This window comes from Pseudomonas sp. WS 5410 (genome assembly GCF_012985645.1).
In the GTDB taxonomy this organism is placed as follows: Bacteria; Pseudomonadota; Gammaproteobacteria; order Pseudomonadales; family Pseudomonadaceae; genus Aquipseudomonas; species Aquipseudomonas shahriarae.
The window spans coordinates 173,015-221,069 of the sequence record NZ_JAAQWS010000010.1 but is presented as its reverse complement, the minus strand read 5'-3'; the positions used below and the strand labels follow the sequence as shown (position 1 = coordinate 221,069).

Sequence of the window (48,055 nt, the reverse complement as noted above, 5' to 3'; positions counted from 1 at the left end):
CCGATCTCTCGTTAGCGGGAGGCGAATTCTACAGCGTTACACGCTGCTGTCAACACCTCTTTTTCTCCGCTTTCGACCGAGAGGATCGAAACGTTAATAGAGCCAAACAACACTGCTCTACCAACTCCCTCTGGGCTTCGATGAACTAAAGCAACTCGCTGTCGAATTCTGCGTAACTCTTTGTTTACCAAGGAGTTTTCCGTTTCGACTGCGCCGGAAGTGGGGCGAATTATAGACTTCCAGAATCTGCCGTCAACCCCTATTTTCACAATTCTGTCATATCGGTCAAAAAAGCCCCGAAAACGCGAAAGCCGGCCCCCAAGGGCCGGCTTTCTATTCATGCAACCTTACAAACTAGGGAACGCGAACTGCGACGCTTCATGGCTGGCACGCTGCGGCCAACGCTGAGTGATCGCCTTGCGACGGGTATAGAACCGCACCCCATCCGGCCCGTAGGCGTGCAAGTCGCCAAACAGCGAACGCTTCCAGCCACCAAAGCTGTGATACGCCACCGGCACCGGCAATGGAACGTTGACCCCCACCATGCCCACTTCAATCTCGTCACAGAACAACCGCGCCGCTTCACCGTCACGGGTAAAGATGCAGGTGCCGTTGCCATATTCATGGTCATTGATCAGTTGCATCGCCGCTTCCAGGCTATTCACCCGGACGATGCACAGCACTGGGCCAAAGATCTCTTCTTTATAGATGCGCATTTCCGGTGTCACGCGATCAAACAGGCAGCCACCGAGGAAGAAACCGTCCTCATGACCACTGACGCTCAGGCCACGCCCATCGACCACCAGCTCAGCACCCGAAGACACACCGTCTTCTATATAGCCACTGACCTTGTCCCGCGCCTGCGCAGAAACCAGCGGCCCCATGTCCAGGCCACAGGAAGTACCCGCACCAATTTTCAGCGCCTTGACCTGCGGCACCAGCTTGGCGATCAGAGCATCCGCCACCTGGTCACCCACACACACGGCCACCGAGATCGCCATGCAACGCTCGCCGCAGGAACCGTAGGCTGCGCCCATCAAGGCACTGACCGCGTTATCCAGATCCGCATCCGGCATCAGCACCGCATGGTTCTTCGCCCCGCCCAGCGCCTGTACACGCTTGCCGCGCTTAGTCGCTTCGGAATAGATGTACTCGGCAATCGGCGTCGAACCGACAAAACTCAAGGCCTTGACCTCAGGCGCCTCGATCAGCGCATCCACCGCACCCTTGTCACCATGCACCACGCTCAGTACGCCTTTGGGCAAACCGGCTTCCTGCAGCAACTGGGCGATCAGCAGCGTCGAACTTGGGTCGCGCTCTGATGGCTTGAGGATGAAGCAGTTACCGCAGACGATGGCCAGCGGATACATCCACAGCGGCACCATGGCCGGGAAGTTGAACGGCGTAATACCTGCCACCACGCCCAACGGCTGGAAATCGGACCAAGCATCAATGTTCGGGCCGACGTTGCGGCTGTATTCGCCCTTGAGGATTTCCGGTGCCGAGCACGCGTACTCGACGTTCTCAATCCCGCGCTTCAGTTCGCCGGCAGCGTCTTCCAGGGTCTTGCCATGCTCTTCGCTGATCAACTGGGAGATGCGTGCTTCGTTCTGCTCCAGCAATTGCTTGAAACGAAACATCACCTGGGCACGCTTGGCCGGTGGTGTGTTGCGCCAGGCCGGGAACGCCGCCTTGGCCGAGTCGATGGCTTGTTGAATGGTTTCACGGCTGGCCAATGGCACCTGGTGAATCACCTGGCCGGTGGACGGGTTGTACACATCGGCACTACGACCGCTGTCGTTGACCAATTCGCCGTTGATCAAATGCTGGATAAGGCTCATGCAAGGCTCCTGAAAAGTTGTCCACAGGCGCGACACGTGTCGCGCCCGACAGTTGTTCTATATAGAAGAAGAAATCAGTCGATCTTGTTCAGCACTTCGCCGACCGCATCGAACAAGCGATCCAGGTCCTGCGGCTTGCTGTTGAAGGTTGGGCCGAACTGCAGGGTGTCGCCGCCAAAGCGCACATAGAACCCCGCCTTCCACAACGCCATCCCCGCCTCGAATGGACGCACGATGGCATCCCCATCACGCGGTGCAATCTGGATCGCACCGGCCAGGCCGTAGTTACGGATGTCGATTACGTTCTTGCTGCCCTTGAGGCCATGCAGCGCATTCTCAAAGTGCGGCGCGACTTCAGCCACGCTCTGCACCAGGTTTTCCTTCTGCAACAGATCCAATGCCGCCAGCCCCGCTGCGCACGCTACCGGGTGCGCCGAGTAGGTATAGCCGTGTGGGAATTCCACCGCATACTCAGGCGTCGCCTGGTTCATGAAGGTCTGATAAATCTCGCTGCTGGCAATCACTGCCCCCATCGGGATCGCACCGTTGGTGACTTGCTTGGCGATGCACATCAGGTCTGGGGTCACGCCGAAGCTGTCTGCGCCGAACATCGAGCCGGTACGACCAAAGCCGGTAATCACTTCGTCGAACACCAGCAGGATATTGTGCTGATCACAAATTTCACGCAGGCGCTTGAGATAACCCTGCGGCGGCACGAGCACGCCAGCGGAGCCCGCCATCGGCTCAACGAACACCGCAGCGATATTCGACGCATCATGCAACTCGATCAGCTTGAGCAACTCGTCAGCCAAGGCAATACCGCCCTGCTCCGGCATACCGCGGGAGAAGGCATTGCTCGCCAGCAGGGTGTGCGGCAGGTGATCGACATCCATCATCGCCTGGCCAAAAATCTTGCGGTTACCGTTGACGCCGCCCAGGCTGGTGCCGGCGATGTTTACCCCGTGATACCCACGGGCACGACCAATCATCTTGGTCTTGGTCGCCTGGCCCTTTAGGCGCCAGTACGCACGCACCATCTTCACCGCCGTATCGGCGCACTCGGAGCCGGAGTCGGTGAAGAACACGTGATTCAGGTTACCTGGGGTCAGGTCGGTAATCTTTTCTGCCAACTGGAAGGACAAAGGATGACCGTATTGGAAGCCCGGCGAGTAGTCCAGGGTGCCCAATTGCTTGGCGACCGCTTCCTGGATTTCCTTGCGCGTGTGCCCTGCGCCGCAGGTCCACAGGCCCGACAACGAGTCATAGACCCGGCGCCCCTTGTCATCGATCAACCAACTGCCTTCGGCCCCCACGATCAGGCGCGGGTCGCGCTGGAAGTTACGGTTGGCGGTGTAAGGCATCCAGTGGGCATCCAGTTTCAATTGGCTGGCCAGGGTGGATGGGGCGTTTTCGGGCATGTTCATCAGCAAAACCTCGCAGGGCAAAAGGCAGCGTCGGGATTGAAAAGCGTTGTTGCAGCTAAATTGCCACGGAGATAAAGTCTAAGAAATGCAACTCTTCTAACCTTCAGTCAGGCCTTTACTAAACTATGAGCAGCCGCCGACCCGATCCACTGGCACAAGTCAGCGACTTCGATATCCGTTTGCTGCGCATCTTCCGCAGCGTGGTGGAGTGCGGCGGCTTCTCGGCGGCAGAAACCGTGCTGGGCATCGGCCGTTCCGCCATCAGCCAGCAAATGAGCGACCTGGAACAACGCCTGGGCCTGCGCCTGTGCCAACGCGGGCGCGCCGGCTTCTCCCTGACGGAAGAAGGCCGCGAGGTCTACCAATCGGCACTGCAACTATTAAGCGCGCTGGAAAGTTTCCGCACCGAGGTCAACGGCCTGCACCAACACCTGCGCGGCGAACTGACCATCGGCCTGACCGATAACCTGGTGACCCTGCCCCATATGCGCATCACCCATGCATTGGCGCAGTTGAAAGAGCGCGGTCCCGACGTGCAGATCCAGATCCGCATGATCGCCCCCAACGAAGTGGAACAAGGCGTGCTCGACGGGCGCCTGCATGTCGGCGTGGTGCCCCAGGCCAGCGCGCTGTCGGGCCTGGAATACCAACCGCTGTATAGCGAGCGCTCGCTGCTCTACTGCGCGGTGGGTCATCCGCTGTTCTACGCCGAAAACAAACAACTGGACGACCTGCGCATCAATAGCCAGGACGCCATCGCGCCGACCTTCCGCCTGCCCGCCGATATCCAGGCCCACTATCAAGCGCTCAACTGCACCGCCAGCGCTTCCGACCGCGAAGGCATGGCCTTCCTGATCCTCACCGGGCGCTTCATCGGCTACCTGCCCGACCACTACGCCAGCCTATGGGTGCAACAAGGCCGACTACGCGCGCTGAAACCGGCTACACGCTTTTACGATTTAAGCCTGGCTTCGGTCACGCGCAAAGGCCGTCGCCCTCATTTGGTGCTGGAAAGCTTCCTCGAAAGCCTGGCAGCGACCCGCTGATACGGGCCCCATACAAAACCTGAGCAAGTGGACAGCTTTTTGCAAGGCACAGGGACCATGAACCGTCAGCCCTGAGTCCACATGCCATGCCACCAGAATCCTCCAGCGCCAGCGACCTGATCTACGGCCTCAACGACCGCCCCAAACCATTGCCCGCCCTGCTTGCCGCCCTGCAACATGTACTCGCCAGCTTCGTCGGCATCATCACCCCGCCGCTGATCATCGGTTCGACCCTGGGCCTGGCCGCCCACTTGCCCTACTTGATCAGCATGGCGCTGATGGTTTCCGGTGTCGGTACCTTCATCCAGGCCCGTAGGCCATTTGGGATTGGCGCAGGGATGATCTGCCTGCAAGGCACCAGCTTTGCCTTTCTCGGCGCGGTGTTGTCGGCGGGCTTCCTGGTCAAGCAGCGTGGCGGCAGCCCGGAAGACATTCTGGCAATGATCTTCGGCGTGTGTTTTTTCGGCGCGTTGGTGCAGGTCGTGTTGAGCCGGTTTATCGGCCAGTTACGCCGGGTCATCACGCCGCTGGTAACCGGGATTGTCATTACCCTGATTGGCATCAGCCTGATCAAGGTAGGTATCACCGACCTGGGCGGCGGCTTCAATGCGCCGGACTTTGGCGCGCCGACCAACCTGGCCCTGGGCCTGTTCGTGGTGCTGACGATTATCCTGCTCAACCGCTCGAACACGCCGTGGGTACGCCTGAGCGCGATCATCATCGGCCTGCTGCTGGGCAGCGTCGCCGCCTGGTTCAGCGGCAAGCTGGTGCCCCAGCTCCTGCCCGACCTGCCCTTGATCAGCCTGCCGACGCCATTCCATTTTGGTTTCAGTTTCGATTGGAGCGCCTTCCTACCGGTAGCGCTGATTTATCTGATCAGCAGTATCGAAACCGTAGGCGACCTCACTGCCAACTGCATGATCGCCCGCCAGCCCATCAGCGGCCCTTCCTATATAAGCCGGCTCAAGGGCGGCGTGCTCGGAGATGGCGTCAGTTGCATGATCGCTGCCACCTTCAGTGCCTTCCCCAACACCACCTTTGCCCAGAACAACGGGGTGATCCAGTTGACCGGCGTTGCCAGCCGCTATGTGGGCCTGTACATCGGCGTGGTGCTGTTCTGTCTCGGATTGTTTCCACTGATTGGTGCAGTCTTGCAGCAAATCCCCAAACCCGTGCTGGGTGGCGCGACCCTGGTAATGTTCGGCAGTGTTGCCGCCGCCGGCGTGCGCATCCTGGCCCAGGCCCCGCTGGATCGGCGCAGCATGCTGATCATCGCCACCTCGTTCGGGGTCGGCCTGGGCATCGCGGCGCAACCGAACCTGTTGCACCTGATGCCAACCCTGGTGCAGAACCTGTTCGATTCGGCCATCACCAGCGGCGGGCTGACGGCAATCGTGTTGTGCCTGCTCCTGCCGGAATCCAAGGCCGCAACACCTGCCGCAAATCCAGCCCTGGAAAGCGATACGCTGGAACCGCTTTGACGCTTTTATCGTATCGGGACTTGTCTGAGGCTTGAGGGTGGGTTATCTGTGCAGCAATCGCATTCATCGATCTGCACGGAAACCTCCATGAGCCTCGAAGTTCCTGCCCACAACAGCCACGCCGGAAAACCCGCCAGCCGCATTCGGCAAAAGAACGAACAAGCGATCATCCAGGCCGCCGAAGACGAATTCGCCCGGCATGGCTACAAAGGCACCAGCATGAACACCATCGCCGCGAGCGCCGGGCTGCCGAAGGCCAACCTGCATTACTACTTCACCAATAAGCTGGGGCTGTATATCGCGGTACTGAGCAATATCCTCGAGCTGTGGGACAGCACCTTCAACACCCTGACCGCCGAGGATGATCCCGCCGAAGCACTGACCCGCTACATCCGCACCAAGATGGAATACTCGCGACGCCAGCCACAGGCCTCGCGGATCTTCGCCATGGAGATCATCAGCGGCGGCGAATGCCTTACCGAATATTTCAGCCAGGACTACCGCACCTGGTTCAGCGGCCGCGCCGCCGTGTTCCAGGCCTGGATAGATGCCGGCAAGATGGACCCTGTCGATCCGGTACACTTGATCTTCCTGCTGTGGGGCAGCACCCAGCATTACGCTGACTTTGCCACCCAGATCTGCCGCGTGACCGGCCGCACCAAGCTGACCAAGCAGGATATGGAAGACGCGGGTAACAACCTTATCCACATTATTCTCAAAGGCTGTGGCATCAAGCCGGCCCTCTGAACGAAGCGACTCAATGCCTTTCACCCTTACGGGCTTTTGCGAATTTCGCGAAGAAATCCGCAAAAGCCGCTTCATCACCTATGCCGCGCCGATTAGCAGCCCGCAAGACGCCCAGGGGTTTATCGAGCAGCACAGCGACCTCAACGCCACACATAACTGCTGGGCCTGGAAACTCGGTGGGCAATACCGCAGCAACGACGACGGCGAACCCGGCGGCACTGCTGGGCGACCGATCCTGGCTGCCATCGAGGCCCAGGGGTTCGATCAGGTCGTGGTGCTGGTGGTCCGCTGGTACGGCGGCATCCAACTGGGTACCGGCGGCCTGGCCCGGGCGTATGGCGGTGGCGCGAATAAATGCCTGCAAAACGCCGAGCGTATCGAGCTGATCAGCCGTGTGCCGTTGAGCTGCGCCTGCGGCTTTGCTGAACTGCCCCTGGTCAAGCTGCGTGTCGCCGAACTGGGCGGCCTGGTGGTAGAAGAAACCTTCACCGCCAATGGCGTGGAGCTACAACTGGCCCTCGGCGAAGCCCATATCGACACCTTGCAAACCCAGTTGGCCGACCTGAGCCGCGGACGAATCCTGCTGCAACGCTGAACCTGATAAGGTTGTTCACTGAACCTCGATGCCATAGGAAGCCTTCATGTCTACGCCAAAAACCGCATTGATCATCGGCGCCTCGCGCGGGCTGGGCCTTGGCCTGGTCAAGCAATTGCTGGCTGACGGCTGGCAAGTCACCGCCACCGTGCGCAACCCGCAAAAAGCCGACGCCCTCAAAGCCCTCGGCCCGGTACAGATCGAGCAACTGGACATGGACGACCAACAGGCCGTCATCGCCTTGAACCAGCGCCTGAAAGCCCAGACCTTCGACCTGCTGTTCGTCAACGCCGGCGTCAAGGGCCCGGCCAACCAGACCCCGGGCCATGCCACCCAGGCCGAAGTCGGCCAACTGTTTTTCACCAATGCTGTGGCACCGATCAACCTGGCCCAGCGCTTTGCCCCGCAGATTCGCCAGGGCAGCGGCGTGCTGGCGTTCATGAGTTCGGTACTGGGCAGTGTGACCATGCCCGACGCGCCGGACCTTGCGCTGTACAAGGCCAGCAAGGCCGCGCTGAACTCCATGACCAACAGCTTCGTGACGCAATTGGGCGAGCAGAAGCTGACCGTATTGTCGCTGCATCCGGGCTGGGTCAAGACCGATATGGGCGGCGAAGGGGCCGACCTGGACGTGGAAACCAGCGTGCGCGGCCTGATCGCCCAAGTGAACGCCTACACCGGCAAGGGCGGCCATCACTTCGTCAACTACAAGGGCCAGACCATTCCCTGGTAAGCCAGCAGATAAGCGGTGGATAGACCCCACCGCTCACTCCACGTAAACTTCCCACCTCGCCCTTACCGGCGACCCTGGATCAGCAGACAGGGCAACACTGAGCTGGCAAACCTGAACCCATCATTCAGAGGAGCCGGCCAATGCCTGCGACCCGTATCTGGTTAAAAAACCCTCTCGCGATTTTCACTGCCAACACCCTGGACGCCCGTGGCGGCCTGGTGCTGCAAGACGGTGTGATCGTCGAAGTGCTCGCCCTCGGCCAGCAACCGAGCATCGCCTGCGAACAAACCTTCGACGCCCGCGAGCACGTGGTGCTTCCCGGCCTGATCAACACCCATCATCACTTCTACCAAACCCTGACCCGCGCCTGGGCGCCGGTGGTCAACCAGCCGTTGTTCCCCTGGCTGAAAACCCTGTACCCGGTGTGGGCGCGCCTGACCCCGGAAAAACTCGCGCTGGCCAGCAAAGTCGCCCTCGCCGAGCTGCTGCTCTCCGGCTGCACCACCGCGGCCGATCACCACTACCTGTTTCCCGATGGCCTGGAACAGGCGATCGACGTGCAAGTCGACAGCGTGCGCGAACTGGGCATGCGCGCCATGCTCACCCGCGGTTCCATGAGCCTGGGCGAAGCCGACGGCGGGCTGCCACCGCAGCAGACCGTGCAGCAGGGAGAAGTAATCCTTGAAGACAGCCAACGCCTGATCCAGCGCTACCACGAGCGCGGCGACGGTGCGCAGATCCAGATTGCCCTGGCGCCTTGCTCGCCATTTTCGGTCACCCCCGAAATCATGAGCGCCAGCGCCGAACTGGCCAACCAACTCGATGTGCGCCTGCACACCCACCTGGCCGAAACCCTCGACGAAGAAGACTTCTGCCTGCAGCGCTTCGGCCTGCGCACCGTGGACTACCTCGACAGCGTCGGCTGGCTCGGCCCCCGCACCTGGCTGGCCCATGGCATTCACTTCAACCCGGATGAAATCGCCCGCCTGGGCGCGGCCGGCACCGGTATCTGCCATTGCCCAAGCTCCAATATGCGCCTGGCCTCCGGCATCTGTCCGACCCTGGACCTGATCGCCGCCGGCGCGCCGATTGGCCTGGGCGTGGACGGTTCGGCCTCCAACGATGCGTCCAACATGATTCTCGAAGCGCGCCAGGCTTTGTACATCCAACGCCTGCGTTATGGCGCGGAAAAAATCACCCCTGAAGGCGTACTCGGCTGGGCCACCAAAGGCTCCGCCAAACTGCTGGGCCGCAGCGACATTGGCGAGCTGGCGGTGGGCAAACAGGCCGACCTGGCCCTGTTCAAGCTCGATGAGCTGCGTTTCTCCGGCAGCCACGACCCACTGTCGGCCCTGCTGCTATGCGGCGCGGACCGGGCGGACCGGGTGATGGTGGGCGGCAAGTGGCGGGTGATCGACGGGCAAATCGAGGGCATGGACCTCAAGGCCTTGATCGCCGATCACAGCCAGGCGGCGCGGCAGTTGATCAACGCGTCCTAAGACGGGCCCGAGCTCGAATGCCAAAGCAGCGACCTGGGTCGCTGCTTTGGCACTTGCACAAAACGCAGGGAAAACAGCGCTCTGGTTACAGGTCTTTATGTTTAAGTTTGTCCGGCAACATAAACATCAGGATCAGGCACGCCAACAAGCTGGTGGCGCTGATCACATACAACGCGGGCGTCGCACTCCCCGTAAACTCGATGATCTGACTGACCATCAATGGGCTGACGATTCCACCGAACTGCCCCAACGTGTTGATCAATGCGATACCTCCCGCCGCGGCCGCTCCCGATAGAATCATCGGCGGCAATGCCCAGAATGCGGGGATGGAGGCAATCACGCCACCGCCCAATACGCCCAGGGCAATCACCAGCAACGTCGTATCGTCATCGAAAAAGCCCGCTAACAGAAATCCGATAGACGCCAGCAACAACAGGCCTGCCACGAATTTTCGGCGCTCGCCTGAACGGTCTGACAGGCGTCCAACGGTAATCATCGCAATTGCCCCACAGACGTAAGGCACCGCAGTCAAAAGCCCCAATGTGCCTGACGACTCCACCCCAGTGGAACGAATCAAATGCGGCGCCCAGAAATTAAGGCCATGGGACCCAAGCTGAATGAGAAAATAGAGAAACCCCAACAACAGAAGAATCGGCGATTTCAATGCGCTTCGAAAGGAGTGCTCTACAGAAGACGATTGGTTCTTTTCCGATATTTTTTGCGCCAACCATGATTTTTCGGCCCGCGTCAGCCATTTAGCGTCCTCCACACGATCACAGAGTACATTCAAGACAACGATCCCCAGCACAACGCAGGGAACACCTCCGAATAGAAACAGCCAATGCCACCCGGGAAGACCAAACACGTTATCCATATGTTCTAACAGGAGCCCCGCCAAGGGTGCGCCTATCAGTCCTGAAAATGCCGAAGCGAGGAACAAGTGCGACGTCGCTCGACCTCGAAATGCAGAAGGAAACCAAAGCGTCAGGTAAAATACGACCCCCGGCCCAAAACCCGCTTCCATTGCGCCGATCAGGAAGCGCAGCACATAAAACTGCCATTCGGTCTGGACAAAGACCATGGCACAAGTAGCAATCCCCCAGGACATCATGATCCTGGCAATCCACCTGCGCGCCCCCACCTTGTAGAGCATCAAGTTACTGGGCACTTCGAAAATCACATACCCGACAACAAATAAACTGGCCCCCAGCCCATACACCGAATTACCGAACCCTAACTCGCTTTCCAGCTGAAACTTTACAAAACTGATATTGATCCGATCAAAAAATGCAAAAAAAAAGCAAATTATAATTAATGGCATCAAGCGCCAGGTTATTTTTCTTATCAGTGCCTGGCCCTGAACATCATCCGAGACACTGTCTTGCGCCAACTCTGCCTTTGCAGCCTGCATACTTCCCCCCATTGAGAGATGTAAACCCTCTCAAATTATTATTTTTATTATTCAACGTTTCAAGCAAGACTAACCAACCACTCATCAATCATTCCGGCCACTTGATTGCTGTTAGCATCCATCATCAACATATGACTGTTACCCGACACTCCGACCGTCGGCAACTCCAAGACCCGGGAATCTACCGATTTATTTTGCAGTTGCTCAAAGTACGCCTCACATCTGTGAAGGTAGCTCTCCCACATGACACTTTTATCGCGAATGAAATCCCCCCAAATGGCTAGATGCGGAGGAAGCGTCAGTACACTTTTGGATAGTTCGGGAACTGCCGATGGCTCGATAGCAACCACCCCTTTCACCGTTCCTGCAAACTCCTGCGCCAGTTGCAGGGCGTAGTAAGCGCCCTGGCTATGCCCGATCAATACACAAGGTCCAATTTTTTCCAGCAAGGCTCTATAGCCGGCAAGTGCCCGGTGATCGGTACCTGCCCAGCGAGGCACGAACTGTTGGCCAAAAACATCCAGGTGCTCCACCGGGAACTGCTGCCCGGGGTAAGCCTGCTCTTCACGGGCCTCAGCGCAGTAACTGGACGCCGGACCGAAGCGGAAATGATGCCATACCGCATCCAGCGTCCGGTGTTCAGGCTTGCCTGCGAGGATCTCGGGATAGGCAGGCCAGGATGCACGTCCACGCTCAAACGCATCGCACAAGCAGGCGTCGTATCGGGCCTTCAGAAAAAACGTCAACCACCCCGGCCGGCCATCCGGTGTGTTTTCCCAACAGGCGCCGGTCAGGCCGCCGCCATGCAGGAAAACCAGTGGATAGGGGGAGCGTGGGTTGCTTTGTGTATACCGTTGGCAATACATCTGGCCAACCATGTGATGCCCATTCATCGACACCCGGATAGGCGCGGCGCCGGGAACCTTGGTCATCAGTTGTTCCGGAAAGCCGTCCATATACACGCGCTCTCCGCCAACATGAAAACCCTCGATAGACTTCAATGCAATGTCCTGGATCGTCATTGTGATTACCTCTGCTTTTTTTAATACACAGCTTGTTTAATCACTTGAGATTGATCCTACTCAGGCTATATTGGAAATACCGTTTTTTGATTGACCCATATATAAGATATATACCCCATGACAGGCTAACCCATGAAAAATGCCCGAAAGCTCGATATAGGCAGGCTCATTGCATTTGTGACTGTATGCGAAGAAGGCAGTGTGACGGCCGCATCGCGCAAACTGGGCATTGCACAACCTGCTCTTACTGTAACGTTGACCAAACTCGAACAAGCTATTGGTGTGCAATTGTTAACGAGAGATGCCAGAGGGGCTTCGCCGACTGCATTGGGCCAACGTTTTTTAAGCAGCGCTTATGAACTACTGGGCATGGCCGAAATGGCCTACAAAAAAATACATGAAGATTCTGATTTTCCCGAAGGAGAAGTCGTCATAGGCGTGCCCTACTCTTGCGCCAATGTATTGGTCGTCCCACTCCTGACCCGACTGGCAGCCGCCTACCCGGGAATCCGCTTGCGCGTCGTAGAGTCCCCGTCCGCTTATCTTTGGGATTGGCTGAGCGACGGGAAACTGGACATCGCGCTGCTGTTCGACCGCAAATCCTCCACCGAGGTGGTCTGCGAAGACTTCGCCCAGGAAGATCTCTACTTGGTGGGCAGTCACAGCCTGCTCAATCTGCAGGAGATCAACGTCAAAAGACTCTCGGAGTTTCCGCTGGTCATGGCCTCGCGCCTCAACCGTATTCGCACCCTGTTGGACAATCATTTGGCGGGCCACGACCTCACCCTCAATGTGAGCATTGAAATAGATTCCGGCGAATTCCAGGTGCGCTTGATAGAAACCGGCAACTGGTTCGGTATCCAGGCCGCCAGTTCCGTTGCGGAAAAACTACGCACCCGGCAATTGCAGGCCGCGCTGATAGTCCCTCGGGTTACTCGCACCATCTGCATCGCCCGCCACCGGGGAAAGTTGACGGACCCTTGCGTCGCACGTGTGATTACCGAGTTGAAACAGGAAAGCGAGAGGATGTTTGAAAACGGGCTCTGGCCCGCGCGCAAAATCACCTAGCCAGGCCTATACCCCCAGCAGCGACAGCATGATAAAGGTCGCAAACAATACAAAATGGGTCATCCCTTCGATGGCGTTGGTTTCGCCATCGTTGAGGTTGATCGCACTGACAATCAGCGTGATAAACACCATCACCGTTTGCACCGGGGTCATCGCCATCTGAAACGGCTGGCCGGTGTACAGCGCCATGGCTTCCATCACCGGCACCGTCAGAATCACCGTCGACAACGAAGCCCCCAGCGCGATGTTGACCACCGACTGCATGCGGTTGGCCAAGGCTGCGCGCAAGGCGGTCAGAATCTCCGGGGCGGCGGAAATCGCCGCCACCAGGATCGCCGTGATCACCGGCGGCGCCCCCGTGCCCTCCAGGCCAAGGTCCAGGGTCTTGGACATCACCTCGGCCAATGCGCCAATCACCACCACACCAAACACCAGGGTCGCGATGGAGAACGTCAGGTTGACCGGCGAGGCGTGCTCTTGCGGCGATGGCTTGCGACGTTTTTCCGGATAGCTGTAGCTGAAGAAGTAGCTGTGTGGCCCCACCTGCATACGCAGGAACAAGGCATACAACACCACCATCGCACCGATGGTGAAGGCCGAGTAGATTTTCCAGTCGGCCTCGGGGATAAATTCCGGCACCACCATGGACACGCCCATGGCAGTCAAGATCATCACGCTGTAGGTCCGCGCCGAATCATCATTGTAGGACTGCTCCCCATGCTTGATGCCGCCCATCAACGCAGCCAGGCCAAGGATGCCGTTGATATCCAGCATTACGGCTGAGTAGATCGTGTCACGCACCAGGGTCGGCGATGCCTCGTTGCTCATCATGATCGCCAGGATCACCACTTCCACCAGCACCGCCGCCAGGGTCAGGATCATGGTGCCGTAGGGGTCGCCGACCTTTTCGGCGAGCAGCTCGGCATGGTGGGCCACGCGCATCGAGGCCATGACAATAAAACCGATCAGCACCAGGCCGCCGAACAGGGCCGTCATCTGTCCGCTGTGCAACAGCCAGTGCTCCAGAGGGTAGGCTGCGAGGGCGGCGATCAGCGCCAGCCACATGTACTTTTCTTGCTTGAGGGATGTGAGCATTACGGGCCTTTTCGAGCGGCAAATCAGTCATTGATGGGGTACAGACTGCGGCGTATCGCTAACGTTTCGTTACACCTTAGTTCATTCGCCCATTGCCGCAGGCACGAACAATGCTTACCGCTCGGTCAGGTTTTACCGATTATTTGCGCCCTGGCCTGTAGAATGCCGCCATTGCACCTGATGAGAACGCACCCATGTACGACTGGCTCAATGCCCTGCCCAAGGCCGAACTGCACCTGCACCTGGAGGGCTCGCTGGAGCCCGAGTTGCTGTTCGCCCTGGCCGAACGCAACAAAATCGCGCTGCCGTGGAACGACGTCGAAACCCTGCGCAAGGCCTACGCCTTCAATAACCTGCAGGAGTTTCTCGACCTCTACTACAAGGGCGCCGATGTATTGCGCACCTCCCAGGATTTCTACGACCTGACCTGGGCCTACCTGCTGCGTTGCAAGGCGCAGAACGTGATCCATACCGAACCGTTCTTCGACCCGCAGACCCACACCGACCGGGGGATCCCGTTTGAAGTGGTGCTCAACGGCATCGCCAGCGCGCTCAAAGATGGCGAGCAGCAACTGGGCATCACCAGCGGCCTGATCCTCAGCTTCCTGCGCCACCTGAGCGAAGAGCAAGCGCAAAAAACCCTCGACCAGGCGCTGCCGTTCCGGGACGCGTTTGTCGCCGTAGGCCTGGACAGCTCGGAAATGGGCCACCCGCCAAGCAAGTTCCAGCGCGTATTCGATCGCGCCCGTGGCGAAGGTTTCCTGACCGTCGCCCATGCCGGTGAGGAAGGCCCGCCGGAGTACATCTGGGAAGCCCTCGACCTGCTGAAGATCCAGCGTATCGACCATGGTGTGCGCGCCATTGAAGACGAACGCCTGATGCAGCGGATCATCGACGAGCAGATCCCGCTGACCGTGTGCCCGCTGTCCAACACCAAGCTGTGCGTGTTCGACGACATGGCCCAGCACAACATCCTCGACATGCTTGAGCGTGGGGTGAAGGTCACGGTGAACTCGGATGACCCGGCGTACTTCGGCGGTTATGTCACCGAGAACTTCCACGCGCTGCACACCTCGCTGGGCATGACCCAGGACCAGGCCCGCCGCCTGGCGCAAAACAGCCTGGATGCACGCCTGGTCAAGCCCTGACCAAACCTTGTAGGGGCCGGTTTTCCGGCTCCTACAATGCCGCCATCCGGGCAATTTCCAGGCGCCCGGTCTCGGTGACCTGCAGTACGCTCGACTCATTGAGCACCGTCAGCCAGCGTGACTGCATGAACAACTGCAACAATCCCGCCCCCAATGCCCCGCCCAGGTGCGGTTGCTGCTCGCTCCAGTCAAAACAATCACAAGCCATCGTCGAGTAACTGTGTTGCGCCAGGGCCTGGGTGTAAATGCCACGCTCGGCCAATTGGCGTGCGCCCAACGGCGTCACGTGAAGCCGCTGTTCGAAGCGTTCAACCCACTTCGCCAGCACCATGCGTTGATAGAGTGCTGCCGCCATTTCACCCCCCAGATGGTCATGACAAAGCCGCGCCTGACGCAACGACGACGGTGCCAGCAAGGCCGCCACCGGCAGGCCGACTGCACTGCGCGCCACACTGGCCATGGTGGTACTGGCCAGCGCATCGACTGCCGCGCTCACATCGGCCGCCGCCATGCGAAAGAAGCGTTTGCGCCCCCGGGCTTCAATGCGCAGCAATCCACCCGCCGCCAATCGCGCCAGATGCGCATTGGCCGATGACGCGGATAACCCCGCCAGCATCGCCAGTTCTTCGGACGGCTTGGCCGAGCCGTCCATCAACGCCCAGATCATCGCGGCGCGTTTGGGGTCGGCCAGCAAGGTGGCGATCTGGCTGATGCAAGGTGCCTGTTCCATGTATTCACTCCCTGTAGATTCGTTGGTCTGCTCCATTTCGCGGAAAAGTATAAGTGTGTAAGCAGCAGATTCCGTGGCGTCTTACAGCCAAATCAGCGACAGCATTTGCCTGAAGTTTCCTGAATTCCCTGGGGTTATTACGTAGTCCCTTGCTGTTCAGGCAACTGCGCGCTCAACTTCCCACAACGTGCCACGAGCATTTCACGCAGGAGGTTGATCGGCTTACTCAACTGCGCGCGATGGGCGCACAGCAGATTGAGCGGTGTGCGCTCACCCTGCAGCTCCGGCAAGAGCAACCGCAGGCGGCCTGCCAGTACGTCGGCGCTGACATCCAGCCAGGACTTATAGGCAATCCCCACCCCGGCCACGGCCCAGCGCCGCACCACATCGGCATCGTCACTGAAGCGGTCACCGGTAACCGTCAGACTGATTTCCCGTTTGCCATCCTGAAAGCGCCAATGGTCATGCACTCGGCTACCGAGCATGTACAGCAGGCAGTTGTGCTGGGCCAGTTCCTCCAGGTGGCGCGGCTCGCCATGCCGGGCCAGGTAGCTGGGCGCGGCGCAGAGCACCCGGCGATTGTCCGGCGCGACCGGCAAGGCCACCAGGCTCGAATCCTCGGGTTCGCCATAGCGCAAGGCGATATCCACCGGCTGGCGGAACAGGTCGGCTATCCGGTCGCCCAGTAGCAGGCGCACACTTAATTGCGGGTGCTCGCGCTGAAATTCGTCCAGCCACGGCAACAGCAGGTTGCGGCCGAAGTCCGAAGGCGCCGACAGTTGCAAAACACCACTGACATGGTCCTGGCTGCTGGCCAGCAGGCGCCGGCCTTCATCCAGTTGGCTCAAGGCACCGCGGGCGTATTGCAAGAAACCCTCGCCCTCGGCAGTCAGGCGCAGGCTGCGAGTAGAACGTGCCAGCAAGCGCGCGCCCAATTGTTGCTCAATGCGTTTCAACGCTGCGCTGGCCACCGCCGCCGACATATCCATGACCCGTGCGGCGGCCGACAAACTCCCCAAATCCGCCGCACGTACGAACAACTGCAAATCATCAAAACGCAGCATGACCACCGCCCCGAGGGATTATCAAAAAACCATTGAAAGAGACTGCTCTTTTAGCGGGTTTTATCTGCAAGAGAAATAGCTAATGATCTAACCATCCCATTCCGCCCTTCCTGGAACTTGCCATGAAAGCCATCGCCTACTACGCCGCATTGCCGATCAACGACCCAAAGTCCCTGCAGGATATCCAGTTGCCTGAGCCGGTGGCCGGTCCGCGCGACCTGCTGGTAGAAGTCAAAGCCATCTCGGTCAACCCGGTGGATACCAAGATCCGCCAGAACGTCACCCCGGAAAACGGCGCGGCCAAAGTGCTGGGCTGGGACGTGGCCGGTGTGGTCAAGGCCGTGGGCAGTGAAGTGACGCTGTTCAAGGCCGGCGACAAAGTGTTTTATGCGGGCTCCCTGACCCGCCCGGGTGGCAACAGCGAACTGCACACCGTCGATGAGCGCATCGTCGGCCATATGCCCAAGAGCCTGGGGTTTGCCGAAGCCGCAGCCCTGCCGCTGACTGCCATCACCGCCTGGGAACTGCTGTTCGAGCGCTTGCAAGTGCCTGAAGGCAAGACCGATCAAGGCCAGAGCCTGCTGATTGTCGGCGCTGCCGGTGGCGTAGGTTCGATCCTCACCCAATTGGCGGCGCAACTCACCGCACTCAAGGTGATCGGCAGCGCCTCGCGCCCGCAAACCCAGGCCTGGGCCAAGGACCTGGGCGCTGACCTGGTAGTCGACCACAGCCAGCCACTGAGCGAAGAGCTCAAGCGCGTAGGCCACCCACAGGTGACCCACGTCGCCAGCCTGACCCAAACCGACCAGCACCTGGACCAGTTGGTCGAAGCGCTCGCGCCCCAAGGCAAACTGGCACTGATTGATGACCCCAAGTCGCTGGATGTGCTCAAGCTCAAGCGCAAGAGCCTGTCGCTGCACTGGGAATTCATGTACACCCGCTCGATGTTCGAGACTGCCGACATGATCGAGCAACACAACCTGCTCAATCGAGTGGCCGAGCTGATCGATGCCGGCACCCTGAAAACCACGGTGGGCGAGCACTTCGGCGTGATCAACGCAGAGAACCTGCGCCGCGCCCATGCTTTGCTGGAAAGCGGCAAGGCAAAGGGCAAGATTGTGCTGGAAGGCTTCTAAGAAGCGGGCTCTGTCAGTGTCGTCCGTTCCACCTGTGGGCAACGGACGGCACCGCTAGTCAGACACTTGATCCTTGTCATATTTTTGAGCGTCTTCGGGTTTATATTGGCCGCCTTTGCCACGCAATCTTTTACGTGAGGAAGTCAGCAATGAAGATCCTGATAAAAGCGTTAGCAAAATCCCAAGGCAACAAATGGCAGGTCCGCCTGGACCAGGACGCCTTTACCTTCCGCAGTGAAGCCGAGGCCCGCGCCTTCGCCAACACCCTGCAAAACCGGATCCAGGCGCCCCACCGGTTTCCCGAAAACCAGCAGCGCGCTACGGGCTGAAAAGACTGTCAGACCTGCGCTTGCAAGGCTCGCTGCCGCTGCAGGCGCTGGGTCCACATGGCCACCACTACCGCCAACACCCCGCACAGGCTGATGACGATCGACATCGGCATGGCCGTGCCGTCGTGCAATGCGCCGACCAACGATGCCGCACCCGCCGCCACACCAAACTGGATACAGCCCAGCAGTGCCGAGGCGCTGCCGGCCCGCGCGCCCTGGCCGTTCATGGCGCACGCCGAGGTATTGGGCATGATGCAGCCCAGGCTGGCGATACACAGGAACAGCGGCACCAGCAGCGGCCACAGTGCTTCGGTATGCAAGGCACTGACGGCCAGCAATGCCAGCGCTGCCGCGAGGTAAACCCATACCGTACGGGTCAGGAGAAAGGCCGGCCCGCGCTTGGACAGCAGCCGCGCATTGACCTGCGCCACCAGGATAAAGCCCGCGGCATTGGTGCCGAACAGCCAGCCATAATGCTCAGCCGGCACGCCGTACAGCTTGATAAAGACGAAAGGCGAACCGGCAATGTAGGCAAACATCCCGCCAATCGCGATGCCGCCGGTCACGGCATACCCCAGGTATACGCGGTCGGCCAGCAGGCGCCCGTACTGGCGCAACGCTCCGGACAGCGGCTGCCGAGGTTGATGGGCCGGAAAACTCTCCGGCAGACCGACAGCCACTGCCACACCCGCACCGACGCTGAACAGGGTCAACGCCAGGAAGATCGACTGCCAGCCCCACAGGCTGACCATCACCCCACCGAGCATCGGCGCCAGGATCGGCGCCAGCCCGACCACCAGCATCAACTGCGAAAAGACCTTGGCCGAACCCACCGCGTCGCACTTGTCGCTGACCACCGCCCGGGAAATCACCATGCCCGCACACCCGCCCAGGGCCTGGACGAAGCGCGCACCGATCAGCCACTCCAGGGACGGCGCATAGGCGCACGCCAGGGAGGCCAAGGTGAACAGGGTGACACCACTCAATAGCGGGACGCGCCGGCCAAAACGATCCGCCAGCGGCCCATAGATCAATTGACCGACCGCAAGCCCGGTGAAGTACACCGCCAGGGTCAACTGGATATGTTTTTCGTCGGTGCCGAACGCCACCGCCATGGCCGGGAAGCCCGGCAGATAAAAGTCGATGGCCAGCGGCGCAAATGCGCTCAAGGCCCCCAGAATGAGGAGTATGCGAAGGTTCATCAGGCACCCAAAAGAGTCGGCAGCCCGACAGTCTAGCCGCGCTTGGATGCCTTGAACATTACGATAGCTCGCTAACTATTAAATAATCAGGCGAGCTTGGCGCTGTAGCCTTCATCGGTAATCACGCGGATCACTTCTTCCGGCAACAAACGACTTTCCACCCCCACTTCCTTGGCGCCCAGATCGACCTTCACACTGGCTGCCGGGTCCAGGGCCTGAACGGCTTGGGTAACGGCACGAACGCAGTGGCCGCAGGTCATTCCTTCAACGCTGAATATTTGCATGACATGACTCCTTAAGTGAGGTTGCACCCAGTTTCATCCTTGCCACGATGGCAAGGTCAAGCGCCGAAAACAACAGCCGGGCTGGTATTCCCTGGCGGCGTCGGCCAAGCTGCAACCATCCACGATTTGAAACCCGGAGAATTCACCATGCGCTGGTCGCTTTTTGGCCTTGTGAGCCTGTTGAGCCTGTTCGCCGCCGCCTCCCAGGCCAGCGCGGCCGAGGATTATGCGGTGCTGATCATTTCCAGGGAGCGCCTGGAAGTCCCCACCAATTGCGAGATTGGCCTGTACGTCAATGACCAGTTGGCCGGACGGCTGTTCCAGGAGCAATCCACCTCGTTCAACTTCCCCGCAGGCCCGGTCTCACTGCGCCTCAAGCTACTGCCAGGCCAAGCCCCAGGCTGCCTGCCAGGATTGCTGGCGCCCAAAGCACAACACATCGAGTTGAAGGCCGGCGATGTGCGAAAACTGCGCATTGCCCAGGGTGCGGACGGCATGTACCTCAAGGCGGCAAAGCTGGGCTATTAATCCACGGCAGGCAAACAATGGAGCTTGACCTTCCCCTAAGGTCAAGGTTGATCCTACCGCTAACATTTCCCGGAAGACTGCCGCAAAGCGCAACCGCCGGCGCGAGATCTGCGCAAAATTGGGCAGCATCCATTCGGGCTGTTGTGTCCAACTGGTTCGGCCTGCTCGACCCGCTACGGACCCTGTCCAGCGCGGACATGGTGAGCAATGCGCTGCTGTTGAAACCTGGAAACCCAAGGATCTGGAGGATCACCGCCCATGAACATCGGTCTGGCAGCCCGGCAAAGCGGCTTGAGCGCCAAGATGATTCGCTATTACGAATCCATCAACCTGCTTAAACCGGCCAATCGCAGCGACAGCGGCTATCGCCTATATGGCCACGACGACCTGCACACCCTGGCATTCATCAAGCGTTCGAGGGATCTGGGGTTTTCCCTGGAGGAGGTCGGCAAGTTGCTGGAACTGTGGCAGGACCGGCAACGGGCCAGTGCCGACGTCAAGGCGTTGGCTCGCCAGCATATCGAAGAGTTGAACCACAAGATCCGCGAGTTGGGGCAGCTGCGCGATACATTGCAGGACCTGATGGAGCACTGCCAGGGCGATCACCGGCCGGACTGCCCGATTCTCAAGGAGTTGGCAGCGGGCGGTTGTTGCAAGTGACGGGGTATCACTGACCGCCCACAAAACCCAATGTGGGAGCCAGCTCCCACATTTACATTGCCAGTGACCTGAAGATCACTGCATCCAAGGCGGTGGCGGTTCTTCCGCCGGTTTGCCCGGTGGCGCATCATCCGCCGCACGGATCGCCTGGCGCCGCTCTTCGTCGAGCCGTGCCGCTTCGATCTCGCGCATCACGCCGCCCACATCCGCCAACTCTTCCGGCTCGTCGAACTCGCCGGTCAGCACGCTGGCCGGGTGCAAGGTGCCGGCTTCGTACAGCGCCCACATTTCCTTGGCGTACTTGGTGGTCTTCAATTCCGGGGCAAAGCGCCCGAAATACGACGCCATGTTGCCCACGTCCCGCTCCAGCATGGTGAATGCGTGGTTGTTACCCGCCGCATCCACCGCTTGCGGCAGGTCGATAATGACGGGGCCGGTCGGCGTCAACAGCACGTTGAACTCCGAAAGGTCACCGTGCACCAGGCCGGTACACAGCATCAGCACGATCTGCGAGATCAGGAAGGCGTGATACTCACGGGCCTGATCCGGTTCCAGGACCACGTCGTTCAGACGTGGCGCCGCGTCACCGTATTCATCGGCCACCAGCTCCATCAGCAACACGCCTTCGAGGAAGTCGTAGGGCTGGGGCACACGAACGCCCGCACCGGCCAGGCGAAACAGCGCCGCTACTTCGGCGTTCTGCCACGCGTCTTCGGTTTCTTTCTTGCCGAACTTGGAGCCCTTGGCCATGGCCCGGGCCTGTCGGCTGTTACGGACCTTGCGGCCTTCCTGGTATTCGGCCGCCTGACGAAAACTTCGTTTATTCGCCTCCTTGTAGACCTTGGCGCAACGTAACTCGTTGCCGCAGCGCACCACATAAACAGCTGCTTCTTTACCACTCATAAGTGGGCGCAGCACTTCGTCGACCAGACCGTCCTCGATCAGGGGTTCAATGCGTTTAGGAGTCTTCATCAGCTTTTATTGTGGGTCCTTTATTACCAAACACGCGTATGGCACTCGTTATACGGCAATCCTCGCACAGCGGGGAGAGGGTAACGAGCTTTGATCTGCTAAAGAATGCATCCAATATGCCAGATTAATCCGACAAAGCCGTTATTGCCCAAGGCGTTCGGATGATAGCCGAGATCAGCGCTCAATGATCGCTGTCACACCCTGCCCGCCCGCCGCGCAGATCGAGATCAGCCCGCGCCCCTTGCCCGCCGCATCCAGCAGCTTGGCCAGGTTGGCGACGATACGCCCACCGGTGGCGGCAAACGGGTGCCCGGCCGCCAGGGAGCTGCCCTTGACGTTAAGGCGGCTGCGGTCGATGGCGCCCAACGGCGCGTCCAGGCCCAGGCGGGTCTTGCAGTAATCGGCATCTTCCCAGGCCTTGAGCGTGCACAACACCTGGGCGGCGAAGGCCTCGTGAATTTCGTAGTAATCAAAATCCTGCAGTGTCAGGCCATTTCTCGCCAGCAGGCGTGGCACGGCATACACCGGCGCCATCAACAGCCCTTCGGCGCCGTTGACGAAATCCACCGCCGCCGCCTCGCCATCGCGCAGGTAGGCGAGGATCGGCAGGCCGCGTTCCTTGGCCCAGGCTTCGCTGCCCAACAACGCCAGGGACGCGCCATCGGTCAGGGGGGTGGAGTTGCCGGCGGTGAGGGTACCCTTTTCGCTGCGTTCAAAAGCCGGTTTGAGGCTGGCGAGTTTTTCCAGGGTCAGGTCCGGGCGCAGGTTATTGTCGCGGGTCAGGCCGAGAAACGGCGTGAGCAAATCGTTGTGCCAGCCCTCGGCGTAGGACGCGGCCATCTTCTGGTGGCTTTCCAGGGCCAGTTGGTCCTGTTCGGCGCGGGGAATCTGCCAGGTCTGCGCCATCAACTCGCAGTGCTGGCCCATGGACAGGCCGGTACGCGGCTCGCCATTGCGCGGCAGTTCCGGCTTGAGGTGTTGCGGACGAAGTTGTAACAAGACTTTTAATTTATCCGCCATGGATTTGCTGCGGTTGGCTTGCAGCAGGATCTTGCGCAACCCCTCATTGACGCCAATGGGCGCGTCGGAGGTGGTGTCGACGCCGCCGGCAATCCCGCATTCGATCTGCCCCAGGGCAATCTTGTTGGCCACCAGCAGCGCCGCTTCCAGCCCGGTGCCACAGGCCTGTTGAATGTCATAGGCCGGGGTTTGTGGCGACAGGCGCGAGCCCAGCACGCATTCGCGGGTCAGGTTGAAATCCCGCGAGTGCTTGAGCACTGCACCTGCGGCTACCTCGCCCATGCGCAGACCGTGCAGGTTGTAGCGCTCGATCAAACCTTCCAGGGCGGCGGTCAACATGGCCTGGTTACTCGCTGTGGCGTAGGGGCCATTGGAACGAGCGAAGGGGATACGATTACCGCCAATGATCGCGACGCGGCGCAACTGAGTCATGTAAAGCTCCCTGAAGGTGGTAGGTGCAATCCTGAGCCTAGACTAGGAACGACTGTCACCGATTGATGGTCCACCCTTTGAACCCCAGCAGCCGGAGAGCGTTCCATGTCTGACCGTTATATCGACTTCGCCAACTCAAGCCTCGGCCACCGCCTGGTCTCGGCCATTGGCCTGCCGTCCCCGGTACGCCTGGAGCGCTGGCAAGCCGGGCGCCTGCGTCCGGTGGACGGCGCCCTGCTGTTGGGCGGCGGCCCGCTCGCGGCCCAGGTTCAGGGGTTTGCCAATAAACTCACCGAGGCCATCTACAGCTACGGCCCCGAACCGTTGCAGGCCACGCCGTGGATTCCCGGGCATGGCCCCAAGCTCAAGGCGGTGCTGTTCGACGCCAGCCACTTGCAGCACACCGACCAACTCAAGCAACTGCGCGAATTCTTTCAGCCGCTGCTGAAAAATCTCGACCACAGCGCACACTTGGTGATTCTCGGCCGCGCCCCGGAAAGCCTCGACGAGCCGTTTGCCGCCAGCGCCCAGCGCGCCCTCGAAGGCTTCAGCCGGTCCCTGGCCAAGGAGCTGCGCAACGGCGGCACCCTGCAACTGCTGTATGTCGCAGAAGGCGCCGAGGATCAGTTGGAAGGTGCGCTGCGGTTTTTCCTCTCGCCGAAAAGTGCCTATATCAGCGGCCAAGTGCTGCGCCTGAGCGCCTGCCCGACCCAGGTGCACGACTGGACGCGCCCGCTGGCCGGGCGCAAGGCCCTGGTGACCGGAGCTGCCCGTGGCATCGGCGCGTCGATTGCCGAAACCCTGGCGCGCGACGGTGCCGAAATTGTGTTGCTGGATGTGCCGCAAGCCAAGGCCGATCTCGACGCCCTCGCCGCACGGTTGGGCGGGCGTGGCATTGCCTTGGATATCTGCGCCGATGACGCGGCCACGCAATTGATCGAGCAATTGCCGGACGGCATCGACATTGTGGTGCACAACGCTGGCATCACCCGCGACAAGACCCTGGCCAATATGACCCCGGAATACTGGGACGCGGTGCTGGCGGTCAATCTCAACGCCCCGCAAGTGTTGACCAAGGCCCTGCTCGACAGCGGCACCCTGCACGACAATGGCCGCGTGGTATTGCTCGCGTCCATCAGCGGCATCGCTGGCAATCGCGGGCAAACCAACTACGCCGCGAGCAAGGCCGGGCTGATCGGCCTGGCCCAAGCCTGGGCGCCGTTGCTGGCGCAACGCGGCATCAGCATCAACGCGGTGGCACCGGGCTTTATCGAGACCCAGATGACTGCGCATATTCCCTTCGCCTTGCGTGAAGCCGGGCGACGCATGAGCTCCCTGGGCCAGGGCGGCCTGCCGCAGGACGTTGCCGAAGCAGTGGCCTGGCTAGGCCAGCCAGGCTCGGGGGCGGTCAGTGGTCAGGCGTTGCGGGTGTGCGGGCAAAGCCTGCTGGGAGCATAACGATGCTGTGGCACACATTACCCAGCAGCCCGGCGCTGCCACCGTTGTACTGGCGCGCCGCACTCAAGCGCAAAATCACCGGTACCACCCTGCCCGACTTTGGGCTGCACTGCCGGGTGCAGGTCAATCCCGAGGCAGTGGCGGCCTATCGCAAGGTCTGCGGGTTTGCCGACAGCCCAATGCTGCCGGCGACCTATCCGCACATCCTGGCGTTCGGCCTGCAGTTGCAGTTGCTGACAGCCCGGGAATTTCCTTTCCCACTGTTGGGGCTGGTGCATCTGAGCAACCGTATCCGCGTACTCCGCCCCATGGGCGGGGTCAGCGAGGTGCGGGTCAGTGTGCATACGCGCAACCTGCAACCCCATGCCAAGGGTGCGACCTTTGACTTGATCACCACCGTCGAGGATTCCCTGGGCTTGCTGTGGGAAGGCGAAAGTCGAATGCTCTGTCGTGGGGTGAAACTCGAGGGGGAGACGCCGGAGCAATCCCTGCCAACAACTAATACCGTCAGCGAACTGACCCGCTGGCAGGCGCCGTCCGACATCGGTCGGCGGTACGCCCGAGTATCCGGCGACTACAACCCGATCCACTTGAGCGCCCTCACTGCCAAGCTGTTCGGCTTCCCCCAGGCGATCGCCCATGGGCTGTGGAACAAGGCGCGCACCGTCGCGGCCCTGCATGAACATCTGCCGGCGGCGAATATCGAGATCTACGTTGAGTTCAAGAAACCTGTGCGGCTGCCTGGACAGGTCATCTTGTTAAGCAGTGCCCCCGGCTCCGGCGGCGAGTTGCAACTCAAGGGCGATGGCGACATCGAACATATGCTCGGGAATTGGCAGCTGATTGCCTGAAACCGGGGTAATTTGCTGATTAATTGTATATATACACCCTAAGTTATAGCGGGTCATTGGTAGCCCGCAAGCTTATTTAAGCCATTGATTTAAAACACATCACCCCAAACAAAAAGCCGTCTTATATACCTTTGGTATTAGTCACCAAGACGAATAAACCTGCCTGTATATAAATCGTTAATACCAAGTTGAGCGTTGCGACAAAGAGTACCGAGGACTGTTATAGCCACAACGGACGCATGTATTGCTCGCTGAAGAACGGGCGGACTAGCGAAACCAACAAAGGCTGTACCAGGTGCTAAGGAACTCATCATGAAAACTCAAGTCGTGTTGTGGAAGGCAAGTACTGCATTGGCCCTTATTCTGGCGATGAGCCTGGGAGGCTGCAGCAGTGGTGGTGGCGGTCATAAGAGCAGCGTCGCATCCTCCTCCCCGGATGCCGGTGCCGGTACCGGCGGTGGTGATGGTGGTGGCACTGGCGGCGGCACTGGTGGCGGTACCGGCGGTGGCACTGGCGGCGGCACTGGTGGCGGTACCGGTGGTGGCACTGGCGGCGGCACTGGTGGCGGTACCGGCGGTGGCACTGGCGGCGGCACAGGTGGCGGTACCGGCGGTGGCACTGGCGGCGGCACTGGTGGCGGTACCGGCGGCGGCACTGGCGGCGGCACAGGTGGCGGTACTGGCGGCGGCACTGGCTCGACCACCAGCCCCTTGGTCACTGGGCAGATTGCAGCCAACCTGGGCGACACGCTCGGCAATGTCGGCACAGCCATTGGTGGCATCGGCACAACCGTTGGCGGCGTTCCAGTAGTCGGCACTACGGCAGGTGGCCTGGTGACCAGCGTGGGCACCGCAGTCGGCAGCATCGGCACTGGCGTCGGCGATGGCCTGGGTTCCCTGGGCACTAACAGCAACTCCCTGGGCGTTACCGTGGCCGGCGTGGCCAACGGCGTTGCCGACCTGGGCACCGGGGTTTCGAACACCGGTAAAACCCTGTCGACCACCTTGGGCGGTATCCCAGTAGTCGGCGGCCTTACTGGCGGCGTCGGTGGGGCCGCCGGTGGCCTAGTGGATAAAGTCGGCCAGGCGGTCACCATGCTCGGCGATACCTTGAGCACTGCCAGCACCACCGGTCCCCTGGGATCGGTCACCAACACCCTGGGCGGCAAAGTGCTGGTGCCTGTGGTCTCGCTGGTGGAAAACACCACGGGCAATCTGGGCAAAGCCACTGGCCTGGGCAACCCGGTCAACGGCCTGCTGGATAAAGTCGGTTCTACCGCCACCGGCCTCGGCACCCAGGTGGCAGGCGCAGGTGGCACAGGCAACCCGGTGACCGGTGCCCTGGGCACGGTACTCGGCGGTGTCGGTGCGGTAGCAGGCACTGCAGGTGGTTATGTCGCACCGTCTGCCGGAACCGGCAGTGGCAGCGCCCCAGCCTCCGGTCTGCCTGAACTGGTGGGCGGCCTGGTGGCCAACGTCGGTAACGGCCTGAATGCGGGCAACACCAACGGTACCGTCAGCGCGGGCGGTGTGGCAGGTGGCGCATTGGGCAATACGGTGGCTTCGCTCGGCACAGTGATCGGTGGCAACGGCGTCGCCAACACGGCGGCAACCGCACCGGTCGCAGGTCTTGCGAACAATGTGGGCGCGGCGCTGAACCCTGTGACTTCAGGTATCAGCAGCCTGACCCAAAACATCGGTACCACTACCGGCATCGGTGCACCGGTCAATGGCCTGGTGACTCAAGTAAGCGGCGCAGTCAGCGGCCTCGGCGGCAACATCACCGCAGCCAATGCCAACCCGATCACCAACACCGTGGGTCAGACCGTCAACGCAGTCGGTGGAGTGGTCTCCTCAGTGGGTGGCCTGGTCACCGGCGGCACCAGCGGCAGTGGCGGTGGCCTGCTCGGCGGCCTGAACATCAACGCCAACGCCACGGCGTCTGGATCGGCCACTGCAAACACCGGCGTAGGCGGCCTGCTCAAGGGCCTGACCGGCAAATAGAAGAATTGCACCTGGCCATTAGACGGCCTCCCCTACAGCGCCTACGCTTGGTTGAGACGAGAGATTCCAATGGGTCTCTCGTCTTTTTTATTGGACTCCCAACCGCGTCCAAGAGCCCGGTGGGAACCTGCGAAATGCCGCTGCAGTTTTGACCATGGAGTGTCCTATGCGCGCCTTGACCCCGTTGTTATTGCTCACCCTCAGCGCCTACGTCCACGCCGAGACCCTACCCAGCTTCCTCAACAGCAACGACACCATTCGCAATCTCCCGGTTCCCAACCTGCCGGCCGACGCCTACCGCCCAGTGACGCCGCAGACCCAGCTACCCGAGACCCCGGCCGCACAAGCGCAACCGCTACTGATGGACACCAAAGTCACCATCCGCAAGCTGCAGATCGAAGGCGGCACGGTGTACCCGCTCAAGGACGTTGCACAGGTGTTCGAGCCGTTGATTGGCCGTGAAACCAACCTCGCGCAACTGATCGAAGCGACCCGCAGCATCACCCGCCGCTACCAGCAGGATGGCTACTTGTTGTCCTACGCGTTCCTGCCCGACCAGCGCTTCGAACAGGGCCTGGTGCGCGTGGTGCTGGTCGAGGGCTATATCAAGGACTACCAGGTACAAGGCGACATTGGTTCGGTCTCGGCCTACGTCGACAAACTGGCGCAAAAACTCCAGGCCGAACGCCCGCTGACCCGTAAGACCTTTGAGCGCTATACCACCTTGATGGGGCGCATTCCGGGCGTCACGCTGCAAGCGCAAGTACCGCCACCGGGCACCACCGATGGTGCCGCGCATATGAACATCCAGGCCAGCCGCAAACCCTTTACCAGCAGCATGAGCATGACCGACGACAGCCGTGGCGGCCTGCAAGCCTTGATCGCCGGCACCAGCAATTCCCACACGGCAATGGGCGAACAAGTGAGCCTCAGCGGCCTGTTCCCGCCGGGTGAAGACAAAGAGCATTACTACCGGCTCGACTACAGCCAATTCATCAACGCCGAAGGCACACAACTGAGCCTGTATGGCGCACGCTATCGCAGCGACCCTAGCACCCATATCCGCCTGGACGGCGGCTTCTCGCTCAAGCCGCACCGCGAGAACGACCGCTTCTCCATCGGCCTGAGCCACCCACTGATCGCCTCGCCCAGCGAGTCCCTGACCCTCGGCACCCGCTTCTACGGGGTGAACGACAAGACTCGCTATCAACTGGTGGGTTACCCGCAACGCTTTGACGTAGAAACCGACTTGCGTGCGCTGGCCTTTGAAGGGGATTGGCGCAAGGCCGACAATCGCCAACTGCGCATCCTCAGCGCCGGCCTGTACCAGGGCATCGACGGCCTGGGAGCCCACACGCGCAGTGACCTGGAGGGGACAAAGTCGGACCTGGACTTCTTCCGCCTGCGCCTGTCCGGGGTGCAGAGCGACAAGTTCTTCGACAACTGGCAAGGCGTGCTCTCGGCAGCGCTGTACTGGAGCGACGACACCTTGCCCGACAGCGAACGTGCGGTGTTCGGTGGGCAAAATTTCGGCCGAGGCTACCCGGATGACCAGGGCTCGGGCGACAAGGGCTGGGGGGTGGCCTACGAGGTGAACTACAGCTACAACCGCGCCGGCGATTGGGTAAGAATCGTGCAGCCCTACGTCGTGCTCGACCGCGCCAAGGCCTGGTTCAACAACCTGCCGGTCAAGGACAGCGACATGTCATCCGCCGCCGTTGGCGTGCGCTTTGGCGATGCCAAGTACTACAACATAGCGCTGGAGGCGGCCAAGCCGATGTCCGATATGGCATTGGATAGCTTTAACCGGCGGCCGCGCTACACATTGAGTTTTAGCTATCAGCTATAGGAACCGGCTTGCCGGCGATGTAGCGACCCGAAAAGCCAGCTCCCACAGGGAACGCAGCTTCGCCCTCTGACTCTGTTGTTGTGGCTCTGCTTTTGATCTGGCTTTTGATCTTGATCTCAGGCGCCCCGTTAAACCACGCTGGCCGCAGGCAGGTATTGCGCAGTGGGCACCCCGGCATGGATGCCGGGGTAGCCGCGACACGGCCATGGATGGCCGATCGCGGCGGGCCCACGGAGCAATGCCTGACTGCGGGCATGCCGAGCCTAGGCGAGGCACCGAGTGGTGGGGCAAAAGCGCTTTGGTTACTTTCGCGCTCTTAGAAAGTGACCCGCCGTAAGGGCGGAACCAATAGCCGCCGTGACCGCAGCAACGGATATGTACACAAACCCAGTGTAGATACCTATGGCCATCGCACTCAGGTCAACGCATCCCCCACCTTGCCAAAAAACGCCTCAATCTGCGGCCCCAACAACCTCCCAGCCGCCAACACCACCAACGCAATCACCACAATCAAAATCACATACTCGATAGCCGTCGCACCGTCCCGCCGGCGCCAGAACAGCATCGACCACGCATACATCCTCAGCAGCAGGGCAGGCAACATAGGGCATCTCCTCAGCAGGGCGCTACGGACAGGCCAACTGTTCCCTACGCCCGGGGAAACAGATTGTTCAGAGTGTCGATCAACCGAACCAGATAGATCGGTTTGCGAAACAGGTCCAGGACCTGCAACCGCAACATGTCACTGACATCATCCATTTCGGCATGACCGGACATGACAATCACGGGCAAGTGCTGGCGTGAGGTGTGCTCACGCAAGCGCTTGATCAGGGAAATGCCGCTTTCTTCAGGCATGCGCAGGTCGGTAATGACCAGCGCAATATCAGGATGCAGTGTCAGTTCCTGCAATGCGTCCGTAACGGAGTTGGCGCAGAAACAAACGAAGCCCTCGTCTCCCAGCGATTCCGCCAGTTCAACGAGGGCCTCTTCTTCGTCATCCACCAACAGGATCTGCTGGCGGCTCGCAACAACAGCGTTCATGAGCAATACCTTCCAAGACAATCACTGATGGGCTTGCTCAAGGCTCTATTGCCAATCAGCTCAAGGCATCCCCGATTCTTTCGAACATGTCCGCGATCTGAGGCCCAAGCAGTTGCCCGGCCGCCAGCACGACCAGCGCAATAACCGCGACAAGAATCACGTACTCAATCGCCGTCGCCCCCTCTTTGCGATGAAAGAACAGTTGGAGTTGAACGTAGAGTTTCATCATGAAGGTAAGGAACATATGACTTCTCCTTTGCGCTTGCTTGCGCTGATATCGCAGTGCTGCACGGTGATTGCCGCGTGCCACTAGAGCATTGTCAACAAAACCCACCTCAACAACTGTAAGAACGGATTAATCACAAAGTATTAGCCGCCATTTTGGCGCCATAAACCTGTGCGTCTAAGGCAATGCGCGAGGGTTCCAAAATAAATCGTGGTGGCTAATGGCATTTTGTCTTAGCTCGGCTACCGTCAAATAGCGAAATCGTTAGATGTTCATAGCTGCCTGGTTGCGAAATCAACTCGTTAGGAAAAACGGGCCCGTAGTGCAAGCAACAGGATAGGGAGAGCCTTCATGAACAGTCGTGTCAGCATGATCCTGGCCGGGTTGTTATTAATCGGTGCGCTGTTTGCAGGCTATTGGGGGCTGGTGCTAAGTCGTCCGCCTGAGCCGGCTGCAGAGCCTGCGCCCTCTGGTGTTTCTGTAGAAAAAACCGTCGCCGCCGTCGAAGACCAGACCCGCCAATCGGTGGTGGTACTGGCCCATGATGTGCCACCGTATGTTGCCCTCACCGCCACCGACCTGACCCTGGAAAAGCTGCGCACCGCACCCGCTGGCAGCTTGACCAGCCTCGACCAGGCCATCGGCCGCACGCCCTTGAGAGCCCTGAGCGCTGGCACTTGGCTGGACGATTCGAGCTTCAATGCCGGTGGCCCACTGGCCCGCATGATCCGCACTGACGAACGCGCCCTGGCAGTGGCCGTCGATGAAGTCATCGGTGCCGCAGGCCAGTTGAGCCCTGGGGATTATGTGGATGTGCTGCTGTTCCTGCGCCCGGAAGGCACTAATCCGGAGCCCACCTCGCAGATCATCGTGCCAGCCCTGCGCCTGCTCAGTGTGGGCGATAACTTGGGCCCCACCAACGATGGCAAGCCCGCCGTTGCGCCGCCCACTACCGATGAAGAAAAAGCCCGCCAGGCACAACGTCAGGCAGGCCCGCCGCGGACGGTAGTGCTGGCGGTGCCGCAACAGTTGATGAGCCGCTTGATGCTGGCCACCAGCGTCGGCGCCTTGCGCCTGGCAGTGCGCAGTGCCGATGAACAATTGCTGAGCCAGTACTGGGCCGGGGACAACGAGGCCTTCGCCAAACTGCAAAGCGCCAATCGCGAGCTGTACCAGTTCACCCAACTGGCCATGCTCGGTACGCCGAAAAGAGTCGCCCAGGCCGCAGGCGCCAGCGAACCCCGGCGCTCCGGCATCGAGGTCATACGCGGTAACCAAGCGACCCAACAAAATCCCTGATTGAACAAGGACGCCTTGAATGCGCCAACGTTTTGCACCTGCGTTCACTCAAATGGCCTGGGCACTGATGCTGTCCAGCCTGCCTGTGGGCCTGGCGTTCGCCGCCACCGACAGCTGCAGCAACCTGGGCGCCTTGCCGGCCGTGGTCGAGGTCGGTGAAGGCCTGCAACAAACCCTGCAATCGCCAGTGCCTATTACCCGCCTGGCCATCGGCGACCCGAAAATCGCCGACGTGCACCTCAACGGGAATCGTGCGTTCCTGCTCACCGGCGTTGCCTCTGGCGCCACCAGCCTGATGGTCTGGACCCACTGCTCCAGCGCGCCGCGCCAGAGCATGGTGTTCGTCAAGGGCAAGGCCACCTCGACCCTGACCAGCCTGGCCCTGTCGCCCTCCGACGACCCGTCCCTGCCGAGCCAGGTGCAGACCGATATCCGCTTTGTCGAAGTCAGCCGCACCAAGCTCAAGGAGGCCAGTACGTCGATCTTTGGCGGCACCCGCAACTTCCTGTTCGGCAGCCCGCGCACAGCCGGGGGGGCCCTGCCGCTGGACAACGAAAGCTTTAACATCGGCATCGGCGGCGGGCGCTTTTCGGCGATGATCAACGCCCTGGAGCGCAGCGGTTTTGCCTATACCCTGGCACGTCCGAGCCTGGTTGCCATGAGCGGGCACAGCGCGACCTTTCTTGCCGGCGGCGAAGTGCCGATCCCGGTGCCGAGTGCCGGCAGCGACACGATCTCCATCGAGTACAAAGAGTTCGGTATCCGCCTGACCCTGACCCCCACCGTGATCGACCGCACGCGGATTTCCCTCAAGGTCGCACCGGAAGTCAGCGAGCTGGATTACACCAACGCCTTGGAGTTAGAAGGCATCCAGGTACCGGCCCTGACCGTGCGCCGCACCGACACCACGGTCTCCCTGGCCGATGGCGAAAGTTTTGTGATCAGTGGCCTGATCAGCAATAACAACCGCTCCACCATAAGCAAGTTTCCTGGCCTGGGCGATATCCCGATCCTTGGCGCGTTTTTCCGTGACAGCAACGTCAGCCGCGAGGAAAAAGAGCTGCTGATGATCGTCACCCCGCACCTGGTCCAACCCCTGGCCGCCAACGCCCGTTTGCCGTCCCTGCCCGGTGAAAAACTACGCAACTACGACCCCAACTGGTATCGCTTGTACTTCCTGGAAAACGGCAACTTCGACCGACACACAGGACTTTCCCAATGAGCGATAGCCTGAGCCAGACGTTCCTGGCAATTACCCGCAACACCACCGACCTGGAATGGCTGCAGGGGGCCCTGGCGCCCCTGGGCCAAGTGGTCAGTGCCGGTGGCGGCAGCCTCGACGAACTGTTGGCCCTGGTGGACGTAACCTTCGCCAACCTGGTGTTCGTCGGCCTGGACCGCGAGCATGTGGTCGCCCAGAGCGCCTTGATTGAGGGCGCGCTGGAAGCCAAGCCGATGCTGGCCATCGTCGCCCTCGGCGACGGCATGGACAATCAACTGGTGCTCAACGCGATGCGCGCCGGGGCGCGGGATTTTGTCGCCTACGGTTCACGCTCCAGTGAGGTCGCCGGCCTGGTGCGGCGCTTGAATAAACGCTTGCCGCCAGTCGCCCACAATGCGCACCTGGGTGGCCTGACGGTGCTGTATGGCACCCAGGGCAATGCCGACGGCGCGCTGCTGGCCAGCCACCTGGCGATGGTGGTGCAGAAGAGCGGGCAAGAGACCCTGCTGCTGGACCTGGGCCTGCCCCGTGGCGACAGCCTGGCGCTGCTGGGCCTGGAAAGTTCGTTCAACTTTGGCGATGCCCTGCGCCATTTGCGCCGCCTGGACACCACCTTGATCAACAGCGCCTTCACCGCCACCGAAGGCGGCCTGCGCATCCTCGCCTACACCGAAAACGACGAACCGCTGGAAATGACCAGCGCCGCTGAGCTGTACATGCTGCTCAGTGCCTTGCGCCAACACTTCCAGCACATCGTGGTGAACCTCACCGGCCAGCGCGACAGCGAAGCCCTGCGCACCTTTGTCAGCCACTGCGACAAGCTTTTGTGGTGTACCGACCAGAACGTCCTCGACTGCCGGCGCAACCTGGCCGTGCTGAACCATTGGCGGGAAAAAGGCATGAAGCTTGATCATGCCAAGCTGCTGGTGGACCGCTACCTCAAAGGTGCCGCGCCGGATACTGATACATTGGAAAAGAGCTTCGCCCTGGAAGCCATCGCGGTTTTGCCGTTCAGCCCCGAGGTGCGCCTGAACGCCAAGAACCAGGGGCAAACCTTATTCAGCCTGGCGCCCAGGGAGCCCCTGACGCAAAACCTCAAGACCCTCGGTGAACGCCTGGCCAAGCGTTCCGAAGGCCTGCAAAAACCCTCCACCCGTTGGTTTGAACGGCTGTTGGGGACGACCAAATGAACAGCGAAAAACTCTTTGGCGCCCCCGCTCGCGGGCTTAACAGCGCGGTGGATCACGACGGTCTGAAACTGGTGCTGCACCGCTACATCATCGACGCCATCGAAGAGTCGGGGAAAAACCTGCTGGAAGGTTCGCGCCAATCCCTGGCGCAATTTGTCATCGACAAGGTGTCCGAATACATCACCCGCATGCACCTGGCGATTTCCCGTTATGAGATGGAGCGCCTGGCCGAAGAAATCGTCGATGAACTGACCGGCTTCGGCCCGCTGGAAGTGCTGTTGCGTGACCCGTCGGTGACCGAGATTCTGGTCAATGGCCCGCACAGGGTGTTTGTCGAGCGGGACGGCCTGTTGCACCAGAGCGACCTGCGTTTTATCGACGCCCACCATGTGGAGCGGGTCATGCAACGCATCCTCGCCCCCCTGGGCCGGCGCCTGGATGAGTCATCGCCGATGGTCGATGCCCGGCTGCCCGACGGCAGCCGGGTCAATGCGATCATCCCGCCGATTGCCCTGGACGGGCCGTGCCTGTCGATTCGAAAGTTTCGCAAAGACATGCTCAAAAGCAGCGACCTGGTGGCGATGCAGACCATCGACCAGTCGATCTTCGAGTTCTTCCAGGAGGCGGTGGGCAAGCGCTGCAATATCCTGATCAGCGGCGGTACCGGCACCGGCAAGACCACCTTGCTCAATATTCTCAGCCAGTTGATCAACCCCCACGAACGCCTGGTGACCATCGAAGACGTCGCCGAACTGCAACTGGGCCACCCTCACGTGGTGCGCCTGGAAACCCGCCCGCCGAATGCCGAAGGGCACGGCGAGGTGAAGGCCAGCGACCTGATCCGCAACGCCCTGCGGATGCGCCCGGACCGCATCATCCTCGGCGAGATCCGTGGCGTGGAAGTGCTGGATGTGATGACCGCAATGAACACCGGCCACGACGGCTCCATGAGCACCGTGCACGCCAACAATGCCCAGGACGCCCTGTTGCGCCTGGAAACCCTGGTGGGCCTGACCGGTCGCGTGGTTGCCGAAAAAACCCTGCGCCAGATGATCTGCGCGGCCCTGGATGTGGTGATCCAACTGACCCGCCTGCCCGATGGCCGGCGTTGCGTCAGCGAAGTGGTGGAAGTGGTGGGTGTGCGCGATGACGTGTATGTCACCAACACCCTGTTCCGTCATGACCGGCGCACCGGCTTTGGCTTCCTGCGCGAGGCCCTCAACCCGGCGGGTGACAAGCTGCGCCGCGAATCCGCCCTGCCGCTATAGGAGCGTCACCATGACCGGCGCCATCCTGATGTTCAGTTGCGTGATTCTGATTGGCGTGTCGCTGCACCTGTTCCTCAGTGGCCTGCACCAGGCGGAAACCGACCGCGTGCTGGAACGGCTCGCCGCAGGCCAGCCACTGCTGGCCGAAGAACGCGGGCGCTGGGTCGGCCTGGAGCGCATGTTCCTGCGCGCGGGCCTGGGCAAACCCACCGACAGCCTGGGCCTGTGGCTGACCTGTTGGGTGTTGGGCGCAGTCCTCGGGTTTCTGGTATGGAGCTGGGTCGGCCTGCTCGCCATGCTTCTGTTGCCGCCGCTGATACTGCGGCTGTACATCGCCTGGCGCTATCGGCGGCGGGTGAAGCGGATGATCGAACAACTGCCCCAGGTGCTCGACCATACCGTGCGCAGCCTGAAGTCCGGGCGCACCCTGGCCGATGCCTTGCTAGGGGCCATCGACAGTACCGAGGAGCCCTTGAAGCCCGCCATGGGGCGCATTCAGCGCAACGTGCAACTGGGGGTCAGCCTGCCCGAGGCCGCCAGTGATTTCGCCGAATTCTACGAACAGGACGAGTTCCGCATGCTCGCCCTGGGACTCAAGGTCAACCATCGCTATGGCGGCAACGCCAGCGACTTGCTGGAGAACCTGATCAAGGTCATTCGCGAGCGAGAACAAGGCGCCCGGCAATTGCGCGCCATGACCGGCGAAACACGCGTCACCGCGTTCGTGCTGGCCGGCATGCCGATTGCGATGGTGGGCTATTTCATGCTGATCAACCCCGGCTACCTGATGACCATGTGGAATGACGACAGCGGCCGCTACATGCTGCTGGCCGCGCTGAGCATGCAGGTGCTGGGCTGCCTGACGATGTGGCGCATGTTGCGGAGTATTTGAGATGGTCCTGCTGATCAGTGCCTTATTATTTCTGGCTGCGCTCGTGCTGATCGCCGGCCAGCTGCTGAACCAGCGCCGCCGCGAACGCCTGGTCAACCAACGCCTGCAAGGCCAACTGGTGCGCGGTGACCGTCTCGGCACCCTGCTCAGCCAGTTTGGCAGCAGCCAGTTGGCCCAACGCTCAGTGAGCATGGATAACGAAACCCAGCTCCTGCTCAACCGCGTGGGCTGGCGCAAAGCCAATCAGCGCTCGATCTTCGCTGCCTGCCAGATTGGCGTGCCGCTGTTGCTGGCCGGGGTGATGCTGGTGGGACAAAGCCTGATCTTTCCCAATGCCGACTCCCCGTGGATCGCCCCCCTGCTCGGCCTGGGCGTGGGCTACCTGATCCCCAAGCGCATCCTCGCCAGTGCCGCCAAGGCCCGGCAGCAGCAAATCTCCCGCGAGGTGTCGACCTTTATCCCGCTGCTGCGCATTCTGTTCGAGTCGGGCATGGCGGTTGAGCAGTCGCTGCGTGTGTTGAGCGTTGAAGCGCAGCGCCTGCTGCCCGCCCTGACCCAGGAATTGCGCTTGATCCTGGCACGGGTCGACTCGGGCCTGGAACTGGGCGAGGAACTGGGCAAGACCGCCAGGCTCTTGGCCGTGGATGAGTTCACCGACACCTGCATCATTCTTCAGCAACTGATCCAGCAGGGTGGCGGTGCCATGAAGTCGCTGCTGGCCCTCAAGCAACTGCTCGATGACCGCCGCTTGACCCGTTTGCAGGAATTCATCTCGAAGATGTCGGCCAAGATGTCGGTGGTGATGATGGTCTTCCTGTTTCCCGCTTTATTGATTGTGCTGGGGGGGCCGGCGTTTATTGCGATCTCCCGGGCCCTGAGCAGCTTTTGAGGAGCACTCGATGAAAGCACTGATTGCAGGCCTGAGCCTGCTGATGCTCGGCGGTTGTGCCAGTAACGGCCAGACGCCGTGGTCGGCATTGATGACCCCGGGCAGTTGCGCCAAGCCCAGCGCCGAACAGGAGCTGTCGCTGAACCTGGCTGACGACATGGCCAACGAAGGGAAGATGCACGCCAGCCTGGCCAACCTGCAAAGCCTGCCGGACTCGTTGCCGCAAGTGCGCCAGCGCAAGGCCAAGGTTTATCGCCTGCTCGGGCGCAGCGAAGCGCAACCGCTTTACCGCAGCCTGCTGGGCACCTGCATGGCCGCCGAAGGGGAACACGGCCTGGGGCAATTGGCGGCGACCCAGGGCGACAACGCCCAAGCCCTGGCCCATATGCAGCGGGCGGCGCAACTGGCGCCCACCAACGAGAAAATCCGCAATGACCTGGGCGTGGTCTACCTCAATCAACGGCGCCTGGAAGAGGCGCGTTTTGAGTTCATGACGGCCATGGAGCTCAAGCAAAGCGACCAATTGGCGGCGGTCAACCTGGTGACGCTGTTGATCTACCAGGACCACTGGGGGCAGGCCGCGCAACTGGCCAGCCAGGTGGGCTTGAGCCCCGAGCAGGTCAGCGAGGCCCAGGCCCGCGCCGAGAAACTCAAGGCCGCCGGCACACCTGCGGCCAAGGACCAGGTCGCGGCGGCCAGCGATGCACCGCCCGTACTAATCAAGTAAGCGCTTGAAGGAGCCGATGATGAAATTCCATTACCTCGCCAGCCTGACGCTGCTGGCCCTGCCCCTGACGGCAATGGCCATCGAACCGGGGCCCTCGTCCAAGGCCCAGGAGGAAACGGAAAACTGGCTGGGGCTGCAAGTCAACGGGCAAGCCGCCTCGCCCACGGTGCAGAGAGCAACGCCCGCCGAACGCGAGCTGGCGATGCAGCGTTTGCTGGAAAGCAAAAGATACGCGATCCCCGAAAAGTTCGGCGAAGGCAGCGAAGGCGGGAGCTCGGGTGGCAGCAAATAAACCACAGCCATTGGAGAAATGTGGGAGCGGGCTTGCTCGCGATGGCGGGTGTCAGCCGATACATGCCCTGGCTGATCCGACGCTATCGCGGGCAAGCCCGCTCCCACATGGCTGTACGCAAAGCGTCAGTGCGCCGTCACCCGCTGGCGCAATGCCGAGTTGCTCGGCGACAGTGCCAACGCCAGTTGGGTGCGGTTGTGCATATGGGTCAAGCGCAACACCTGGGACACGTACAGCTTGACCGTGTTCTCGGTAATACCCAGCTCGCAGGCAATCTGGTAGTTGGTCTGGCCCTTGCCCACCAGCCGGGCAACATCCAGTTGCCGGGGTGACAGCTGATTGAAGATCGCCGGCACTTCCAGGACCTCCTCGCTTACCGCCTCACCCTCGGATTGCGGCGCCGGGCCGCGACGGACCTTGTCCAGGTCCTGGTACAAATCGTCGATGGACTCGGAAAGATACTGCAGCTTCTGGTTCAGCTTCCCCAAATGCAGATTCTTGTGGCGTTCTTCCAGCGCGGCTTCCTGGCGCTGCAACCCCTCCAGCAACTCATTGAGGTTGATGGGCTTCTGGTAGTAATCGGAGATGCCCACGCGCAAGGCCTTGATCACGTCCTGCTTGTCGGCCCGACCGGTCAACATAATGGCTTCGAAGGCACGCTGCTTGCCGGCGATTTTCTGCAGGGCCTGCACCAGTTCGATACCGTCCATGTCCGGCATATGCAGATCACACAGCACCAGGCCGATCTGCGGATCGTCGCTGAAGCGTTGCACGGCCTGCTGGCTGGACTCACAAGGGACACAGCGATAACCGCTGCTTTCAAGAAATTCGCAAAGCTCCTCCACAATCAGCGGCTGATCGTCGACCACGAGCACTTTTACTGCAGATGTAACTTTGTCCACACGCTACTCCATGCCTGGCAAGCCAAAGATTGACCTATCGGTTGCGAAGAACCTTCCTACTTGCTTGTATAAATAAACGTAGACGTACTTTCCGACTATGTACATAGCGATACAGAGCGCCCACGACTAATGGAGCCACGCCCAGGCCAGGCTAAAACCCACTAAAAGAAACGGCGCGAAAGGCAGCTTTTTTGACGGGTCCACCACCAGGTAACCCAGGCGCGCTCTAACACCTTGACTGGCAAGGGGCAGCAGCCGCGGCCCATAGACCAGCCAGGCGACATTGGCTACGCCAGCACCGATCAGAGACCACAACAGGTAGGTCGAATTCGACGCCAGCGCCAACGCCGCCAGCATCTTCACATCGCCCGCGCCCAGGCGCCCGAGGGCGTAGCCGGGCAGGGTCAACAGCAGGGCCAGGCAGAACGCCCACAGCCCTTGCGCCCTGGAAGTACCCAGCCACGTGCTGCCGCTCCACAGCAGATAGAACAGTGCCAGCAGCAGCGCGCCCAGGGTCAGGCGATTGGCAATCTGCCGCTGGCGAATATCCTGCTGCGCACACACCACCAACCAGACAAACACCACGAGGCCTTGGATCACGTAAAAACCGTCCCTTTTTGCTGATTGATTCTATGCTGATAGCAGGTAGTAGCAGTCAGGGTAGTCGCAGTGATGAAAACCAGCCTCCCTAGAAAGCAAAAAGGCGCCGTCGCTATCGAATTTGCCGCGGTGTTCGTGATTTTTTTTGCCGTGTTCTATGCCATGGTCAGCTACAGCCTGCCACTGTTGCTGCTGCAGTCGTTCAACCAGGCCACCGCCGAGGCCGTGCGCCGCAGCGTGGCACTGGACCCCAGCACCCCCAACTACAATGCAGCGCTCATCCTGCGGGCGACCCAGACCGTGCAAAGCCAATTGCAGTGGATTCCAGCGACCTTCCAGTTCCAGACGGCCCATATCAATCCGACCTACACCGCAGGCGTGCTGACCGTCGAGATCAACTACCCCTCGGCCAACCTGAAGAACGTCCTGCCGTTTATTGTGCTGCCGGGCATTGGCACGGTGCCTCGGCTGCCGACCACGTTGCACGCCCAGTCGAGCCTGCAATTTTGAACTCCGGTGACAAAATCTTCGGCAGGCTGCTCGGCCGCAACAGCGCCCAGGCCCTGGAGACGCCCGCCAGCCCACCCGCACAAGGCTTGCACCTGCGCCTGGATCAGCATGGTCATGTGCTGGATATCAGCCGCGCGTTGCACCCACAGTTAGCCCGCCACCTTAGTGCCCAGGCTCACCCGCTGTTGCGCGACCTGCTGTGCCTGCCTGGCGCCCTGAGCATCGAAGGCACCCCTGCCGACTGGCAGCGGCACAGCCTGGACCTGGATTTCCAGGGCGCCGCCGAGACCATCCTGCATACCCGTGGCTGGATCGAACCGGATGGCGACGGCTGGATCCTGCGCCTGCTGGATATCAGCGACCTGCTGAGGGGCCGGCAATTGGCCCTGCAGCGCGAGCAGAACCATCTGCTCGCCAGCCAGATGAGCGAACAACTGCGCGTGTGCAGCCTGTCGCGCCTGCCGCAAGTGTTCAGCGAGCACCTGCGCAGCCTGACCCAGCGCTGGCGTATCCCTTGCGCGGCGATGGTGCTGCTCGACCAGCAGGATCAGGACTGGCTGGTCTACAGCAGCTACAGCGCCCATGACGCGCCGCAACTGTGGGCGCCTGGGCAGCGCCTGGGCACCTGCCTGGACAGCCTCAACGGCAACACCCCGCTAAGCCTGAAAACCCTTCAGGGCCGCAGCGAGCACCCGCGCCTGCACAGCGTGTTTGGCAATGCCGAGGGCCTGCTGGTGCCGTACCGCGATAGCCAGGGGGTCGCCGCGTGGTTGCTGTGCGGGTTCTACAGCGGCCACGCCGACGTCAGCGAGCGTGACTGGCTGAACCTCACCGCCGCCCTCGCCGCGCCCTTGCTCAGCCGCCTGCGCGAGCAGCGCCATCACCAACAACTGGAGCGGGTGGAAGCCCTGCAAGGCCTGCTCGGCACCGGCTGGTGGGAACTGCTGGCCAACGGTGAAGAGATCCTGCTGGCCCCCCAACTGATGCGCAGCCTGAGCCCGGAAGATGCACCGACCAAACAGGTGCTGGCCAACTGGCTGGAACTGATCCACCCCGCCGACCGCCAGGAACTCAACAGCCGCCTGCAAGACCTGCAAAGCCTGGGCAAACCTTTGCTCGCCAGCGTGCGCCTGCTGCGCAGCGACGCCAAACAGAACCCCATCTGGTACCGCGTCCAGGGCCAGGTGCTGGGCGCCGGCGAGCAGCGGCGCTGGATCGGCTTCATGCTCGATATCAGCGACATCAAGAACCAGCAACTGCAGGCCGCCGCCGCCCATGCCCGCCTGGACAACCTGATCGCCAGCTCACCGGCGGTGATCTACGTGCAGCGCTACGTCAACGGCGCGCTGCACCCGGCATTTTTCAGCGACAGCCTGCTACCGCTGCTGGGCTGGACCCTAGCCGAATGCACCCACGACACCTCCGTGGAATGGGTGCACCCCGAAGACCGCGACCTGTACTTCGAACGCACCCGGCAATTGCTACGCGAAGGCAACGTGCGCAGCCGCTACCGCGTACGCGATCGCCAGGGCAACTACCACTGGCTGCTGGACGAAGCCAAGCTGCTGCGCGACGACCTGGGCTTGCCGGTGGAAGCCGTCGGCCTGTGGCTGGACGTCACCGAAGCCACCCTGGCGGCGCAACAGATCAAGGACAGCGAAGAGCGCTACCGCCTCCTCGTCGAAGACTCGCCGGCGATGATCTGCCGCTACCGCCCGGACCTGACCCTGACCTTCGGCAACACGCCCCTGGCCAACTACCTGGAATGCACGCCAGCCCAATTGCCGGGGATCAACCTGGGCCACTGGTTATCGGACGAACAGCGCAACGCCTTTGTAAAACGCATCGGCCAACTGAGCCCGGAATTCCCGGTCAGCACCGCGGAAATCAGCCTGCAACTGCCGGGACGCGAACATGCGTGGTGGGTCTGGTCTGACCGTGGTGTGTTCGACGAGCACGGCCAGTTGCAGGAAATCCAGGCCGTGGGCCGCGACAACACCGAAGTGCGCCGCTCCCAGCAACAACTGACCCAAAGCGCGAAAATGGCCACCCTCGGCGAGATGGCCACCGGCCTGGCCCATGAGATCAACCAGCCGCTGAACGTCATGCGTATGGCCATCGCCAACGTGCTCAAGCGCCTGGGCAACGGCGACGTACAACTCGACTACCTGACGGAAAAACTCCAGCGCATCGATGCACAGGTCCAGCGTGCGGCCAGGGTGGTGGACCACATGCGCGTGTTCGGCCGCCGCTCGGAGGTCGAGCAACAGCCCTTCGACCCGGCCCAAGCGGTGGAAGGTACGCAATCACTGCTGGGCGAAGGCCTGCGCGGTAAAGGTGTGGACCTGCGCATCACGCCCATGGACTTCAAGGTGCAGGTCAACGGCCATGTCGACCAACTGGAGCAAGTACTGATCAACCTGATGGTCAACGCCCGCGATGCGCTGATGGCGCGACACGAAAAAAACCACGATTTTCGCCCATGGATCGCCCTGTATAGCGAACACGACAGCCGCCATGTACACATCTGGGTCGAAGACAATGGCGGCGGCATTGATGCACGGCTGCTGGAGCGGATTTTCGAGCCCTTTTTCACCACCAAACCGATTGGCGTCGGCACCGGGCTGGGGTTATCGGTGAGCTACGGCATTGTGGAAAACATGGGCGGACGCCTGAGCGTCGCCAACAGTGAACATGGGGCGCGGTTTTGCGTGGAGTTGCCGGTAGTGGGTGGGGGGTTAGATGACTAGGTAGGCGCGGCCTGATTGACAACTCAGGTTGGCACCTACATCCACTTTGTTCAGGTCGACGCCCAAGGCTAGTAATAGGGTGTTGATCAGCGAGTCCAGCAACGGTGTCAGTGTGGTTTTGATGGTATTGATCAACAGGGAAGTTACGCTGTTAAACACGGTTCCAAGACCACCAATGATATTACCTAGTAAGTTTTCATTTCCGGGCTGTGGGCCGTACATATTTAGAACAAGACCTGCTGCCGTCCCCTTGGCCGGGTCCGTGAGCCCGCTGACGATATTGCTAGTGGTGTAAGCGTAATAAAACGGTGGCTGCGAAATTTCCGGCAAATTGGGGGACAGGTATGTATGGGCAAGGTTTTTACTCCCACCCACATCAATGTTGGCAGATAACCCAATACCACCCCCCACGGAGGGAACACGGGCGTTGCAGTCGTTGAATATCAAAAAGCGGCGGCATGACTCGGTACCGATATCCACGACCTTCAATGGTTTCACAACCATCTGGGGCGGAGTTTGACTGCTGCCGAAAATGCTGGACAAGCCATCAACCTGACCCAGTTTCAAATTGACCAGCGAGGTATTGGTGCTGGTTGTCAGGCTTTTATTGGTAGGACTTGCGCAACTGTAGGCTGTCACCCAACTACTGGCACTGGCGGCTTCCACCGCAATATCCACACGGACAGGCGGAGGCAGAATCTGCAGGTTGGGCGAAGTACACAGTGCTCCCAAGCTACACGTCAGCGCATTGATCGCGCCCACAACATTCAGCTGTAGCAGTGCACCCACCGTATTTGCCAGTGGTCCTGCCAATCCAGTCACCCCGTTCACCAGATCCAGGACTGTGTTCATTACGGGCAAGTTGACCGAGAGCAGAACCCGCAATTGAGACGTGCGCACATAGATGCGATTCGGACCGGTTTCAGGATTATGCCCCGATGCTACAGCTTTGGCTGGATTACCGACCGCAGATAATTGAGGCGGCTGTAAAACCTGAACGGTCGCAGTGATTTGCGCCACTCCAGGCACGTTGATCGGAACACTCGCCAGCAGGCCATTTTTCTTGTTGGCCAGTTGCACAAAACCTTCGATCAGATCAAACACCCGCATGTTCACTGCCAGAGACGCCACATCCGTGCCACTCGCAATCTGCAGAATATCGCCCAACACCACTTGAGTGGCACCCGCCGCCGTCTTGAGCGCGTTCAAGCCGACAATCGTCACATCTGCGGCCAATGTATTGGTGGGGTCCAATACATTGATTGCACTTTGAATGAGCTGACCAACACCGACGGTATTGCCAAGAACTTCTGTATAGCCGACCGCTGTCAGGCCCAGGTCGAGCTTTAGCCGGTCCAGGTAACTCAGTAGAGAGATGTTGGTATTAACTAAACCATTCCACCCGGCCACCGACAGGTTCAGGCCACCGCCCAACAACCCTCCGAACAGAGCATTGAGAGTGGAAGCCTTGTTGGCTGTATCGACAACGACTGCCGTGCTGCGGATTGTGAGTGCGGCCACCGGAGTCGCCAGCGCCGCAACGGCCGTCGCGGTCAATGTCGTATTGGCGTTATACGTACCGCTGAACAACCTCCAGACCCCGTTGGCGATACCGGTGGTCACCGTGCGGGTAGCAACGACGCGGATGGCTTCATTCTTGGTGGCATCTGCAGTAAAGACACGGATATTGGCCGCATTGGTCAGCAACGTCCCACACGTCACCGCCAATGCGCGGCTGCTGTCGTTGGCGACAACGGTGAAGCCGTTCCGGGTGGCATTCTGCTTGGCGTAATCGACGGCGGTGGTGCTGCCTGAACACTGCCCGCCACGATTGGCGGCTTCCAGGGCGGCGGTGTCGGCGACGGCCTGCAGCTTGCGTTTTTCCAGGTACAGGCGGCCGCTATCGACCACCAGCAACAGAAACACCAGGGCCAAGGCCAGGGTGCCGGCGAACACCAGACCGATTGCGCCACGCTGGCCAGAACGAAGTCGGGGAGACATCGAGCACTCCTTTGCCGGCGAACTGCCGAGCGCTTACTCTCCTGTAGTCAACAGCAGTGTAGACAAGGCTTGGCAGGTGCGCTGGCAAGTCGCCACTTTGGCGACTGACGGAAATAAACAGCGCTCGACGCGGGCTTGTCGGGCCGCCGTGCGATGCGGGCACCTCAGTGGATCGGGTGTAAGGAGGCGATCCCATCGCAGCCTCGCCGGGGCTCGACAGCTCCCACAGGGGAGCCGCGGCACCTGCAAATCTGTCTTGGAAACACAAATCGAATGTGGGAGCTGTCGAGCCCCGGCGAGGCTGCGAAGGGATCGCCTCGGTGTACCTGTTAAACCGCAGCGCCCGCATCGCAGTGATGCAGCAGCCCTACACGGACCGAGTACAACTTAGCGTGGCGGGTAGTTGGACAGCACCTTGGTCACTGTCGCACGGATGGCTGCGCTGCGGTCCTGGGGGCTGGGCGAGTTGCTCATCATCTGTTCGTCGCTGCCGCGCCACACCAGCTTGCCGTCCTTGCCGTCGAGCAAGTCGATCTGGAGGGTCGCGACCTTGTAGGTGACGTTGCGGGTTTCGTTGTACATCGGTGCGCCCCAGTAGCCATTCCACGGGCCGCCCCAGGCGCCGCCGTAGTTGGTGGTGACTTGCTGCTGGCGGTCTTCGACGATCAGGTAGGCCTGCACGTTCAGGTCTGCCTTGGCCCCGGGGGCTGCCGGGCGCAAGCCGCGCTGGTCGAGCTGATCGGCCACCGCCTGGCGGATGCGCTGCTCGGTCAGGTCGCTCTTGATCCGCGGATCGTCAGGGCGGTACTGCAACGCCGGGTCTTTCCAGGCCCAGCTGCGGTAGGCGGCAAAGTCGCGGCTGGCGTCAAAATCGTGATTGACCTGATGGGTCTGGCAACCGCCCAGCAGCACGGCAAAAGCGAGCAACGCGATACGACGCAACATGGTAGTTCTCCAAAGGGCAAACCGAGCCTGAAATGAGAATAGCTGTTAACTGGGAGGATACGCCGTCATGGCCTTCTGCACAGCCTGGCGCAAGGCATCGCCGCGTTCACTCAGGCTGCCCTGGCTGCCCGTTTCGGCGCTAGCGCTCCATACCGCCTGGCCCGTGCGGGCGTCGAACAGGTTGACGCGCACCACCACGACTTGCACTTCATAGGTGCGCACGATCGGCACCGAGTTGTACATGCCGTAGCCGTTGCCATAGCGGTTGTAGCCACCGTAGCCGTAGCCATAATCGTCCTGCACCTGGCGCAGGCGTTTTTCCAGATGCACATCGGCGCTGACCAGCAAGTCCGGCGCGCGCTGGTCATGCACCGGTCGCAGGCCACGCTGGTCAAGGGCACCGCTGACGGCTTCGGCGATCTGCGCAGGATCTGCCCAGGCCGAGCCGGCCGGCAACTGGCCGTTGCGCCAGGCCCAATTGCGATAGGCACCGTAGTCACGCACCGGCGCCGGGTAGGCGCTGGCATCAAAGGTGTTGGCCGCCTGGGCAGGCGCCGGCGGCATGGGCTTGGAGGCCGCCACATACGGGTTGTTGCTGGAGCAGGCCCCCAGCCCCAGGCACAGCAGGATCAATGCACAGCGCTTCATTTCGATCTCCGCAGACTGGGCCGCTTAAACCGGACGGCAGATCCAGTGCAAATAACGCCCAAGTCCGGCAAAGCTTGGGTGACGACGGTGAGCGAGTTCCATCTCCAACAAGTCCTGCAAATCGGCGCGGGCCTGGAATTCCACCGGCATATAGTCGTGGAAGACTCGCACCCCGCTCTGGCTTTCGACCTGCCACAGGCCTTCAAGTTGCGCCGCCAGTTCCCGTGGGTCCAGGGGCTGTTGCGGGGTCAGGCTCTGTTTTTCGCCGGCCATGTCATTTTTGCGCATCTTGCGAAAGTGGCCCTTGAGCAAGTTGCGGTAAATCAGCGCATCACGGTTATAGAACGCCAGGGACAACCAGCCACCCGGCGCCGTCAACTGGTGCAGCACCGGCAGGATCGCATGGGGTTCGGCCAGCCATTCCAGCACGGCGTGGCACAGCACCAGGTCGTAGGGCTCGGTGAGCTGACCCAACAGGTCCTGCCAGGGCGCCTGGATGAACGTTGCACTCTGCCCCGCTGCGGCGAACCGCTGGCGGGCGCCTTCGAGCATCGGCTCGGCGGGCTCGGCCAAGGTCACATGATGCCCGCGCTCGGCCAGCCACAACGACATATGGCCCAGGCCGGCGCCGATATCCAGCACGCGCAACGGCCGCTCCGGCAGGGCCTCGGTCAAGTCGGCCTGCAACACCGCCAGGCGAATCGCGCCCTTGGCACCGCCGTAGATCTTCTCGGCAAAGCGCGTGGCCAACTGGTCGAAATGGCGATCACTCATGGGTAAACCGCCGCTCGTTGTCGGCCAGCTTGGCGCTGACCACCTGATCCATATCCAGGCCCAGCTCACCGCAGAGCAGCAGCAGATAGAGCACGATGTCCCCCACTTCCTGGCCGGCATGGGCGAGTTTGTCGGCGGGCAACTGGCGCGACTGGTCTTCGCTCAGCCACTGGAAAATCTCCACCAGCTCGGCCATCTCTACGCTGGCGGCCATGGCCAGGTTTTTCGGGCTGTGGAATTGTTTCCAGTC

The 48,055-nt window shown here is 60.9% G+C and carries 47 protein-coding genes (1 of these 47 only partly in view); 26 read left to right on the top strand and 21 right to left on the bottom strand.

Going from position 1 to position 48,055, the window contains the following annotated elements; genetic code table 11:
* Positions 1-347 precede the first annotated feature (347 nt).
* Positions 348-1,841, bottom strand: a complete 1,494-nt coding sequence (locus HBO24_RS16725; protein ID WP_057958254.1) for a CoA-acylating methylmalonate-semialdehyde dehydrogenase — start codon at positions 1,839-1,841, stop codon at positions 348-350.
* A gap of 74 nt (positions 1,842-1,915) precedes the next feature.
* A complete protein-coding gene (locus HBO24_RS16720) occupies positions 1,916-3,265 on the bottom strand; it encodes an aspartate aminotransferase family protein (RefSeq protein ID WP_128593780.1) in 1,350 nt (449 codons plus the stop codon).
* 125 nt (positions 3,266-3,390) lie between these two features.
* Here HBO24_RS16720 and HBO24_RS16715 point away from each other — a divergent pair, with 125 nt between their 5' ends.
* From HBO24_RS16715 to HBO24_RS16690, 6 genes are all read left to right on the top strand, one after another.
* A complete protein-coding gene (locus tag HBO24_RS16715; protein WP_057437664.1) occupies positions 3,391-4,311 on the top strand; it encodes a LysR family transcriptional regulator in 921 nt (306 codons plus the stop codon).
* A gap of 86 nt (positions 4,312-4,397) precedes the next feature.
* Positions 4,398-5,792 (top strand): nucleobase:cation symporter-2 family protein, encoded by a 1,395-nt coding sequence (locus tag HBO24_RS16710; protein ID WP_170060017.1) that lies wholly within the window; start codon positions 4,398-4,400, stop codon positions 5,790-5,792.
* Positions 5,793-5,879: 87 nt separating this feature from the next.
* Positions 5,880-6,539, top strand: a complete 660-nt coding sequence (locus HBO24_RS16705; protein ID WP_057437660.1) for a TetR/AcrR family transcriptional regulator — start codon at positions 5,880-5,882, stop codon at positions 6,537-6,539.
* 13 nt (positions 6,540-6,552) lie between these two features.
* On the top strand, positions 6,553-7,134 hold the full coding sequence (locus HBO24_RS16700) for a YigZ family protein (RefSeq protein WP_057437658.1): 582 nt from the start codon (positions 6,553-6,555) through the stop codon (positions 7,132-7,134).
* 46 nt (positions 7,135-7,180) lie between these two features.
* On the top strand, positions 7,181-7,867 hold the full coding sequence (locus HBO24_RS16695; RefSeq protein ID WP_057437656.1) for an SDR family oxidoreductase: 687 nt from the start codon (positions 7,181-7,183) through the stop codon (positions 7,865-7,867).
* A 140-nt stretch (positions 7,868-8,007) separates the two neighbouring features.
* Entirely contained in the window at positions 8,008-9,366 is a 1,359-nt protein-coding gene (locus tag HBO24_RS16690) for an 8-oxoguanine deaminase (protein ID WP_057958250.1), read from the top strand.
* 85 nt (positions 9,367-9,451) lie between these two features.
* Here HBO24_RS16690 and HBO24_RS16685 read toward each other — a convergent pair whose 3' ends face one another.
* Complete coding sequence (locus HBO24_RS16685; RefSeq protein WP_057958249.1) at positions 9,452-10,777, bottom strand: MFS transporter; 1,326 nt, start codon at positions 10,775-10,777, stop codon at positions 9,452-9,454.
* A gap of 59 nt (positions 10,778-10,836) precedes the next feature.
* On the bottom strand, positions 10,837-11,799 hold the full coding sequence (locus HBO24_RS16680) for an alpha/beta fold hydrolase (RefSeq protein WP_057958248.1): 963 nt from the start codon (positions 11,797-11,799) through the stop codon (positions 10,837-10,839).
* A 132-nt stretch (positions 11,800-11,931) separates the two neighbouring features.
* Here HBO24_RS16680 and HBO24_RS16675 point away from each other — a divergent pair, with 132 nt between their 5' ends.
* Positions 11,932-12,867 (top strand): LysR family transcriptional regulator, encoded by a 936-nt coding sequence (locus tag HBO24_RS16675; RefSeq protein WP_128593777.1) that lies wholly within the window; start codon positions 11,932-11,934, stop codon positions 12,865-12,867.
* A 6-nt stretch (positions 12,868-12,873) separates the two neighbouring features.
* On the opposite strand, the gene HBO24_RS16670 is transcribed toward HBO24_RS16675, so the two are convergent.
* A complete protein-coding gene (locus HBO24_RS16670) occupies positions 12,874-13,962 on the bottom strand; it encodes a calcium:proton antiporter (RefSeq protein ID WP_115127318.1) in 1,089 nt (362 codons plus the stop codon).
* Positions 13,963-14,156: 194 nt separating this feature from the next.
* Here HBO24_RS16670 and HBO24_RS16665 point away from each other — a divergent pair, with 194 nt between their 5' ends.
* Entirely contained in the window at positions 14,157-15,110 is a 954-nt protein-coding gene (locus HBO24_RS16665) for an adenosine deaminase (protein WP_032859755.1), read from the top strand.
* 31 nt (positions 15,111-15,141) lie between these two features.
* On the opposite strand, the gene HBO24_RS16660 is transcribed toward HBO24_RS16665, so the two are convergent.
* Positions 15,142-15,840: a helix-turn-helix transcriptional regulator gene (locus HBO24_RS16660; RefSeq protein ID WP_170060016.1), complete on the bottom strand. Its 699-nt coding sequence runs from the start codon at positions 15,838-15,840 to the stop codon at positions 15,142-15,144.
* 137 nt (positions 15,841-15,977) lie between these two features.
* Entirely contained in the window at positions 15,978-16,904 is a 927-nt protein-coding gene (locus HBO24_RS16655) for a LysR family transcriptional regulator (protein WP_169959856.1), read from the bottom strand.
* 122 nt (positions 16,905-17,026) lie between these two features.
* On the opposite strand from HBO24_RS16655, the gene HBO24_RS16650 reads away from it, so the two are divergent.
* Together HBO24_RS16650 and HBO24_RS16645 are read left to right on the top strand one after the other, a co-directional pair.
* Positions 17,027-18,040 (top strand): zinc-binding alcohol dehydrogenase family protein, encoded by a 1,014-nt coding sequence (locus HBO24_RS16650; RefSeq protein ID WP_057437646.1) that lies wholly within the window; start codon positions 17,027-17,029, stop codon positions 18,038-18,040.
* 149 nt (positions 18,041-18,189) lie between these two features.
* The gene (locus HBO24_RS16645) at positions 18,190-18,369 is read left to right on the top strand and encodes a hypothetical protein (RefSeq protein WP_057437642.1); all 180 of its coding nucleotides are present in this window, start codon (positions 18,190-18,192) and stop codon (positions 18,367-18,369) included.
* Positions 18,370-18,377: 8 nt separating this feature from the next.
* Here HBO24_RS16645 and HBO24_RS16640 read toward each other — a convergent pair whose 3' ends face one another.
* Both HBO24_RS16640 and HBO24_RS16635 read right to left on the bottom strand, forming a co-directional pair.
* Complete coding sequence (locus tag HBO24_RS16640; RefSeq protein ID WP_057437641.1) at positions 18,378-19,571, bottom strand: multidrug effflux MFS transporter; 1,194 nt, start codon at positions 19,569-19,571, stop codon at positions 18,378-18,380.
* Positions 19,572-19,657: 86 nt separating this feature from the next.
* Entirely contained in the window at positions 19,658-19,855 is a 198-nt protein-coding gene (locus HBO24_RS16635) for a cation transporter (RefSeq protein ID WP_057437639.1), read from the bottom strand.
* 147 nt (positions 19,856-20,002) lie between these two features.
* On the opposite strand from HBO24_RS16635, the gene HBO24_RS16630 reads away from it, so the two are divergent.
* Entirely contained in the window at positions 20,003-20,383 is a 381-nt protein-coding gene (locus tag HBO24_RS16630) for a hypothetical protein (RefSeq protein ID WP_170060015.1), read from the top strand.
* A gap of 258 nt (positions 20,384-20,641) precedes the next feature.
* Positions 20,642-21,043, top strand: coding sequence for a Cu(I)-responsive transcriptional regulator (cueR, locus tag HBO24_RS16625; RefSeq protein ID WP_057437636.1), 402 nt, complete (start codon positions 20,642-20,644; stop codon positions 21,041-21,043).
* 75 nt (positions 21,044-21,118) lie between these two features.
* On the opposite strand, the gene HBO24_RS16620 is transcribed toward cueR, so the two are convergent.
* Both HBO24_RS16620 and HBO24_RS16615 read right to left on the bottom strand, forming a co-directional pair.
* Positions 21,119-22,015, bottom strand: a complete 897-nt coding sequence (locus HBO24_RS16620) for a PA4780 family RIO1-like protein kinase (RefSeq protein WP_029297573.1) — start codon at positions 22,013-22,015, stop codon at positions 21,119-21,121.
* Between the two features lie 174 nt (positions 22,016-22,189).
* Positions 22,190-23,467: an acetyl-CoA C-acetyltransferase gene (locus HBO24_RS16615; protein WP_170060014.1), complete on the bottom strand. Its 1,278-nt coding sequence runs from the start codon at positions 23,465-23,467 to the stop codon at positions 22,190-22,192.
* Positions 23,468-23,572: 105 nt separating this feature from the next.
* Between HBO24_RS16615 and HBO24_RS16610 the strand changes: the two genes are divergently transcribed.
* From HBO24_RS16610 to HBO24_RS16595, 4 genes are all read left to right on the top strand, one after another.
* Positions 23,573-24,925 carry a 3-oxoacyl-ACP reductase gene (locus tag HBO24_RS16610; protein ID WP_057437632.1) on the top strand — a complete coding sequence of 451 codons (1,353 nt, stop codon included), beginning with the start codon at positions 23,573-23,575 and terminating at the stop codon, positions 24,923-24,925.
* Positions 24,926-24,927: 2 nt separating this feature from the next.
* The gene (locus HBO24_RS16605; RefSeq protein ID WP_170060013.1) at positions 24,928-25,776 is read left to right on the top strand and encodes a MaoC/PaaZ C-terminal domain-containing protein; all 849 of its coding nucleotides are present in this window, start codon (positions 24,928-24,930) and stop codon (positions 25,774-25,776) included.
* A gap of 312 nt (positions 25,777-26,088) precedes the next feature.
* A complete protein-coding gene (locus HBO24_RS16600; RefSeq protein WP_170044507.1) occupies positions 26,089-27,780 on the top strand; it encodes a collagen-like triple helix repeat-containing protein in 1,692 nt (563 codons plus the stop codon).
* Positions 27,781-27,946: 166 nt separating this feature from the next.
* Positions 27,947-29,629, top strand: a complete 1,683-nt coding sequence (locus tag HBO24_RS16595) for a POTRA domain-containing protein (RefSeq protein WP_115127312.1) — start codon at positions 27,947-27,949, stop codon at positions 29,627-29,629.
* Between the two features lie 415 nt (positions 29,630-30,044).
* Here the strand turns inward: HBO24_RS16595 and HBO24_RS16590 are convergent, their stop codons facing one another.
* The 3 genes from HBO24_RS16590 to HBO24_RS16580 are packed head-to-tail and all read right to left on the bottom strand — an operon-like array spanning position 30,045 to position 30,914.
* Positions 30,045-30,233 carry a Flp family type IVb pilin gene (locus HBO24_RS16590; RefSeq protein WP_057958236.1) on the bottom strand — a complete coding sequence of 63 codons (189 nt, stop codon included), beginning with the start codon at positions 30,231-30,233 and terminating at the stop codon, positions 30,045-30,047.
* Positions 30,234-30,277: 44 nt separating this feature from the next.
* Complete coding sequence (locus HBO24_RS16585; RefSeq protein WP_057437620.1) at positions 30,278-30,670, bottom strand: response regulator; 393 nt, start codon at positions 30,668-30,670, stop codon at positions 30,278-30,280.
* A 55-nt stretch (positions 30,671-30,725) separates the two neighbouring features.
* Complete coding sequence (locus HBO24_RS16580) at positions 30,726-30,914, bottom strand: Flp family type IVb pilin (RefSeq protein ID WP_057437618.1); 189 nt, start codon at positions 30,912-30,914, stop codon at positions 30,726-30,728.
* 333 nt (positions 30,915-31,247) lie between these two features.
* Between HBO24_RS16580 and cpaB the strand changes: the two genes are divergently transcribed.
* Genes cpaB through HBO24_RS16540 form a run of 8 tightly spaced genes read left to right on the top strand, consistent with a single transcriptional unit; the run spans position 31,248 to position 38,675 of the window.
* Positions 31,248-32,195: a Flp pilus assembly protein CpaB gene (gene cpaB / locus HBO24_RS16575; RefSeq protein WP_120731476.1), complete on the top strand. Its 948-nt coding sequence runs from the start codon at positions 31,248-31,250 to the stop codon at positions 32,193-32,195.
* Positions 32,196-32,214: 19 nt separating this feature from the next.
* Positions 32,215-33,417 carry a type II and III secretion system protein family protein gene (locus HBO24_RS16570; RefSeq protein ID WP_120731474.1) on the top strand — a complete coding sequence of 401 codons (1,203 nt, stop codon included), beginning with the start codon at positions 32,215-32,217 and terminating at the stop codon, positions 33,415-33,417.
* The gene (locus HBO24_RS16565; RefSeq protein WP_057437617.1) at positions 33,414-34,607 is read left to right on the top strand and encodes a pilus assembly protein; all 1,194 of its coding nucleotides are present in this window, start codon (positions 33,414-33,416) and stop codon (positions 34,605-34,607) included. Before HBO24_RS16570 ends, HBO24_RS16565 begins: the two co-directional genes overlap by 4 nt.
* Positions 34,604-35,875, top strand: coding sequence for a CpaF family protein (locus tag HBO24_RS16560; RefSeq protein ID WP_115127309.1), 1,272 nt, complete (start codon positions 34,604-34,606; stop codon positions 35,873-35,875). The genes HBO24_RS16565 and HBO24_RS16560 overlap by 4 nt, the downstream gene beginning before the upstream one ends.
* A 10-nt stretch (positions 35,876-35,885) precedes the next feature.
* Positions 35,886-36,767, top strand: coding sequence for a type II secretion system F family protein (locus HBO24_RS16555; protein ID WP_170044504.1), 882 nt, complete (start codon positions 35,886-35,888; stop codon positions 36,765-36,767).
* 1 nt (position 36,768) lies between these two features.
* Positions 36,769-37,656: a type II secretion system F family protein gene (locus HBO24_RS16550; RefSeq protein WP_120731467.1), complete on the top strand. Its 888-nt coding sequence runs from the start codon at positions 36,769-36,771 to the stop codon at positions 37,654-37,656.
* A 10-nt stretch (positions 37,657-37,666) separates the two neighbouring features.
* Positions 37,667-38,383, top strand: coding sequence for a tetratricopeptide repeat protein (locus HBO24_RS16545; protein ID WP_115127307.1), 717 nt, complete (start codon positions 37,667-37,669; stop codon positions 38,381-38,383).
* Between the two features lie 19 nt (positions 38,384-38,402).
* Positions 38,403-38,675 carry a DUF3613 domain-containing protein gene (locus HBO24_RS16540; protein ID WP_115127306.1) on the top strand — a complete coding sequence of 91 codons (273 nt, stop codon included), beginning with the start codon at positions 38,403-38,405 and terminating at the stop codon, positions 38,673-38,675.
* Between the two features lie 125 nt (positions 38,676-38,800).
* On the opposite strand, the gene HBO24_RS16535 is transcribed toward HBO24_RS16540, so the two are convergent.
* A complete protein-coding gene (locus tag HBO24_RS16535) occupies positions 38,801-39,577 on the bottom strand; it encodes a response regulator transcription factor (RefSeq protein ID WP_170044503.1) in 777 nt (258 codons plus the stop codon).
* Positions 39,578-39,703: 126 nt separating this feature from the next.
* Positions 39,704-40,177, bottom strand: coding sequence for a prepilin peptidase (locus tag HBO24_RS16530; protein WP_057437604.1), 474 nt, complete (start codon positions 40,175-40,177; stop codon positions 39,704-39,706).
* 72 nt (positions 40,178-40,249) lie between these two features.
* Here HBO24_RS16530 and HBO24_RS16525 point away from each other — a divergent pair, with 72 nt between their 5' ends.
* Both HBO24_RS16525 and HBO24_RS16520 read left to right on the top strand, forming a co-directional pair.
* Positions 40,250-40,687, top strand: coding sequence for a TadE/TadG family type IV pilus assembly protein (locus HBO24_RS16525; protein ID WP_057437602.1), 438 nt, complete (start codon positions 40,250-40,252; stop codon positions 40,685-40,687).
* The gene (locus HBO24_RS16520; protein WP_170060012.1) at positions 40,684-43,437 is read left to right on the top strand and encodes a PAS domain-containing sensor histidine kinase; all 2,754 of its coding nucleotides are present in this window, start codon (positions 40,684-40,686) and stop codon (positions 43,435-43,437) included. Before HBO24_RS16525 ends, HBO24_RS16520 begins: the two co-directional genes overlap by 4 nt.
* Here HBO24_RS16520 and HBO24_RS16515 read toward each other — a convergent pair.
* The 5 genes from HBO24_RS16515 to HBO24_RS16495 form a co-directional block, all read right to left on the bottom strand.
* Positions 43,426-45,438: a pilus assembly protein TadG-related protein gene (locus HBO24_RS16515; protein ID WP_170044501.1), complete on the bottom strand. Its 2,013-nt coding sequence runs from the start codon at positions 45,436-45,438 to the stop codon at positions 43,426-43,428. The two genes, HBO24_RS16520 and HBO24_RS16515, sit on opposite strands and share 12 nt — an antisense overlap.
* 387 nt (positions 45,439-45,825) lie before the next feature.
* Positions 45,826-46,383, bottom strand: a complete 558-nt coding sequence (locus HBO24_RS16510; RefSeq protein ID WP_057437600.1) for a DUF4136 domain-containing protein — start codon at positions 46,381-46,383, stop codon at positions 45,826-45,828.
* 45 nt (positions 46,384-46,428) lie between these two features.
* The gene (locus HBO24_RS16505; RefSeq protein WP_057437597.1) at positions 46,429-47,031 is read right to left on the bottom strand and encodes a DUF4136 domain-containing protein; all 603 of its coding nucleotides are present in this window, start codon (positions 47,029-47,031) and stop codon (positions 46,429-46,431) included.
* 24 nt (positions 47,032-47,055) lie between these two features.
* On the bottom strand, positions 47,056-47,805 hold the full coding sequence (locus tag HBO24_RS16500) for a methyltransferase (protein WP_057437591.1): 750 nt from the start codon (positions 47,803-47,805) through the stop codon (positions 47,056-47,058).
* Positions 47,798-48,055, bottom strand: partial view of a MazG-like family protein gene (locus tag HBO24_RS16495; protein ID WP_057437589.1) — the 3' portion only. Its footprint extends 51 nt past the window's final position; the window shows 258 of its 309 coding nt (coding positions 52-309); its start codon lies beyond the right edge, outside the window; its stop codon occupies positions 47,798-47,800. Before HBO24_RS16495 ends, HBO24_RS16500 begins: the two co-directional genes overlap by 8 nt.

Bases quoted from the DNA above. Each gene is read 5' to 3' on its own strand.
- HBO24_RS16620 (WP_029297573.1), bottom strand. From the start codon at position 22,015: ATGAAGACTCCTAAACGCATTGAACCCCTGATCGAGGACGGTCTGGTC.
- HBO24_RS16610 (WP_057437632.1), top strand. From the start codon at position 23,573: ATGTCTGACCGTTATATCGACTTCGCCAACTCAAGCCTCGGCCACCGC.
- HBO24_RS16570 (WP_120731474.1), top strand. From the start codon at position 32,215: ATGCGCCAACGTTTTGCACCTGCGTTCACTCAAATGGCCTGGGCACTG.
- cueR (WP_057437636.1), top strand. From the start codon at position 20,642: ATGAACATCGGTCTGGCAGCCCGGCAAAGCGGCTTGAGCGCCAAGATG.
- HBO24_RS16565 (WP_057437617.1), top strand. From the start codon at position 33,414: ATGAGCGATAGCCTGAGCCAGACGTTCCTGGCAATTACCCGCAACACC.
- HBO24_RS16580 (WP_057437618.1), bottom strand. From the start codon at position 30,914: ATGTTCCTTACCTTCATGATGAAACTCTACGTTCAACTCCAACTGTTC.
- HBO24_RS16715 (WP_057437664.1), top strand. From the start codon at position 3,391: ATGAGCAGCCGCCGACCCGATCCACTGGCACAAGTCAGCGACTTCGAT.
- HBO24_RS16665 (WP_032859755.1), top strand. From the start codon at position 14,157: ATGTACGACTGGCTCAATGCCCTGCCCAAGGCCGAACTGCACCTGCAC.
- HBO24_RS16680 (WP_057958248.1), bottom strand. From the start codon at position 11,799: ATGACGATCCAGGACATTGCATTGAAGTCTATCGAGGGTTTTCATGTT.
- HBO24_RS16675 (WP_128593777.1), top strand. From the start codon at position 11,932: ATGAAAAATGCCCGAAAGCTCGATATAGGCAGGCTCATTGCATTTGTG.
- HBO24_RS16615 (WP_170060014.1), bottom strand. From the start codon at position 23,467: ATGACTCAGTTGCGCCGCGTCGCGATCATTGGCGGTAATCGTATCCCC.
- HBO24_RS16725 (WP_057958254.1), bottom strand. From the start codon at position 1,841: ATGAGCCTTATCCAGCATTTGATCAACGGCGAATTGGTCAACGACAGC.
- HBO24_RS16705 (WP_057437660.1), top strand. From the start codon at position 5,880: ATGAGCCTCGAAGTTCCTGCCCACAACAGCCACGCCGGAAAACCCGCC.
- HBO24_RS16650 (WP_057437646.1), top strand. From the start codon at position 17,027: ATGAAAGCCATCGCCTACTACGCCGCATTGCCGATCAACGACCCAAAG.
- HBO24_RS16525 (WP_057437602.1), top strand. From the start codon at position 40,250: ATGAAAACCAGCCTCCCTAGAAAGCAAAAAGGCGCCGTCGCTATCGAA.
- cpaB (WP_120731476.1), top strand. From the start codon at position 31,248: ATGAACAGTCGTGTCAGCATGATCCTGGCCGGGTTGTTATTAATCGGT.
- HBO24_RS16695 (WP_057437656.1), top strand. From the start codon at position 7,181: ATGTCTACGCCAAAAACCGCATTGATCATCGGCGCCTCGCGCGGGCTG.
- HBO24_RS16590 (WP_057958236.1), bottom strand. From the start codon at position 30,233: ATGTTGCCTGCCCTGCTGCTGAGGATGTATGCGTGGTCGATGCTGTTC.
- HBO24_RS16720 (WP_128593780.1), bottom strand. From the start codon at position 3,265: ATGAACATGCCCGAAAACGCCCCATCCACCCTGGCCAGCCAATTGAAA.
- HBO24_RS16630 (WP_170060015.1), top strand. From the start codon at position 20,003: ATGCGCTGGTCGCTTTTTGGCCTTGTGAGCCTGTTGAGCCTGTTCGCC.
- HBO24_RS16500 (WP_057437591.1), bottom strand. From the start codon at position 47,805: ATGAGTGATCGCCATTTCGACCAGTTGGCCACGCGCTTTGCCGAGAAG.
- HBO24_RS16710 (WP_170060017.1), top strand. From the start codon at position 4,398: ATGCCACCAGAATCCTCCAGCGCCAGCGACCTGATCTACGGCCTCAAC.
- HBO24_RS16540 (WP_115127306.1), top strand. From the start codon at position 38,403: ATGAAATTCCATTACCTCGCCAGCCTGACGCTGCTGGCCCTGCCCCTG.
- HBO24_RS16505 (WP_057437597.1), bottom strand. From the start codon at position 47,031: ATGAAGCGCTGTGCATTGATCCTGCTGTGCCTGGGGCTGGGGGCCTGC.
- HBO24_RS16550 (WP_120731467.1), top strand. From the start codon at position 36,769: ATGGTCCTGCTGATCAGTGCCTTATTATTTCTGGCTGCGCTCGTGCTG.
- HBO24_RS16660 (WP_170060016.1), bottom strand. From the start codon at position 15,840: ATGGAACAGGCACCTTGCATCAGCCAGATCGCCACCTTGCTGGCCGAC.
- HBO24_RS16635 (WP_057437639.1), bottom strand. From the start codon at position 19,855: ATGCAAATATTCAGCGTTGAAGGAATGACCTGCGGCCACTGCGTTCGT.
- HBO24_RS16600 (WP_170044507.1), top strand. From the start codon at position 26,089: ATGAAAACTCAAGTCGTGTTGTGGAAGGCAAGTACTGCATTGGCCCTT.
- HBO24_RS16690 (WP_057958250.1), top strand. From the start codon at position 8,008: ATGCCTGCGACCCGTATCTGGTTAAAAAACCCTCTCGCGATTTTCACT.
- HBO24_RS16545 (WP_115127307.1), top strand. From the start codon at position 37,667: ATGAAAGCACTGATTGCAGGCCTGAGCCTGCTGATGCTCGGCGGTTGT.
- HBO24_RS16605 (WP_170060013.1), top strand. From the start codon at position 24,928: ATGCTGTGGCACACATTACCCAGCAGCCCGGCGCTGCCACCGTTGTAC.
- HBO24_RS16670 (WP_115127318.1), bottom strand. From the start codon at position 13,962: ATGCTCACATCCCTCAAGCAAGAAAAGTACATGTGGCTGGCGCTGATC.
- HBO24_RS16595 (WP_115127312.1), top strand. From the start codon at position 27,947: ATGCGCGCCTTGACCCCGTTGTTATTGCTCACCCTCAGCGCCTACGTC.
- HBO24_RS16655 (WP_169959856.1), bottom strand. From the start codon at position 16,904: ATGCTGCGTTTTGATGATTTGCAGTTGTTCGTACGTGCGGCGGATTTG.
- HBO24_RS16685 (WP_057958249.1), bottom strand. From the start codon at position 10,777: ATGCAGGCTGCAAAGGCAGAGTTGGCGCAAGACAGTGTCTCGGATGAT.
- HBO24_RS16560 (WP_115127309.1), top strand. From the start codon at position 34,604: ATGAACAGCGAAAAACTCTTTGGCGCCCCCGCTCGCGGGCTTAACAGC.
- HBO24_RS16515 (WP_170044501.1), bottom strand. From the start codon at position 45,438: ATGTCTCCCCGACTTCGTTCTGGCCAGCGTGGCGCAATCGGTCTGGTG.
- HBO24_RS16700 (WP_057437658.1), top strand. From the start codon at position 6,553: ATGCCTTTCACCCTTACGGGCTTTTGCGAATTTCGCGAAGAAATCCGC.
- HBO24_RS16645 (WP_057437642.1), top strand. From the start codon at position 18,190: ATGAAGATCCTGATAAAAGCGTTAGCAAAATCCCAAGGCAACAAATGG.
- HBO24_RS16585 (WP_057437620.1), bottom strand. From the start codon at position 30,670: ATGAACGCTGTTGTTGCGAGCCGCCAGCAGATCCTGTTGGTGGATGAC.
- HBO24_RS16555 (WP_170044504.1), top strand. From the start codon at position 35,886: ATGACCGGCGCCATCCTGATGTTCAGTTGCGTGATTCTGATTGGCGTG.
- HBO24_RS16640 (WP_057437641.1), bottom strand. From the start codon at position 19,571: ATGAACCTTCGCATACTCCTCATTCTGGGGGCCTTGAGCGCATTTGCG.
- HBO24_RS16510 (WP_057437600.1), bottom strand. From the start codon at position 46,383: ATGTTGCGTCGTATCGCGTTGCTCGCTTTTGCCGTGCTGCTGGGCGGT.